The organism is Campylobacter sp. GB48, assembly GCF_049221845.1.
In the GTDB taxonomy this organism is placed as follows: Bacteria; Campylobacterota; Campylobacteria; order Campylobacterales; family Campylobacteraceae; genus Campylobacter_D; species Campylobacter_D lari_C.
The window spans coordinates 1-57,671 of record NZ_JBMJAR010000003.1; the positions used below are offsets into that span (position 1 = coordinate 1).

Annotated in this window: 51 protein-coding genes, 1 tRNA gene and 3 pseudogenes (1 of these 55 running past the window's edge); 17 read left to right on the top strand and 38 right to left on the bottom strand. The window is 29.8% G+C overall.

The features are described from left to right. Nucleotides 1–165: 165 nt before the first annotated feature. The 8 genes from ACOTVC_RS02455 to ACOTVC_RS02490 all read right to left on the bottom strand — a co-directional run bounded on the left by ACOTVC_RS02455 (nucleotide 166) and on the right by ACOTVC_RS02490 (nucleotide 8,215). Complete coding sequence (locus ACOTVC_RS02455) at nucleotides 166–663, bottom strand: TlpA family protein disulfide reductase (RefSeq protein WP_308400701.1); 498 nt, start codon at nucleotides 661–663, stop codon at nucleotides 166–168. Continuing rightward, the gene (locus ACOTVC_RS02460; protein WP_257906674.1) at nucleotides 624–1,115 is read right to left on the bottom strand and encodes a TlpA family protein disulfide reductase; all 492 of its coding nucleotides are present in this window, start codon (nucleotides 1,113–1,115) and stop codon (nucleotides 624–626) included. The genes ACOTVC_RS02455 and ACOTVC_RS02460 overlap by 40 nt, the downstream gene beginning before the upstream one ends. Then, nucleotides 1,105–1,761 (bottom strand): ABC transporter ATP-binding protein, encoded by a 657-nt coding sequence (locus tag ACOTVC_RS02465; RefSeq protein ID WP_039618899.1) that lies wholly within the window; start codon nucleotides 1,759–1,761, stop codon nucleotides 1,105–1,107. Before ACOTVC_RS02465 ends, ACOTVC_RS02460 begins: the two co-directional genes overlap by 11 nt. Then, nucleotides 1,761–2,876, bottom strand: a complete 1,116-nt coding sequence (locus ACOTVC_RS02470; RefSeq protein ID WP_257933336.1) for an ABC transporter permease — start codon at nucleotides 2,874–2,876, stop codon at nucleotides 1,761–1,763. Before ACOTVC_RS02470 ends, ACOTVC_RS02465 begins: the two co-directional genes overlap by 1 nt. Beyond that, complete coding sequence (locus tag ACOTVC_RS02475) at nucleotides 2,866–4,158, bottom strand: ABC transporter permease (protein ID WP_214115284.1); 1,293 nt, start codon at nucleotides 4,156–4,158, stop codon at nucleotides 2,866–2,868. Before ACOTVC_RS02475 ends, ACOTVC_RS02470 begins: the two co-directional genes overlap by 11 nt. Beyond that, nucleotides 4,148–5,569 carry a Fe-S-containing protein gene (locus tag ACOTVC_RS02480; protein ID WP_257912925.1) on the bottom strand — a complete coding sequence of 474 codons (1,422 nt, stop codon included), beginning with the start codon at nucleotides 5,567–5,569 and terminating at the stop codon, nucleotides 4,148–4,150. Before ACOTVC_RS02480 ends, ACOTVC_RS02475 begins: the two co-directional genes overlap by 11 nt. Before the next feature lie 76 nt (nucleotides 5,570–5,645). Next, a complete protein-coding gene (locus ACOTVC_RS02485; RefSeq protein ID WP_012661874.1) occupies nucleotides 5,646–6,167 on the bottom strand; it encodes a ferrirhodotorulic acid transporter, periplasmic binding protein in 522 nt (173 codons plus the stop codon). Further along, a complete protein-coding gene (locus tag ACOTVC_RS02490) occupies nucleotides 6,164–8,215 on the bottom strand; it encodes an FTR1 family iron permease (RefSeq protein ID WP_257912926.1) in 2,052 nt (683 codons plus the stop codon). The genes ACOTVC_RS02485 and ACOTVC_RS02490 overlap by 4 nt, the downstream gene beginning before the upstream one ends. A gap of 283 nt (nucleotides 8,216–8,498) precedes the next feature. On the opposite strand from ACOTVC_RS02490, the pseudogene ACOTVC_RS02495 reads away from it, so the two are divergent. Beyond that, nucleotides 8,499–9,874, top strand: a pseudogene (locus tag ACOTVC_RS02495) (cation:dicarboxylate symporter family transporter). On the opposite strand, the gene ACOTVC_RS02500 reads toward ACOTVC_RS02495, so the two are convergent. After that, a complete protein-coding gene (locus ACOTVC_RS02500) occupies nucleotides 9,871–10,728 on the bottom strand; it encodes a D-amino acid aminotransferase (RefSeq protein WP_039628732.1) in 858 nt (285 codons plus the stop codon). The pseudogene ACOTVC_RS02495 and the gene ACOTVC_RS02500 overlap by 4 nt on opposite strands. Nucleotides 10,729–10,739: 11 nt before the next feature. Next, entirely contained in the window at nucleotides 10,740–11,717 is a 978-nt protein-coding gene (locus tag ACOTVC_RS02505; RefSeq protein WP_214116688.1) for a glycosyltransferase, read from the bottom strand. A gap of 130 nt (nucleotides 11,718–11,847) precedes the next feature. Between ACOTVC_RS02505 and ACOTVC_RS02510 the strand changes: the two genes are divergently transcribed. After that, a complete protein-coding gene (locus ACOTVC_RS02510; RefSeq protein ID WP_039628736.1) occupies nucleotides 11,848–12,339 on the top strand; it encodes a hypothetical protein in 492 nt (163 codons plus the stop codon). On the opposite strand, the gene ACOTVC_RS02515 is transcribed toward ACOTVC_RS02510, so the two are convergent. After that, nucleotides 12,336–13,253 carry a hypothetical protein gene (locus tag ACOTVC_RS02515; RefSeq protein WP_047208505.1) on the bottom strand — a complete coding sequence of 306 codons (918 nt, stop codon included), beginning with the start codon at nucleotides 13,251–13,253 and terminating at the stop codon, nucleotides 12,336–12,338. The two genes, ACOTVC_RS02510 and ACOTVC_RS02515, sit on opposite strands and share 4 nt — an antisense overlap. Nucleotides 13,254–13,256: 3 nt before the next feature. Next, a complete protein-coding gene (gene rsmH / locus ACOTVC_RS02520; RefSeq protein ID WP_214099207.1) occupies nucleotides 13,257–14,174 on the bottom strand; it encodes a 16S rRNA (cytosine(1402)-N(4))-methyltransferase RsmH in 918 nt (305 codons plus the stop codon). Between the two features lie 61 nt (nucleotides 14,175–14,235). Here rsmH and ACOTVC_RS02525 point away from each other — a divergent pair, with 61 nt between their 5' ends. From ACOTVC_RS02525 to ACOTVC_RS02545, 5 genes are all read left to right on the top strand, one after another. Then, nucleotides 14,236–14,814, top strand: coding sequence for a class II aldolase and adducin N-terminal domain-containing protein (locus ACOTVC_RS02525; protein WP_039628741.1), 579 nt, complete (start codon nucleotides 14,236–14,238; stop codon nucleotides 14,812–14,814). Nucleotides 14,815–14,895: 81 nt separating this feature from the next. Next, nucleotides 14,896–16,374, top strand: coding sequence for a peptidylprolyl isomerase (locus ACOTVC_RS02530; protein ID WP_421627623.1), 1,479 nt, complete (start codon nucleotides 14,896–14,898; stop codon nucleotides 16,372–16,374). Next, nucleotides 16,371–17,750 (top strand): cell division protein FtsA, encoded by a 1,380-nt coding sequence (ftsA, locus tag ACOTVC_RS02535; protein ID WP_214116374.1) that lies wholly within the window; start codon nucleotides 16,371–16,373, stop codon nucleotides 17,748–17,750. Before ACOTVC_RS02530 ends, ftsA begins: the two co-directional genes overlap by 4 nt. A gap of 11 nt (nucleotides 17,751–17,761) precedes the next feature. Then, complete coding sequence (ftsZ, locus tag ACOTVC_RS02540) at nucleotides 17,762–18,868, top strand: cell division protein FtsZ (RefSeq protein ID WP_214116376.1); 1,107 nt, start codon at nucleotides 17,762–17,764, stop codon at nucleotides 18,866–18,868. Nucleotides 18,869–18,889: 21 nt separating this feature from the next. Continuing rightward, nucleotides 18,890–20,254 (top strand): nicotinate phosphoribosyltransferase, encoded by a 1,365-nt coding sequence (locus ACOTVC_RS02545; RefSeq protein ID WP_214116377.1) that lies wholly within the window; start codon nucleotides 18,890–18,892, stop codon nucleotides 20,252–20,254. On the opposite strand, the gene ispG is transcribed toward ACOTVC_RS02545, so the two are convergent. From ispG to ACOTVC_RS02570, 5 genes are read right to left on the bottom strand one after another with little or no spacing between them, the layout of a single operon-like run. Further along, nucleotides 20,251–21,321, bottom strand: a complete 1,071-nt coding sequence (gene ispG, locus ACOTVC_RS02550) for a flavodoxin-dependent (E)-4-hydroxy-3-methylbut-2-enyl-diphosphate synthase (RefSeq protein WP_047208510.1) — start codon at nucleotides 21,319–21,321, stop codon at nucleotides 20,251–20,253. The two genes, ACOTVC_RS02545 and ispG, sit on opposite strands and share 4 nt — an antisense overlap. A 56-nt stretch (nucleotides 21,322–21,377) precedes the next feature. Continuing rightward, nucleotides 21,378–23,222, bottom strand: a complete 1,845-nt coding sequence (locus ACOTVC_RS02555) for a primosomal protein N' (protein WP_214116379.1) — start codon at nucleotides 23,220–23,222, stop codon at nucleotides 21,378–21,380. Next, nucleotides 23,219–23,689 (bottom strand): type II secretion system protein, encoded by a 471-nt coding sequence (locus ACOTVC_RS02560; RefSeq protein WP_214116381.1) that lies wholly within the window; start codon nucleotides 23,687–23,689, stop codon nucleotides 23,219–23,221. The genes ACOTVC_RS02555 and ACOTVC_RS02560 overlap by 4 nt, the downstream gene beginning before the upstream one ends. Then, a complete protein-coding gene (locus ACOTVC_RS02565) occupies nucleotides 23,690–23,929 on the bottom strand; it encodes a hypothetical protein (protein ID WP_012661889.1) in 240 nt (79 codons plus the stop codon). It lies immediately after the preceding gene. Beyond that, nucleotides 23,916–24,149 (bottom strand): hypothetical protein, encoded by a 234-nt coding sequence (locus ACOTVC_RS02570; protein ID WP_012661890.1) that lies wholly within the window; start codon nucleotides 24,147–24,149, stop codon nucleotides 23,916–23,918. The genes ACOTVC_RS02565 and ACOTVC_RS02570 overlap by 14 nt, the downstream gene beginning before the upstream one ends. A gap of 154 nt (nucleotides 24,150–24,303) precedes the next feature. Between ACOTVC_RS02570 and uvrB the strand changes: the two genes are divergently transcribed. Next, nucleotides 24,304–26,277 (top strand): excinuclease ABC subunit UvrB, encoded by a 1,974-nt coding sequence (gene uvrB / locus ACOTVC_RS02575; RefSeq protein ID WP_214116382.1) that lies wholly within the window; start codon nucleotides 24,304–24,306, stop codon nucleotides 26,275–26,277. 17 nt (nucleotides 26,278–26,294) lie between these two features. Here the strand turns inward: uvrB and efp are convergent, their stop codons facing one another. Genes efp through pheS form a run of 8 tightly spaced genes read right to left on the bottom strand, consistent with a single transcriptional unit; the run spans nucleotide 26,295 to nucleotide 36,139 of the window. Next, the gene (efp, locus tag ACOTVC_RS02580; RefSeq protein ID WP_039618934.1) at nucleotides 26,295–26,864 is read right to left on the bottom strand and encodes an elongation factor P; all 570 of its coding nucleotides are present in this window, start codon (nucleotides 26,862–26,864) and stop codon (nucleotides 26,295–26,297) included. A 60-nt stretch (nucleotides 26,865–26,924) separates the two neighbouring features. Beyond that, nucleotides 26,925–28,505 (bottom strand): phosphoglycerate dehydrogenase, encoded by a 1,581-nt coding sequence (gene serA / locus ACOTVC_RS02585; protein ID WP_421627628.1) that lies wholly within the window; start codon nucleotides 28,503–28,505, stop codon nucleotides 26,925–26,927. Further along, on the bottom strand, nucleotides 28,502–28,981 hold the full coding sequence (locus ACOTVC_RS02590; RefSeq protein WP_257906685.1) for a hypothetical protein: 480 nt from the start codon (nucleotides 28,979–28,981) through the stop codon (nucleotides 28,502–28,504). The genes serA and ACOTVC_RS02590 overlap by 4 nt, the downstream gene beginning before the upstream one ends. 6 nt (nucleotides 28,982–28,987) lie before the next feature. After that, nucleotides 28,988–30,655 (bottom strand): 30S ribosomal protein S1, encoded by a 1,668-nt coding sequence (locus ACOTVC_RS02595; RefSeq protein ID WP_421627630.1) that lies wholly within the window; start codon nucleotides 30,653–30,655, stop codon nucleotides 28,988–28,990. Between the two features lie 55 nt (nucleotides 30,656–30,710). Then, entirely contained in the window at nucleotides 30,711–31,547 is an 837-nt protein-coding gene (locus ACOTVC_RS02600; protein ID WP_039628758.1) for a 4-hydroxy-3-methylbut-2-enyl diphosphate reductase, read from the bottom strand. Then, a complete protein-coding gene (gene aroA / locus ACOTVC_RS02605) occupies nucleotides 31,537–32,823 on the bottom strand; it encodes a 3-phosphoshikimate 1-carboxyvinyltransferase (protein WP_421627631.1) in 1,287 nt (428 codons plus the stop codon). Before aroA ends, ACOTVC_RS02600 begins: the two co-directional genes overlap by 11 nt. Beyond that, nucleotides 32,820–35,150, bottom strand: coding sequence for a phenylalanine--tRNA ligase subunit beta (gene pheT, locus ACOTVC_RS02610; RefSeq protein WP_421627633.1), 2,331 nt, complete (start codon nucleotides 35,148–35,150; stop codon nucleotides 32,820–32,822). Before pheT ends, aroA begins: the two co-directional genes overlap by 4 nt. Next, on the bottom strand, nucleotides 35,147–36,139 hold the full coding sequence (pheS, locus tag ACOTVC_RS02615) for a phenylalanine--tRNA ligase subunit alpha (protein WP_214115285.1): 993 nt from the start codon (nucleotides 36,137–36,139) through the stop codon (nucleotides 35,147–35,149). The genes pheT and pheS overlap by 4 nt, the downstream gene beginning before the upstream one ends. A gap of 84 nt (nucleotides 36,140–36,223) precedes the next feature. On the opposite strand from pheS, the gene ACOTVC_RS02620 reads away from it, so the two are divergent. After that, nucleotides 36,224–36,589 carry a PKCI-related HIT family hydrolase gene (locus ACOTVC_RS02620; protein ID WP_039626806.1) on the top strand — a complete coding sequence of 122 codons (366 nt, stop codon included), beginning with the start codon at nucleotides 36,224–36,226 and terminating at the stop codon, nucleotides 36,587–36,589. Between the two features lie 17 nt (nucleotides 36,590–36,606). Here ACOTVC_RS02620 and pckA read toward each other — a convergent pair whose 3' ends face one another. The 5 genes from pckA to ACOTVC_RS02645 are packed head-to-tail and all read right to left on the bottom strand — an operon-like array spanning nucleotide 36,607 to nucleotide 44,078. Next, the gene (gene pckA, locus ACOTVC_RS02625; RefSeq protein WP_214116051.1) at nucleotides 36,607–38,181 is read right to left on the bottom strand and encodes a phosphoenolpyruvate carboxykinase (ATP); all 1,575 of its coding nucleotides are present in this window, start codon (nucleotides 38,179–38,181) and stop codon (nucleotides 36,607–36,609) included. A 10-nt stretch (nucleotides 38,182–38,191) separates the two neighbouring features. Next, nucleotides 38,192–39,976 carry a biotin/lipoyl-containing protein gene (locus ACOTVC_RS02630; RefSeq protein ID WP_421627635.1) on the bottom strand — a complete coding sequence of 595 codons (1,785 nt, stop codon included), beginning with the start codon at nucleotides 39,974–39,976 and terminating at the stop codon, nucleotides 38,192–38,194. Between the two features lie 58 nt (nucleotides 39,977–40,034). Beyond that, nucleotides 40,035–41,369, bottom strand: coding sequence for a sodium-dependent transporter (locus ACOTVC_RS02635; protein ID WP_087685388.1), 1,335 nt, complete (start codon nucleotides 41,367–41,369; stop codon nucleotides 40,035–40,037). 9 nt (nucleotides 41,370–41,378) lie between these two features. Continuing rightward, complete coding sequence (locus ACOTVC_RS02640) at nucleotides 41,379–42,716, bottom strand: sodium-dependent transporter (protein ID WP_421627637.1); 1,338 nt, start codon at nucleotides 42,714–42,716, stop codon at nucleotides 41,379–41,381. 9 nt (nucleotides 42,717–42,725) lie between these two features. Beyond that, nucleotides 42,726–44,078 carry a sodium-dependent transporter gene (locus tag ACOTVC_RS02645; protein ID WP_421627639.1) on the bottom strand — a complete coding sequence of 451 codons (1,353 nt, stop codon included), beginning with the start codon at nucleotides 44,076–44,078 and terminating at the stop codon, nucleotides 42,726–42,728. Between the two features lie 198 nt (nucleotides 44,079–44,276). Here ACOTVC_RS02645 and ACOTVC_RS02650 point away from each other — a divergent pair, with 198 nt between their 5' ends. From ACOTVC_RS02650 to ACOTVC_RS02670, 5 genes and pseudogenes are all read left to right on the top strand, one after another. After that, nucleotides 44,277–44,600 carry a F0F1 ATP synthase subunit C gene (locus ACOTVC_RS02650; RefSeq protein ID WP_012661906.1) on the top strand — a complete coding sequence of 108 codons (324 nt, stop codon included), beginning with the start codon at nucleotides 44,277–44,279 and terminating at the stop codon, nucleotides 44,598–44,600. A gap of 25 nt (nucleotides 44,601–44,625) precedes the next feature. Further along, nucleotides 44,626–44,711, top strand: a tRNA-Leu gene (locus ACOTVC_RS02655). A gap of 19 nt (nucleotides 44,712–44,730) precedes the next feature. Further along, entirely contained in the window at nucleotides 44,731–45,165 is a 435-nt protein-coding gene (locus ACOTVC_RS02660; protein ID WP_039642066.1) for a hypothetical protein, read from the top strand. A gap of 170 nt (nucleotides 45,166–45,335) precedes the next feature. Next, a pseudogene (locus tag ACOTVC_RS02665) lies at nucleotides 45,336–46,001 on the top strand (PAS domain-containing protein); the annotation flags it as partial. 102 nt (nucleotides 46,002–46,103) lie between these two features. Continuing rightward, nucleotides 46,104–46,529, top strand: a pseudogene (locus tag ACOTVC_RS02670) (methyl-accepting chemotaxis protein); the annotation flags it as partial. A gap of 12 nt (nucleotides 46,530–46,541) precedes the next feature. On the opposite strand, the gene ACOTVC_RS02675 reads toward ACOTVC_RS02670, so the two are convergent. From ACOTVC_RS02675 to ACOTVC_RS02710, 8 genes are all read right to left on the bottom strand, one after another. Then, on the bottom strand, nucleotides 46,542–47,705 hold the full coding sequence (locus ACOTVC_RS02675) for a metal-dependent hydrolase (protein ID WP_257935990.1): 1,164 nt from the start codon (nucleotides 47,703–47,705) through the stop codon (nucleotides 46,542–46,544). Continuing rightward, on the bottom strand, nucleotides 47,702–48,604 hold the full coding sequence (locus tag ACOTVC_RS02680; RefSeq protein ID WP_115645986.1) for an NAD(P)H-dependent glycerol-3-phosphate dehydrogenase: 903 nt from the start codon (nucleotides 48,602–48,604) through the stop codon (nucleotides 47,702–47,704). Before ACOTVC_RS02680 ends, ACOTVC_RS02675 begins: the two co-directional genes overlap by 4 nt. Nucleotides 48,605–48,606: 2 nt before the next feature. After that, nucleotides 48,607–50,025 carry an Asp-tRNA(Asn)/Glu-tRNA(Gln) amidotransferase subunit GatB gene (gene gatB, locus ACOTVC_RS02685; protein ID WP_421627642.1) on the bottom strand — a complete coding sequence of 473 codons (1,419 nt, stop codon included), beginning with the start codon at nucleotides 50,023–50,025 and terminating at the stop codon, nucleotides 48,607–48,609. A 124-nt stretch (nucleotides 50,026–50,149) separates the two neighbouring features. Next, the gene (locus ACOTVC_RS02690; RefSeq protein WP_039618971.1) at nucleotides 50,150–50,830 is read right to left on the bottom strand and encodes a F0F1 ATP synthase subunit A; all 681 of its coding nucleotides are present in this window, start codon (nucleotides 50,828–50,830) and stop codon (nucleotides 50,150–50,152) included. Nucleotides 50,831–50,892: 62 nt separating this feature from the next. Then, the gene (locus ACOTVC_RS02695; RefSeq protein WP_421627644.1) at nucleotides 50,893–52,401 is read right to left on the bottom strand and encodes a phytoene desaturase family protein; all 1,509 of its coding nucleotides are present in this window, start codon (nucleotides 52,399–52,401) and stop codon (nucleotides 50,893–50,895) included. Then, nucleotides 52,392–53,732, bottom strand: a complete 1,341-nt coding sequence (gene radA, locus ACOTVC_RS02700) for a DNA repair protein RadA (protein ID WP_214116038.1) — start codon at nucleotides 53,730–53,732, stop codon at nucleotides 52,392–52,394. Before radA ends, ACOTVC_RS02695 begins: the two co-directional genes overlap by 10 nt. A 3-nt stretch (nucleotides 53,733–53,735) precedes the next feature. Continuing rightward, nucleotides 53,736–54,602: a signal recognition particle-docking protein FtsY gene (gene ftsY / locus ACOTVC_RS02705; RefSeq protein ID WP_039642077.1), complete on the bottom strand. Its 867-nt coding sequence runs from the start codon at nucleotides 54,600–54,602 to the stop codon at nucleotides 53,736–53,738. Then, a complete protein-coding gene (locus ACOTVC_RS02710; protein WP_039628786.1) occupies nucleotides 54,602–55,147 on the bottom strand; it encodes a TlpA family protein disulfide reductase in 546 nt (181 codons plus the stop codon). The genes ftsY and ACOTVC_RS02710 overlap by 1 nt, the downstream gene beginning before the upstream one ends. Nucleotides 55,148–55,214: 67 nt before the next feature. On the opposite strand from ACOTVC_RS02710, the gene ACOTVC_RS02715 reads away from it, so the two are divergent. The 3 genes in view from ACOTVC_RS02715 to ACOTVC_RS02725 are tightly spaced (at most 8 nt apart) and all read left to right on the top strand, a layout consistent with a single transcriptional unit that may run on beyond the window. Next, a complete protein-coding gene (locus tag ACOTVC_RS02715) occupies nucleotides 55,215–55,844 on the top strand; it encodes a 5-formyltetrahydrofolate cyclo-ligase (RefSeq protein WP_039642078.1) in 630 nt (209 codons plus the stop codon). After that, nucleotides 55,768–57,321, top strand: coding sequence for a ribonuclease Y (gene rny / locus ACOTVC_RS02720; RefSeq protein WP_421627646.1), 1,554 nt, complete (start codon nucleotides 55,768–55,770; stop codon nucleotides 57,319–57,321). The genes ACOTVC_RS02715 and rny overlap by 77 nt, the downstream gene beginning before the upstream one ends. 8 nt (nucleotides 57,322–57,329) lie before the next feature. After that, nucleotides 57,330–57,671, top strand: the 5' portion of a protein-coding gene (locus ACOTVC_RS02725) for a DedA family protein (protein WP_214116036.1). 222 nt of this gene lie beyond the right edge of the window; the window shows 342 of its 564 coding nt (coding positions 1–342); the start codon lies at nucleotides 57,330–57,332; its stop codon lies off the right edge, out of view.

Below are 57,671 nucleotides of genomic sequence, written 5' to 3' on the forward strand. Positions count from 1 at the left end.
TTTTTAGCTGTGCTTATATGCATTGAAAAAGTCCTTTTTATATATTTTGCATGTTTTATAAGCTAATATTAGTATTTTATTTATAAATTTTTACTTAAGTATAATTTAAGATAGTAAATATCTTAAATACTGCAAACATAATAATATTAATATTTCTAATAATAACTATTGTAAAAATTTAATCTTATTTTCTAAAACACTTTTTGGGGTAAGTCCGATGAATTTTTCATTTATTTTGCCTTTTTCATCATAAAAAACTATCACAGGCACGCCATAAATTCCACCCACAGCTTTAGACAAAAATGAACTTGCTTTGGCTTCATATAAAAGTGGCAAATCTAACTTTTTTTCCAAAAGAATTTTTTGAGCTTCTTCTTTTAACTTAGCTCCATTTAGCACCGCTAAAATAGGAAAATTTCTTTCCTTATAAAGCTCGTTTAGCATAGGAATTTGCGCATTACATGCACCACAATCTTGCGTGAAAAAAAATAAAGCATAAGCTTGATTTGCATTTTGTGTTTTTAAGGTTTTTTCAAAACCATCATATTTAAAAGTATAGTTTTGATTTGAATTTAAGGTTTGAAATTCGTTATTTGAGCATGCACTAAAGAAAAAAATGCTTATTAAAGCCAAGAAGCAATAGAAGCTTTTAGTTGCGACCATGGTTTTTCTCCTATGATTTTATCTTGTACAATCCCATCTTTAATGACAAAAGTAGTTGGCACTGCAAAAACGCTAAATCTTTGCCATGAGATATCCAAATCATCTTGTAAAAATATGATATTTTTGTAATCATATTTTGTAGCAAATTCTTCAAAATCCTTACCCTTATCTATAGAATCAAGGGCTAAAATAGTGATTTTTTTAGGATATTCGTTAGCTAGTTTTTCCAAGAGTGGCAAGTCTTTTAAACAAGATGCACAACCTTGCTCTACAAAGGTTAAAACAATGAGATTATCAAAATCAGCTAGTTTGATTTTCTTACCTTGTAAATTTTTAGCTGCGATTTCTGGTGCTTTTAGGCCTATTTTACCACCATTTTTATTGTTGTTTTCAAAACATGCACTTAAAAAAACTAAACATAAACAAGCTAAAATGATACTTTTAATTTTCACTTTTCATCACTCCATGGCTTAAAATGATAGTTCTATCAGCAAAAGTTGCTAAGTCTGGATTGTGAGTGATTAAAACTATGGTTTTGCCATCTTGTTTTAATTTACAAAAAAGTTCTAGAATATTTTTTTCATTTGCCTCATCTAAATTTCCAGTTGGCTCATCTGCTAATAAAATTTCAGGATCATTCACTAAAGCTCTTGCTATACATAGTCTTTGTTGTTCCCCGCCACTTAGCTGACTAGGTAAATGCGTAAGTCTGTGTGAAAGCCCTACTTTTTCTAGTGCTATTATAGCGTCTTTTTGTTCTATACTTGAGTGATAAAACTGCGCTAGCATAACATTTTCTAAGGCATTTAAATAAGGTATTAAATGAAATTGTTGAAAAATCAAACCTATTTTTTCTCTTCTAATCACGCTTTTTTCTTCTTCACTTAAATTTCCAACTTCTTTATCATCTAAAAAATACTCCCCACTACTTTGAGTATCCATCAAAGAAAGTATATTTAAAAGTGTTGATTTACCTGAACCTGATGGACCCATGATAGCTAGCCATTCGCCTTGCTTTACTTCTAGGTTGATATTTTGTAAAGCTTTAACTTCATTAAAATTACGATTTAAATTTGAAATTTTTATAATATTTTTCATCACTCACCCTTTAAATTTTCACAAACATTGATTTTTAAAGCTTTTTTTAGCGGTAAAATACTTGCAAAAAATGCAAATATCAAAGAAACAAGCACCGCAAAAAATACTGAAAGCAATCTAAAGTCTATACTTGCATTAAAAATCAAATACCCAAAAATATTTGCCAAAAAATATCCACAAAAAGCACCAAGTAAACTCGCACTTAAACTTAAAATAAATACTTCAGCTCCAAAGAGCTTGATGATTTCTTTATGCTTAGCTCCTAATGCAAGGTGTAAGGCTATTTCTTTTTTTCTTGAAAAAATCACTGCGCTAAGAGTGGTATTTACACTCAAAGAACTAATGAGCAAAATCGTTAAGCTAATCAAAGCCATCAAAGCTTTAATCTTTTCTAAAATCACACCTTCGCTAATGGACACTGAGGCTATGACTTTAGCTTCTACATTGCCCTTACTAAGTTCTTTTGCTTTTTGATCTAAACTTTCATAATCACCTAGCAAAATAGCTTGAGCATAATTTATCACTTCTTTAGCTGCTAATTCTTGCGCTTTTTTTAAAGAAATGATTAAAACCCCATCTTGCTCATCGTTACTTCTTAAAATAGCTTTGATTTTTACTTTGACTATTTTAGATATACTTGGGTTATAAATTTGCAATTCTTGTCCTATTTTAAGTTCAAGTTGTTTAGCTAAATCAGCCCCCACAAAGGCACTATCTTCACTAAAATCACTCAAAGAAAAACTTCCTTTTAAAACTTCCATAAAAGGCTTAGTAAGCTTTAAATTTGCAAAATCAACCCCAACCACCACTGCACTTGAGCTTTCAAGATTATAAAAACCGTATAAAAATGGGGTTAAAGCCTTTGCTTTCAAGCTTTCTTTGGATTGATTAAACTCGTCCATGCTTAAAAACTCATCATCTTTTGGCGTGATGATAAAATTAGCCCCATAAGCTTTTAATTCTTTAGATAATTTTGTGTCAATATCAAAATAAATATTAAAAAATGAAGCACTAACCATAGCACCCATAAACACAGCTATAAAAATAATACAAACTCTTTTATAAGAAAAAATAAGAGATTTAAAAACCTCTTGTATAAAAAAATTATTTCCCATATAAAACCTCTGAAGTAGAAAGTTTAGAAATTCCTTTGATAGAGAACAAACATCCTAAAAATACTATAAGCATCGCAAAAAATAAACAAATTGGTAAAATAATCCAAGATATAGCAATAGTATGATCAAATATACTTAGAGCAATAACTTCTGAAACCCCAACGCCAAAAGCAAAACCAAAAACTGCTCCAACTAAAGCTACCACAACCCCTTCTAGTGCAAAAATCATATAAATTTGCAAAGTGCTAGCACCCAAAGCTTTTAAAAGTCCTATTTCGCTTTTTCTTCTAAAAATATCTGCACTCATTAAAGATGATATAGCTATAGAAGCTACGATTAAACATATAATGCTAACTACTGCCATTAAAGATTGAATTTTAGATACTATCAAACTTTCTGCATCTGAAATCGCACTCACTACCTTTGTGCTAGCACCTTTAAAATCTTCCGCGATTTGATAAGCAATAGAGCTTACATAAGCAGTACAATACCACTGATCATACTCAAGCTGATTAAGACTATCTACATCGCGTCTTGCTTTTTGCGCTAAATCGTTTTCAGGTATAGTTAAAGCTGAAACTTCTGCTTTGGCAAATAAACCTTCTTTTTTAGAAAGTTTTTGTGCTAAAAGTAAAGAAGTAATGATTTTATTTGAAAAGGCTTGAGTTAAGTCTATAATACCAACAACTTTTGTTTTAAAAATTTGATCATTTTGCACAAGGGTGATTTCATCATCTATTTTTAAATCATATTTTTGTGCTAAGTCTTTTCCTAGCATTATTTCATCTAAACTATCATCTTTTGGGTAGCTTCCTTTGATTTGACTATATTTGTATAATTCTTTAATGCCTGCATAAAAATCATCATCATCTTGCACCTTTATAGCTTTATCAAAATAAGTTCCCACTAAAGAGATATTTTCATAATTTGCATTTGGAGTTTGAATTTTTACTTGGGTATCTAAAAATGGTGCAAAGGCGTTGATATTATTTCTCCAAAAAATTTCTTTTATAGTATGGAGTTTGCTTTCTTCTAAAAAATTTTGATTTTTCAAAGGCTCATAGATTTTATTACCCACTTCCACACTTAAACTTGCGCCTTTAGGTAAAACTAAAATGTTCGATCCATAACTTCTTAATTCTTTTGTGATTTCATTACCTATGCCCAAAGTAAGATTTAACATCGTAGCCATAAGTAAAGTAGCTAAAAAAATCGTTAGTAAAGCTAGAGATTTTTGAATTTTATTTTGAAAAATGGAATTTTTTACAATCTTAATTTGCATAGTCATTTCCTAATAAATTATGAATTCTATATTTTGAAGTCTTATTCATATCGATGTATTTTAAAGGATCATTTTTAAACTCTTCATAGTTTTTTTCATTAGCAAAAAAATATGTTCTTCCTTTATAAACATAAGATCTTGGCGCTTTTAAATTAATAAGCTCAGTATTATCAATAGGATCATAAACTTTCTTTTCTACTACTTGAGTGAAAAAATTTACCCCATCTAAAATTTCTGAAAAAGGTATGATAACTTTGCCATTTTCAAATTTATATTTCATAGGGATAGGATTACATCCACCTGCCTTACCTACACTTGGTAAGAAAATTCTAACATTACATGAGATACAAATTAACTCTCCACCTTTTTTAACATAACCCATATCTCCACATATACTACAAGCATCAAAAACTGCTACTGGTGAGTCTTTATCTTCTCTTTTGTTGATTAAGAAAAATCTTACCACTTTACCCTCATCGCTAATATAAGCAAAGCGGTGTAAATTATTATCTCTTAAAATAGCTACATCAAAGACAAATTCATCATTTTCATTTGGCTCTACATAGGTTGGCTCATCTATAGTTACCGGTCTTGAAGCATGCAAGTCATAAAAGAGAAAAATACAAAGACTCAAAATCATAGCACTAAAAATACTTGCACTAAAATTAGTTATAGTTGAATTTTTTGCTTGATTTTTTCTAAATTCTATATCAAAATCTTTTTTCTTAGTATTTTCACTTACTCTTTGCTTTAGAGCTAAAACTATAAAAAGCCCTAATAACACAAACCATCCATAAGTATAAAATTTAGCATAATACACACTTTTTGCCACATAGCTTAAATACAGGCTTTCTGTTTCTATCACGCCTTCTCTCATAAGGTGTAATAAAATTTGCGCTAAAGCTTCATTTAGATAAAAAATTACGATAATAAATAAAAATAAATTTAAAAACTTGAATTTAAATTCTCTTAGCCATCTTGTAAAAAGATAAACCACAAAACACACAATAAAAGCAAGTAAAATAAGCCCAAAAGAGCTAATCGCTAAAGAATCTAAAAAATTAGTGCTTAATATAGGAAAGTCTATAGAAATATGTAAGTATTTTATACCAAAAGCAAAAGATAATAAAAAAAGCAATATTGCTTGAATTTTTTCTTTTAAAAAATTATTTTTTAAAAAAGAAAAAATGATAATGCTCAAAAACAATAAAACAAATAAAATATCATTAGAAAAATACAACAAATCATAACTTAGCGTTTTAGCGCTAATAAAAAAAGCAAAATAAGAAAAAACAAAACCCACAAAAGCAAGTTTAAACACTAAAGAATTTTTTAGATTATAAAAAAATAAAGCACTCAAAAGCGCATAAGAAAAAAATACTCCAAAAAAATGTACAAAATAAATCGACATAAGCTCTTCTTTGATAGAATTTATTTATAAAATCAATAATTTCATAAATAAACCCTAGCAAAAAGCTAGGGAAAAATCACTTAGGTTTTCCTGTGTATTTGAAGTTGTATTTAACTGAAAATGGCTCAAACCACTTGCCAACACCTGTTTCTTTATCAACATGGCGTCCAAAACCTTGTTTTTCTGGGCTTTCTATTAAAAATACTAACTCATAATTTCCTATACCTGTATCCATTTTTAAATTCGCACCATAGTGAGGGCCATCATCTGCAACCATAGGCATAAGAGTTCCTGTTTTTACTTTACCATTATCAAGATTAGTTAGCTTATAAGCTATAGTTAAATAAGGGATCCAAAAGCCTTCTGGAAAGCCGTTTTTATTGCCCTTTAATGCATGAATGTCTGCTTCAAGGTGAATATCTGCTAAACTTGCTGCAAGGTCAATCCCTCTTGGCTCCATTTCGATTGGTTGTAAATAAACAGCTGCTATTTCCATGCCATTTAACTCATAAGGATCGCCAATTGGCACCTCTGCTGCAAAAACTGAACTAGCTAAAATACTAGCTGCTGCGCCTAAACTTAATAAAGTTTTTTTCATATTTTTTCCCTTTTATTTGAAATTTGCTTTGTTATAAAAATACCCATAATGAGTAAGATTAAAACCATAAACTGAGGTATGATGCTCTCATAGTAAGGATAAATTCCAAGCCATAAAATTCCTTCAAAATCAAAAGGAAGTAAGCTTGGGGTGATAACCTTAGCTTCTATGAGCTCACCAATGCCTTTGCCTGTAAAGACAAAGACCATATAAAAAATAATGTATGAAGTTATATAGAAAAATTGTTTTACTGGTATTTTTAAAGCACCAGCTTTTAATAAATAATAAAGTATGATAAGTGCGATTAATCCACTAGCTAATCCTATAAATATAAAACTATAATCGGTACTTGTTTTTGCATCAAATAATAAAGCCTGATAAAAAAGAATAGTTTCAGCACCTTCTCTATATACAGCTAAAAACACACTAAACCATAAGGTTTTTGCTGAATTATTAGAAATAGCTTCAACTGCTTGAGTTTTTACATAATTTGCCCATTTTTTATTTTGTGCATTTGATAAAAGCCAAAAACCCACATAAAATAATAATGCAACAGCCACAAGCATAGTAATGCCTTCTAGCAACTCTCTACTTTGCCCTGCTTGTTCTTTAAAAATCCATGAAATAAAAAATGCGGTTACAAAACTTAAAAACACTCCACTCCAAAGTGCTGAATATACTATATTTAAACGCTTTTTATTGCCACTTTGAACTAGGTATGAAACTATAGCTACAATGATAATTAAAGCTTCCAAACCCTCTCTTAAAATAATACCTAAAGCCCATATAAATAAAGACATAGGTGAGGATTCTTGAATTTTATCTAAAGAGCCTTCTACCAAGGCACTAAGCTCGTCAAAATTTTGTTTTAATTCTTCTTTAGAAGCACTTGCTTTAATAAGCGCAACGCCTTTTGAAAAATAACTTTCTATTTTTAATTTCAAAGCGCTATCAATAGCACCAATTTTACTTTCCATACCACTTGCTTCAAAAATATCCAAATACACATTTTGTAAAGCATCTATGCTATTTAAATTAAATCCCTCATAATTTTGTAAAATATCATTAAGAGCAATTTTCATATCATCATATACTTTAGTATAGTTTTTAGTACTCATAGCACTCTCATCAAAACCTTTAACCTGAAGTAAAGCTAATTCTTCTTTAGGCAAAGCTAAAAACGCTTCATATAATAAATCTGATATATTTGAAATTTCATCTCTAATAGTTTTTTCATCTAAAGTATTAGCATTGATTTTTCTTATAATAGTTCTAAGTTTAGTTTGAATTTTTTTATCCACCCCTGCTTTAGTATATCTTGCTACTAAAACTTCTACTTTTGAATTTCTATAATCTTCAAACAATGCTGATTGAATCAAATCTTTAGCTTTTTGATAGTCTTTATTTACAAAAGCTAATGCAGCCTGATCAAGCTTTGAAATCATCGAATCCATTAAAAATTGCAATCTTGCATCCAAAGCCGAAGCTTCTTGCAAAGCTAGCAATGCTTCATCTTTTTGAGTGCTTTGTTCTTGAGCAATCAAACTTTGAGTTGAATTTTGTGAAGTTTGTTCTTTAACATTCTCTCCAAGCAAAGCTGCAAACATTGCTTCAGCTTGTGCTTGACGCTCTTTTTCTGCTTTTAAAGACGAGCTTTCAGCTGCCTTTTTATCATAATTTACATCACTAGCTTCAGCTTTAAGTTGAAAGCCTTTTTCTAAAATAGGAACTATTTCATCTAAATCAAAATACAAACTACTAATCAAAGCTTCTATTTTAGAAAAATCTTCTTTATCTTTATATAGCTTTCTTAAATTAACAAATTTACGCTCCATAACAATGGCTTTTCTACCAACATTACGCCCAATAGAACCTTCCATTGTTTCAAAATGTTGAAAATAAGCATCTTCTGCTTTTTTCTTTGCTTCTAAATTTTTATTTTCTTTGTATAAAATCATACTTTCATTTAAAATTTGCTTGATTGCTTGAGCTTCTTTTTGATAATCAATCTCTCTTGCATAAATAATAGAACAAAATAAAAAAATCATTAATAAACTTATTTTTCTAAACACTATTTTCTCCAAAAATGATATTCATTTTTAAAATCATAGTCGCAAGTATAGTACTAGCTTTCTTAAATTTAGATAAACATTATCATTATTTATTTCATAATAAATCAGATGAAAATACTACAAAATGCTACTTTTATCTACAAAATAAGCTAAAAAATTCTTATTTTTAGGATTATTGTTTATTTTTTATTTATTTTAGTTATAAAAATAAGTTTTTCTTTGCTAGTATGTGTCGTTTTTAAATTATAAATGAGTTTTTATGATAGTAATTACCCATAAAAAACCAAGTAAAATCAAAAAAATGTTAAAAAATTTAGGTTTTTGGGTAATTATAGGAATAATAGCTGGCATTAGCCTTGGCTTATTAGATAAAGAACTTGCATTAGCTAGTAAAATCGGGGTAGATTATTTTACACAAGCTTTAAAAATTCTCATAGGACCTATTATATTTTTAACCATTGTTTTAGGAGTTGTTAGTCTTGAGAGTTTAAAACAAGTTGGAAGTATAGGTGCTAAAGCTTTATTATACTTTGAAGTAGTGAGTACTTTTGCTTTAGCTATTGGTATTTTTATGGCAAATTTATGGGACCTGGAAAAGGAATGAATCTTGATCCAAGTACCTTAGATAAAGATAGCGTAGCTCAATTTGTTAATAAAAACATAGAAATAAGCGCGCAAAATGAGATTTTGCATATTTTAAAAGATGCTATACCTACTGACATCATCGCTGCTTTTAGCGAAGGAAAAACCTTGCAAATTTTAGTTATAGCTCTAACTTGTGCTTTTATTGTTTCACTTATGAGGGTTGATGAGAGAAAAGCTATACAAAAAACCTTAGAAATAATGCAAAGCTTTGTTTTTAAAATTCTAGAAATTATTATGTATTTTTCTCCTATTGCTGCTTTTTCTGTGATGGCATTTTTAGTGGCAAAATATGGGCTTGATTCTTTATTAAATTTAGGATATTTACTTATTGTTATGCTATTTGCTTCTTTGCTTTTTATCTTTGGAGTTTTAGGATTTATTTGTTTTATTGCCAAAGTTAATATTTTTAAATTTATGCGTTTTATTTCAAGAGAAGTTTTGATAGTTTTTGCCACAAGCTCTAGTGAATCAGCACTAGCTCCACTTATGAGAAAACTTGAAAAAGCAGGAATTTCAAAGGCTACCGTGGGTTTGGTATTGCCAACTGGATATAGTTTCAATCTTGATTGTACTAATATTTATTTAGCTATGAGTTTGATTTTTCTTGCACAAGCTTTTAATGTAGAACTTTCTTTGATGCATGAAATTAGCATTTTAATCGTACTAATGATAGCTTCAAAAGGTGCTGTTGGTGTAACTGGTTCAGGTTTTATCATACTAGGAAGCACACTTGCAGCTTTATCTAATATGCATATAGCAGAAGCTAACAATGGCTTAGGAGCAAGCTTAGGAGAGGTTTTACCTGTGGCTACTATTTCTATACTTTTGGGTGTGGATAAATTTATGACTGAAATTCGTGCAGTAGGAAATTTATGTGGTAATAGCGTAGCAGCTTTAATCGTAGCTATTTGGGATAAACAAATAGACTGGGAAAAATTCCGCTACGCTCTTGATAATCCTAAAGAATTTACAAATGCAGGTTTTGATTAAAAAACCTCTTTTTGTATTTTTTCTACATATTTTTCTCTTAACTTTTGAGTATAAAAACCTACTTTACCATCATTAATTACCTTGCTATCTGCTTTTATAACACCCAAAATCAAAAAAGTAGCTGCAGAAATAAAGACCTCATCAGCTTCATATACTTCTTTCATACTAAAAGCTCTTTGATCTACTTTAAGATCAAGTTCTTTTGCAAATTTCAAGATATTTTTACGGCGAATTCCTGGTAAAATTTCATTAGAAAATGGCTTAGTGATTAAAGTTTTATCTTTTATAATAAAAGCTGAACTACTAGAAGCTTCCGTTACTAAAGCATTTTCCACCATAAAAGCTTCAAAAACCTTAGCTTTTACAGCTTCCTCTTTTGCAAGACATTGAGCTAATAAAGAAATTGATTTTATATCCCTTCTTTTCCATCTTAAATCAGCTGTTGAAATAACACTCACTCCGTTTTTAGCATGCTCATGCTCAATCACCTTGCATTCAAAAGCAAAAGCCATAATAGTAGGTTTTAACCCCTTTAAAAGAGCAAAATTTCTACTAGCAACCCCTCTAGTAACTTGCATGTAAAGTCCACCTTCTTTAAGAGAGTTTTTAATGATTAATTGCTCTAAAATATTTTCAAATTCTTCTTTTGTATAAGGAATTTGTAATTCAATTTGAGCCAAACTGCGCTCAAAACGCTCCCAAAATTCTTCCTTATCAGCTATTTTTGCATTTACTACAGGAACTACTTCATAAATTCCATCTCCAAAGATAAAACCTCTATCAAAAACACTCACTTTAGCTTCGCTAGCTTTTACAAACTCATCATTTAAAAATACTATTTCCATTTCTTGCATAAACCCTCCTTTTAATCAAATAAATCAACAATATCTTTTGACAAATCAAGCTGATTAGAATAATAAAAATACTTAGCTAAAACTAAAATTCCTATATAAAATTCTATCTTTTCATCCAAAAATTGCTCTATGTAAACATGGGCATTTTGTATGATTTCTTTTGCTCTATGTGGATTAGCTAAATAATAATCAAGCAAAGCTTCTACATTTTCATAAGCATCATCAATCAAAGCAAAATGCTCATTTGGAACTAATTTTCCTTCCATAAACCAAGTTTCATAGCGCATTTTGGGGGCTAAAACTAACGAATTTGTTTTCATCGCCCACTTTAAGTTGCTTGCTACGTCATTACCTTCTAATGAAAGTAAAAATTTAAACTGGGTTTGATAGGCTCTACTAATTTTAAAATTTAAATTCTTAATCCATTTTTCGGCTTGAATTTTTCTACCACCAACATGAGCAATATCACAACGAGAATTATCAAAATACTTTTCAAAAAATTTAATACGATGAGGCTGATAAATCGCGCCTCTAAAAAAAAGCAAGTCTTTTTTATCTTCAAATTGATTTTTATCTTGTATAAAATCAAAATGTCTGTTTTTATCTAATTTTAAAATGATGTTATTAAAACCATTTTTAACTGGTCTTGATTTGGCTATGCTTGGATATTTAAGGTTATAACTAATATCCCCAAAACCTTTAATCCATAAAAAATCATCATTAAAATATTTACTAATTGCATAAGCATCATAAGCATAGGAAGTTTTTTTAAAAGGAAATTTTCCTATTTTTTCATAATTTTGAAAATTTTTTATATCAAAAAAATCATTTTGTAGATTGTAATAATTTAAGCGATTAATAATATTATCTATATTTTTTAGTTTTAAAATTTCTTTTAAAATATTTTGCAATTGATTTTGATAAATTTTTCTAGGTATAAAACTTTTAGCTATACCTTTTACATTCATCATAAATCTAGAATCTGCCATTTTTCTTCCATTTTGATATTAAAATAACATAAATTTTATCACAAGATTTCATTTACAAGACTTAAAATTTTAGTTTATTTAAAAACAAAAATGTTAAAATCACAAAAATCACAAACTAACTGGGTAAAAAATGAAAATACAAGAATTTATCTTAAACTTTATTTTTAAAGTTTCAAATCAACCTGTTAATTTAAAGGATTTACTAGAAGCAAATGCCTTACTTAATGAGGGCATGATGATAGATCCTGCGAAATTAAATTTTAAATTTAAGGTGTTTAATTCTTATCTTATTTATGCATTTTTTTGTATAGCTATTTTAGTTCCTATGCTTATCATTAGTCATTATTTTTTAACAATTATAGATTTTCATATTAGTATTTTAAGTGCTATTTTTGTCACTGCTTGTGTTTTTATTGGCTATGATATTTTTAAAATTTATACTAGAAAAATTATTAGTAAAAGATTGCTAAAAAAAGCTTGGGCTTTACATTTTCCATATTTTGCTTATGAAAAATACTCAAAAATAGCAGAAAATATTTACAATCAAGCTATCAAAGAAGAGATCCCAAAAAATCAACTTGAGCAATATGTTTTAGAAAAAATCATTCAAACACAAGATTAATCTAAAAAGTCTAAAACCTGATTTTGAAAATACAGCGCTTCAAGCTGTCTTTTAAGTTCTTTGTTTTCTTCATCTAAAACAAGTTCTTGCGATCTTAAATCCGCTATATCTCTACTTACATAATAAATTTGATTTCTAATATAAATTTGTGGGAAAAATATCAACAAAGCAAATGCTATCATCAAACCTGCGTATAATAAATTTTTAGGACTTAAATTTTTATTTTCCTCACTTACTATGCTGTCCAAAAGCTCGTATTTATCTTCTTGATTATATTCTTGGTTTTCTTCAAGTCTTACTTTTTCTTCTAAAATTTTTTGCTCTTGTTTGGCTAATTTTTCTTTTTCTTTTAATTCTTCTTGAGCTTTTTTTATTTTTTCTTGTTCGATTTTTTTTTGCTCTTTTAATTCTTGCTTGAGCTTGGCCTTTTCTTTTCTTTTTTCTTTTAAATCTTGAAATTTTGAAGCGACAAAGACATTACTTTGAGTAAGAATTTTAGATATTTGAATAGAATCTTTATTTTCTTGCTTTTTTTCTATTTTTTTAACTTCTTGTATTGATTTATTATTAATTGCTTTAGAATTTGCAATATTTTTTTTATCAAATTTTTCTTTTTGTTTTTTAAAAAAATTAAGTTGTAATTTAAAAGGTTTTTTTTCTTCTAATTTAACATTAATCAAATCCTCTTTTAAATAAATAGCGGATTGTTTTTTAGGTTTTTCTTCGTATTCTTCATCAAAATCTGTAAATTTAGGTCTTTTTTTACGTTGTATTCTATTTTTTAATATACGATCACTTTCATTGAAGTTTTGCTCATATTCTTCATAAGGCCTACCTTCTTTAATAGCCCTAGAATATTTCAACATTTTTTCACGTATATTTTGTTTTTCTTTTAAAAAATCATCTTCAACCATTATTTACCTAAAATAAAAAATTCTCATTTTTGCACAACTTGATCTGCTATTATAGCTTATTTCTTCTTTGGAGGCACTTATAGCTTTTTTACTTAAAATTTTCCCAAGACTATGTCCTTTGCCACATTCGCATTTTATGGCTCTTTCATCACAAATACAGTCTTTTTCCCATCTTTTAAAAGTATTTTTTACTATCCTATCTTCCAAAGAATGAAAGCTAATAATAGCTAATTTACAATCTTTTAATTTTGCTTTTTCTATATTTTCAAGTAAGGATTTTAACTCACCAAGTTCATTATTTACTTCTATGCGTAAAGCCTGAAACACAAGCAAAGCTAGAGATACATTACGTCCTTTTAACTTAGCATTTCCTATAATTTGACTTAATTCTTTTGCACTTGTAATCTCTTTTTGACTTCTTGCATTGATAATTTTTTGAGCAAGCATTGAAGCAACCGGTGTTAAATCTCCATAGTCTTTAAAAATTTGCTCCAAAGCTTCCTTGCTGTAAGAATTTACCACTTCTTTAGCGTTTAAAGGATTATTTTGATCCATTCTCATATCTAAAAAATCAGAATTTAGCGAAAAACCCCTATCATTTTTATCAAGCTGCAAAGAAGATACGCCAATATCAGCTAAAATTCCTTTTAAGTTTTGCGTTGAAATTTGAGTTAAAATATCTTTAAAACCTATATGATTAAAACTTATCCTATCTTGAAAATTTTTTAAAAATTCTTTAGAAAAATTTAAAGCTTCTAAATCTTTATCACAAGCAATTAATCTTAGTTTCTCATGGGCTTGTAATAATGCTTTAGAATGTCCTCCATAACCCAAAGTACAATCTAAAAAATCTCCACTATCAAAATCATCAAAAGCATCTAAAACTTCTTGCAATAAAACAGGAATATGTGGACTTTGCAAAATAAACCTTTAAAATATTTTTTAGTATAATATCTTAGTTAAGTTTAAAACAAGGTTTTTAATGAATAAAGAAAATATCATTTCTCAAATTAAAATACTTTCTACTTCAATGTTTAAAAAAAATTTTTTTGGAATTTGTCACGGCTCTGTTTCAGCTAAATTATCTCAAGGATCATTTATTATCAATAAAAATAATGCGTTTTTAAATCAACTAGATGAAAAAAATCTAAGTATTTTAAAATTTGCAAAAGATTATAGCTGGGATGAAGCTAGTAGTGATTCTGAAATCCATAAAAGTATATATGAAAACATACCTGAAGCTAAATTTATATGTTTTGCTTGCCCAGCTTATACCTTATCCATGAGCTTAAATCATGATTTTATAACACCTCAAGATTATTTTGGTGAAATTTTTTTAGAAGAAATTCGAGTTTATAATCCCAAAAGTTATGAAGACTGGGAAGATAGATCACAAACTGAAATTTATCGCTCTATGCTAGAGCAAAAACAAAATTTTGTTGTTGTAAAAGGTTATGGTATCTTTGCTTATGGTAGAACAAGTTATGAATTAGGCAAAATTATAGATTTAATTGAAAATTCTTGCAAAATCATCCATTTAGCTGAAACAAATTTATCATAATCTTTTAAAATTAATTTTTTATTAATCACAAATTATCTATAATTTATGGTTTAATTTATTTAATTATGGATTGGGGTTAAAATGCTCACTTGGATGCAGCATCATAAAAAATATTTAGTTGTAACTATTTGGATTAGTGTTATTGCTTTTGTTGGAGCAGGTTTTGTTGGTTGGGGGAGTTATGATTTTAACACTGACAGATCAAATTCTGTTGCAAAAGTAGGCGATGAAAAAATAAGCTATGATGAGTTTAATCTTAAATATTCTCAATTATTTGGCTATTATTCTCAGCTAAACAATGGTAATTACACACAAGAACAAGCACAAAAAGATGGCTTAGACACCCAAGCTATCAATGAACTTATACAAGAAAAACTATTACTTTCTTATGCTAAAACCTTAGGTTTGAATGTAAGTGAGGAAGAGATTGCTTATGATTTAGCACATCAAAAAATCTTTCATAATGCTTCAGGTGTTTTTGACAAAAATTTATACTACAATCTGCTTGCAAGAAACAACTATACACCAAAAACTTATGAAAAAATCATTCATGATGAGTTATTACTTAAAAAAATCAATGCTATTTTAAATTTACAAATCAAACCAAATGAACTTGATATGTTTGGTGCAAGTTTTTTAATGCAAGATAGTTTAAAAGTTCAAGCTATAAAACTTGATAACAAAAACATAACAATTGATGAAAAAGAACTAAAACAAACTTGGGAGAAAAATAAAGAACTTTATAAAACACAAAAAAGCTACGAACTTGCAACTTATTTTTTAAACCCTGATATAATCAAAGTTGAAGATAAAGAAATCCAAGCTTACTATGAAGAAAATAAAAATGATTATAAAGATTTTGCGGGGAAAATTCTAAGCTTAGAACAAAGCAAAGATAAAGTTATCAAAGACTTAAAACTTTCTAAACTTAAACTTAAAGCCAATGAAAGCTATGTAGCTTTAAGAAAAAATGAGCTTAGTTTTGATAAAAATATCACAATCGGCGATGCTGATATTTATTATCCTTTGGAAAATATACAAAAAGCTAAAGAAAATGATTTTATTAAGCCTTTTAAATTTGAAAATGGTTATATAGTTGCAAAAGTTATAAAAATAAATCCTATACAAACTATGACTTTTGAGCAAGCTAAAAACGAGGTAAGTAAACTTTATTTCAAAGAAAAAACCAAAGCCTTATTGGAAGAAAAAGCAAAACTTGCCCTAGATAATTTTCAAGGTATAGACATAGGAACTTATAGTCGCGATTCAGCTAAAAATACAAAAGTAGGTGATATGATGAATGATACTGAATTTAGCGAGTTTTTAATGCACGTATTTGACTCAAACAAAGCTAAATCTTACGTATTATTTGATGATAAAGCGATTGTTTATGAAATCACAAAGCAAACTTTAGAAAATAAAAATAAAGAAGAAATTTATAAATTTATCATAGAGCAAAGCGCTAAGCAAACCAAGCAAGCTTTACTTAAGGAAGAATTATTAAAAAAACTTATAGAATTATATCCAATTCAACGCTATTATAAAGGAAATACAAATTGAATATTTTAGGAATTGATTTAGGCTCAATACAAACTTGTGCTATTTTGGCACAAAAAAGCGAAGAAGGACTCAAAATCATTGGTTTTGGAAAATCAAAATCAAATGGTATAAAAAAAGGAGCAATTACCAATATAGAACTTGCTTCAAAATCTATAGAAGAGGCAGTAGCTGATGCACAAATGATGTCAGGTGTGCATTATGATAAGGTAATTGTATCTATTTCAGGTGCTTATGCAAAAAGCGTAGATAGCATAGGTGTAGTTAATATACCAAATCATGAAATAGGTATTAAAGAAATTCACAGAGCAGTAAGCACAGCAAAACATACTGCAAATATACCTAGTGGATATGAAATCATTCATGTATTACCTTATAATTTTAAAGTAAATGATCTTGAACATGTAGAAGATCCTTTAGGAATGAGCGGAAACCGTCTTGAAGTTTCAACACATATTGTAATCTCACAAGAAGTGCATATAAAAAATCTAAAAAAAGCAGTTGAGCTTGCTGATCTTAGAGTAGATAACATCGTTCTTTCAGGCTATGCTTCTTCTATTGCATGTTTTGATGATAGCGAAAAAGAATTAGGTGCTATTTTAATCGATATGGGTGGAGCAGTTTGTGATATGGTCATTCATACGGGTAATTCTATACGCTATAATGAATGCTTACAAATTGGATCAGTAAATATCACTAATGATTTATCCATAGCTTTACATACTCCACCAAAAGAAGCAGAAAAATTAAAACTAAACTACGCTTCTTTAGCACAAAATGAAAATTCTATCATACAAATACCATATATGGGTGATGAAAAAAGAAAAAATGAAGTTTCAGTAGAAGTTATATCTAATGTAATTTATGCAAGAATTGAAGAAACTATTATTATTTTAGCTAAAATGCTAAGTGATAATGCTTGTGCAAATCAAGTAGGAGCAGGTATAGTATTAACAGGCGGAATGACAAAATTTGCAGGACTTGACAAACTTGCTTCAGCTTATTTTGATAATAAAGCTGTTAGAATAGCGACCGCAAAAAAAGATACTATGGATGGCTTTAGAGAAATTTTTGAAGATGCAGAAAATAGCTGTGCTATAGGTCTTTGCTTATATGGTGGTGGACATTTTACTCCTTATGAATTAGACTCTAATGAGAAACTAAGATATAAAGGAGAACCTGAATTTATCAATAAGCAGATTAAACAAAATCTCACCATAGAAGAGCACGAAGAAGAAAATAAAAATTTTGAAGAAATTTTCCAAGATCAAAAAGACTTTGAAGAGGAAAAAACAGAATTAGCAAAAGTTGAAACCAAAAAAGATAAAAAATCAGGTTTTATGCATAAATTTTGGAATAAACTAATAAACCAGTTCTAATAGGAGATACAATGAGCGAATATCTAGTAGAAGAAATGCAACACGCAAAAGGCGCAAAAATAAAAGTCATAGGCTGCGGTGGCGGTGGCGGTAATATGATAGATCATATGGTAAATATGGGCTTGCACGATCTTGATCTTATTTCAGCAAATACTGATGCACAAGCCATAGCTAAATCTTTAGCAAAAACTAGAATTCAACTAGGTGAGAAAAAAACCAAAGGTTTAGGTGCTGGAATGCAACCAGAAATTGGAGCGGAAAGCGCAAGAGAAAGTTTCGAAGAAGTAAAAGCTGCTTTAAGTCAAAGCGATATAGTATTTATTTCAGCAGGACTTGGTGGTGGAACTGGTACAGGTGCGGCTCCTGTTGTAGCACAAGCTGCTAAAGAAGTAGGCGCATTAACCGTTTCAGTTGTAACTATGCCTTTTGCATTTGAGGGAAAACAAAGAAAAAAATTAGCAGAAGCTGGCTTGGCTGAATTAAAAAAAGAAAGTGATTCTATCATTGTAATCCAAAATGAAAAACTTCTTAGCATACTTCCAAAAAAAGCAGGTATAAAAGAAGCATTCAAACTAGTAGATGATATCTTAGCTAGAGCTGTTAGAGGTATGGTGTCTATCCTTTTAGAAGATGGCGATATTAATGTTGACTTTGCTGATGTTAGAACCGTTATGAGCCATAGAGGTTTAGCTTTAATGGGCGTGGGCCATGGAGAAGGCGAAAATGCTATCATGGACGCATTATCAAGTGCTATAGAATCTCCATTATTAGATGGTATGACTATGAAAGGCGTTAAAGGCGTAATTATCCATTATAAAATTGGTCCTGAATGCTCATTGATAGAAATTTCACAAGCTACTCAAAGCATTAGCGATATAGCAGATGAAAATGCAAAAGTAATCTTTGGTGCAACTACTGATGAGAGCATGGGTGATCGTGTTGAAGTAACTATCATTGCTACAGGTTTTGAAGATAAAGCCGAAATAGAAAGTACTAAAGAACAAGAAGAAAGTAAAAAAAATAGTTATATGAATTTGCGCAAAGCTAGTGGTGGATTTGATGAAGAAGTGATTTCTCAGCTTGATGTTCCTGCTTTCTTGCGTCGCCAGATGGATTAATTTTTTAGTAAAAATCCTTATATGAATTCTTCATTATTATGTGATTTTTACGAACTAAGTATGGCTTATGCATATTTTAAGCAAAATATGCATAAGCAAATTGTTTATTTTGAAGTTTTTTTTAGAAAAGCTCCTGATAATGCTTCTTATGCTGTTTTTTGTGGACTAGAGCAAATCATAAATCATATTAATCATTTTTCTTTCTCTCAAAGCGATATAGATTTTTTAAAAAATACTCACAAATTTGATGATGATTTTTTAAATTACCTTTTAACCTTAAAATTTAGTGGAGATATACTAAGCGTTAAAGAAGGTGAATGTGTTTTTGCTAATACACCTTTAATGATCATCAAAGCACCTATAATAGAGGCTTTATTGTTAGAAACTTTCATACTTTTAATTCTAAATCATCAATGTCTAATTACCACTAAAGCTAGCAGAATTGCTCAAATTGCAAAAGAAAAACTACTCTTAGAATTTGGTTCTCGTAGAGCCCATGGAGAAAGTGCGGCTTTAAATGGTGCTAGAGCTGCTTTTGTAGGTGGTTTTCATGCAAGTGCTTGTACTTTAGCTGGAAAAAAATTTGACATTCCTATTAGCGGAACCATGTCTCATGCTTGGGTGCAAATGTTTGATGATGAGTTAAGTGCTTTTAGAGCATATTGTCAAATTTATAAAGATAATATAAGTCTTTTGATTGACACTTATGATTATAAAAATGGTATTGAAAATGCTATTTTAGTTTTTAATGAATTAAATGCGCAAGATTCTATGCAAAATTATTCCATTCGTATTGACTCAGGAGATTTGCTTAAGATCTCTAAATATATTAGAAAAAAACTAGATCTTGCTAGCTTAACAAAATGTAAAATCATAGCTAGCAATGCTTTAGATGAGTTTATCATAGAAAAATTACTAAAAAACAAAGCTCCAATCGATGCTTTTGGCATTGGAGAAAAGCTTATTACTTCGGCAAGTTCGCCTATTTTTGGAGCTGTTTATAAGCTTGTTGCATTAGAAAAAAACAATCAAATCATCCCTAAAATAAAAATCAGTGCAAGCTCAAGTAAAACAACCCTACCACATTTTAAAAAACTTATAAGGTATTATAAAAACAATAAAGCAAGTTTTGATATTTTATATACACATGATGAGAGTATCAAAAATTATCAAGGTTATATATATAAAAATTTACATGAGCTTATTTTTAAAGATGGAAAATTAGTTTATGAGCTTCCTAACTTGAAAAATATTCAAGAATATCATAAAAAAAGTATTGATGGTTTAGATTTTAAACTAAAAAAACTTCAAAACCCAAGTATTTATAAAGTAAAAATTTCTAAAAAATTACAAAATATGCAAAAAACTCACTTAGAAAAAAATTAATCTTTTTCTCTAAGTTTTACCTCATCTTCTACTTCAAGTAAAAATCTATCCACAAGCTCATCTTCTTTTAATTTTGCTACCACTTCACCATGTCTTATAACTAAACCTTGATTTTTTCCAAAAGCAATCGCCACATCAGCACCTTTAGCTTCACCCAGAGCATTTACAACACAACCCATAACACTTATATTTAATGGTTCTTTTATATGTTTAGTTTTTTCTTCTACTATTTTAATCGCTTTAATCAAATCACTTTGAATTCTTCCACAAGTTGGGCATGAGATGATATTTACTCCACTTTTTTGCACTCCACTATCTTGCAAAATAGCCCTTGCTACTTTGATCTCTTCTTCAAGCTCCCCTGTCATAGAAACTCTCATTGTATCGCCTATACCTTTTAGAAGTAAACTTCCTAAAGCAATCGAGCTTTTAACCGTGCTATGAAATTTAGTTCCTGCCTCAGTAACTCCTAAATGAAACGGATAATCACAAAGTGGTCTTAGAGCTTCATAAGCTTTTATGGTATTTTGCACATCTGAAGTTTTCATAGAAATTTTAATATCAAAAAAGTCTAAATCTTCTAGTAATTTTATATTATACAAAGCACTCTCAAGCATAGCTTCTATATTATAACCATATTTATCGCTAAATTGCTTTTCTATAGAACCATGATTTACCCCTATTCTAATAGGAATTTTTCTTTGTTTACAAGCTTGCACCACTTCTTTAATATTTTCTTTTGAGCCTATATTTCCTGGATTAATTCTCACCCCATCAATAAATTCAGCGCAAAAAACTGCTAACTTGTGATTAAAATGTATATCCACTATTAAAGGCAAGGGACTTTTTGCTTTGATTTCTTTTAAAGCTCTTGCATCTGCCATATCCAAACAAGCTAAACGCACTATATTCGCACCGGCAAAATAAAGCTTATTAAGCTGCTCTAAACAACCTTCAATATCTCTTGTTTTAGTAAAAAGCATAGATTGCACCGAAATAGGAGCATCACCACCTATTAAAACATCACCTACTTTTATTTGTCTTGTTTTGTATCTTTGATATCCCATTATAAGCTCACTTTTTTATTTTATTGTATACTTTTTTGACTTTGTAAAAATTAAAATCAACTAAAATCAACTGGATCTATATCACAAGTAATATTTTTAAAGTTTAAAGCAAAATGCTCAAATTTCACAAACTCGTGATGGGTATTAGCACGTAATAATACATAAAAACGCCATTTTTTATTTAGCATTTCAATGCCACAAGCACCATGCCCTACTAATTGTACTTGTTTTAATTCTTGAACCTTATTAGCTATAAATTCACACAAATTTAAAGCTTTGTTTTTATCCTCATCTTCAATAATTAGTCTTAAAAGTCTTTTAAATGGGGGATAAAGCTCATTTCTAGCATTTAATTCATCTTTTAAAAAGCTATCATAATCTTGTATATATTTTTCAAAAAAAGATCTATTTTTAGTTTGCAAAAGCACCCTACCCTCACCCTTTCGACCCGCACGACCTGCTACTTGCATAGCAAGAGCCAAAGTCTCTTCTAAGGCTTTAAAATTAGGTCTAAATAAATACTCATCAAGACCCAAAATCACACTTAAATCCACGCTGTGATAATCATGTCCTTTAGCAAGCATAGAAGTACCTACTAAAATATCAATTTTTTCTTGATTAAAATCTTTTAAAATCATATCAAGCTTTTTTACACTGCTAATCTCATCACTATCAAATCTTTTTATAATAGGATTAAACTCAACTAATTCTTTTTCTAAAAGCTCACAAAGCTCTGCTGTGCCCATTTTTTTAGCTTCAAGCATAACTCCATTACAAGTTGGGCAGGTTTGATCGATTTCTTTAGTAAAATTACAATAATGGCATTTTAATGCATTTTTATTTTTGTGCAAACTCAAAGCAATAGAACAAAAAGGACATTTAATAGTATTAGCGCATTCTTTGCACAAAATTTGTCTAAAATTTGCCCTTGTAGGTAAAAATACCACGGCTTGCTTTTTATTTCTTAAGCTAATTTTTAATTCTAAAAGTAATTTTGATGAAACACTAAGCTCACTCTCATCATACAAAAACTGCTTTTTGCTTTCAAAGAAAGTTCCTTTAAGTCTAAAACAAGGATGTTTATAAAAACTTACAACACTTGGAGTAGCAGAACCTAAAAGAACTTTTATATGCATTTTTTTTGCTATAAATAAAGCCAAATCTCTTGCATTGATTTTTGGATTATTAGAAGCTTTGTAAGAATTATCATGCTCTTCATCAATAACAATCAAACCTAAATTCTTAAAAGGTAAAAACAAAGCCGACCTAGCTCCCACCACTAAAAGAGCTTTTGAATTTGCCAAATCTTGCAAATATTCTTGCTTTTTTTTCTTAGTAATTTTAGAATGCCATAAAAAAAAATGCTCACCAAAATACACTTTTAATCTTTTTTGCATTTGCGGAGTTAGAGCGATTTCTGGCATTAAAAGCAAAACTTGCTTTCCTTGCTCTAAATATTCTTTTATCAAGCTAATATAAATTTCAGTTTTACCACTTCCTGTATCACCAAATAGCAAACTAGCTTGTTTAGTTTTTATAAATTCCAAAGCCTCTTGCTGATTTTTACTTAAACTAGGTGTTTTTTCTATATGAATTTTTTCATTTTCATACTCTTTAATACTTTCAAACATACCCAAAACAAAAGCTATTTTACTAGCATAATAATAAGCAATAAATTGAGCAAGTTCGTATTGGTATTGTGTTAGTTTAAAACCTGTTTTTTCTTTTATAGCTTGGGTTTTAAAATCAGGCTTTGAACATTTTTGTAAAATTATAGCTTTAAGATTTTTTTTCCTTGCAAGATCAACTACCACCTCATCTAAAATTTCAAATTCTTCTTCACTTTCATAAGTTAAGGTATCTAAATAATATCCTTTAATAGCAAGTTGATAAAAGTTCAAAACCCATAATCCTTACAATTTAAACTCACACATTCTAAAAAAACTTTTTCACTATTATAAGAAAAATCTATGTAATTTTTAGAATTTATGAAAAATCTATATTGAGTATTTGCTATTTTCGTCCACGATTTTTTAGATGAAATGATTGGTTTTTCTAAAACGCTGTAAGTGCATTGTTTTGTATTTTTATGATTTTGAGAATTAGAACATACAAATAATTTTTGATTTTCACTATTTATTAAAGCTTCATCTAAAATTGTTGGAAAATCCTTACTTTCTTTAAATAAAAACTGATTTCTAAGTAAAGACAAAGAAGCATTGATAAGCTCTACCTCACTTTTTACTTGAATGAGTTTAGCATCGTTTTTTCCAAAAGAAAAATACGGATAAGCAATTACGCTAAGAATAGCAATAATCATCATACAAAAAACAAGCTCTATCAAAGTAAAAGCTTTTTTTGTTTGCATTTATTTTATTTCTTCATCGATAGTATTGATAAGTTTATTGAGTTCTTTTTTTAAGATATAGTTTTCGTAGCTAAGTTTTACAAAAGCATTAATGAAATTTGCAAGCTCTATCTTGCCTGTGCCTCCAGAAATTAAAGCAATTTCATCTTCAAGATGATTTGCAAATTCATTGCTGCATGTTACAACAAAGTCTTTTGCATAGACATTAATTGTAACTTTTCTTTGGTTATTGTTTGCCAAGAACTGCCTCTATTTTTTTGATCACATCTTCACTTTCAATATTTTTATTTTTAAGCTCTTCTTCTAAGCGTGCGATTTGATTGTTTTTAGCTTCATTTTGTGCTTTTACACTCACTAATTCATTTCTTAAATTTTCATTGATTTCACATACTTCATTATATTTAGCTAAAAGCTCATTTACTTTATCTGTCATTGTGTTGATTATTCTTTCATCATACATATTTTCTTGCCTTTATTGATTTTATATTTAGAGTATTTTAAACACATAATTGTAACAAAAAAAAATTTAATTTTGCATAGCTTTTTGTTTTAAAATTTAAATTTTTACAAAAAATTTTGTGTAAAATTAGCAAAAATACAAGTTAGGAAAATTTATGTTTGAACTTACTAGTGATTTTAAGCCAAGTCCTGATCAACAACAAGCCATTGATGGTATAGTAAAAAGCATTAAAGCAGGTAATAAATACCAAACCTTGCTAGGTGTTACAGGCAGTGGAAAAACTTTCACTATGGCAAATATCATTAAAAACTTAAACATGCCCACTCTTATCATGAGTCACAATAAAAGCTTATGTGCGCAACTTTATAGTGAATTTAAAGGCTTTTTTGCAAATAATCATGTGGAGTATTTTATAAGCTATTACGATTATTATCAGCCAGAAGCTTATATACCAAGAACGGATGTGTTTATAGAAAAAGATAGCTCTACTAATGAAGATCTAGAAAGATTAAGACTAAGCGCAAGTGCTTCGCTTTTAAGTTATGATGATGTTATTTGTATAGCTAGTGTTTCGGCAAATTATGGCTTAGGAAATCCAAGTGAGTATGTAGGTATGGTTTTAATTTTAGAACTAAATATGCAAATTTCACAAAAAGAACTTTTAAAAAAACTTGTGGATATGGGCTATAAACGCAATGATCATTTCTTTGATAGGGCTGATTTTAGAGTAAATGGAGATATAGTAGATATATATCCAGCTTATTATGAGGATGAAGCTATTAGACTTGAGTTTTTTGGCGATGAGCTTGAGGCGATGTATCATTATAATGTCTTAGAAAATAAAAAAGGTAAAGATTTAAAAAAATTCATACTTTACCCAACCAGTCAATTTAGCGTAGGTGAGGCTAGGCTTAAAGAGGCTATAAAAGGCATAAAAGCTGAATTAAATGAACGCCTTGCTTATTTTGAAAATGAAAATAAACTCGTAGAAGCACAAAGGTTAAAACAAAGAGTAGAATTTGACCTTGAAATGCTTCAAAGCACTGGAATGTGTAAAGGAGTTGAAAATTATGCTTTGCATTTAACAGGGCTTAAAAGTGGTGATACACCTTATACGCTTTTTGATTATTTTGCTATTAAAAACCAAGACTTTTTAGTCATTGTAGATGAATCTCATGTATCTTTACCGCAATTTCGTGGGATGTTTGCAGGGGATAGAAGTAGAAAGCAAACTTTAGTTGATTATGGTTTTCGCTTGCCAAGTGCCTTAGATAATAGACCTTTGATGTTTGATGAATTTATTAATAAAAATTGTAAATTTTTATTTGTTTCAGCTACACCTGCGCCTTTAGAACTAGAATTAAGCAAAGAAAATATTTTTTATCAAATCATGCGTCCAACAGGGCTTTTAGATCCTAAAATAGAAATCAAAGATAGTGAAAATCAAGTAGAAATTTTATACGATGAAGCTAAGAAAGTTATAGAACGCAATGAAAGAGTTTTAATCACTGTTTTAACTAAAAAAATGGCTGAAGAGCTTAGTAAATACTACTTAGAACTTGGCTTAAAAGTAAAATACATGCATTCAGAAATTGACGCAATAGAGCGTAATGAAATCATCCGTGGTTTAAGAAGTGGTGCTTTTGATATTTTAATCGGAATTAATCTTTTAAGAGAAGGACTTGATTTACCTGAAGTTTCTCTTATAGCCATTATGGATGCAGATAAAGAAGGCTTTTTAAGAAGTACCACTGCACTCATTCAAACGATGGGACGTGCTGCTAGAAATGTCAATGGAAAAGTTTTACTTTTTGCCAAAAAAATCACAAAATCTATGCAAGAAGCTATCGATACTACTAATGAAAGAAGGGCTTTACAAGAAGCTTATAATAAAAAACACAACATCACACCAACCTCAGTAAAAAGAAACATAGAAGAAAGTTTAAAACATGAACTTGAGCAAGGAGAAATTTATCGCAAAGGCAAAGAACTTGAAAAAATGCCTGCAAAAGAACGCGCTAAAATAGTAAAAGAATTAAGAAAACAAATGTTAGAAGCAGCTAAAAATCTTGAATTTGAAAAAGCAGCAATGCTTAGAGATGAGATTAATAAATTAAGAACTTTATAATCCCTTAAAATAAGGGATTATTTATTTGCTCTTTCTATATATTCTCCACGCACAGTATCAACACGGATTACTTCCCCTTCTAACACATGGAAAGGAATTTGTACTACTGCACCTGTTTCTAAAGTGGCTGGTTTTTTGTTTGAACCTTGAGTGTCACCTTTGAAATTTGGTGCTGTTTCGATAATTTTAAGCTCCATTACTTGAGGTACTTCCACACCGATTGCTTTTCCATTGTGAAATAAAACATCTACCATAGTTCCATCAAGCATCCATTTTTTAGCTTCACCCACATCTTCATCGCTAATTGCAACTTGCTCATAAGTTTGAGTATCCATAAATTGACAATTTTCACCATCATCATATAGATATTGCATTTGTTTTTCTTCCAAATTTGGAGATTCACATTTATCTCCTGCATGGAAAGTTTTTTCTAAAACCTTACCATCGATAAAAGATTTAATTTTAATACGTACAAAAGCAGGACCTTTTCCTGGTTTTACGTGTTGATATTCTACGATTTTAAAAGGAATACCATCAATTTCTATTTTTAAACCTTTTTTTAAATCTCCCATTCCATAAGAAGCCATATATTTTCCTTAATTTTAAAATTAAAAAATAATTGTAACAATTAAGGCTTATAAAAAGCCTTAAATTTCTGCATATTCTGCAAAAATACAAGCATCAACTGCTCTTAATTCTTCAAGCAAAGCTTTTGAAATTTTTGCATCAAGCAAAATTACAGCTAAGGCTTTTCCAAAGCCATTTCTACCAAGTCTAAAATCAGCTATATTGACATTATTTTTAGCTAAAATTCCACTAACATTAGCAATAACTCCTGGTATGTCATTATTATTTAAAATTATCATTTTCCCTTTTGGTTTAAAATCCACATCAAAACCATTTAACTCTACTATCCTTTGTTCATTTTCACCAAAAATAGTTCCTGAAATAGAAAGGTTAGAATTATCTGTGATTACCTTTATGGTGATTTTATTGCTATAACCACTACTTGGCAAAATACAAGAAGAAAGTTCTATGCCCTTATCTTTAGCTACAAAATGCGCGTTAATATAATTAATATTTTCACCTAAAATACCTCTTAAAACACTCACTGTTGCAAAAGTTAGTAAAGACTCATTATACTCGCTAATTTGTCCTTCGCTTTCAAGTTTAATAGCCTTAATAGGAGTTTTATCAAGCTGAGCAGCCAAAAAGCCCATTTTAGAAATAAGCTCAATATAAGGTGCTACAAAACTTGGCAAATCTTCAGTTTTAATTGGTAAATTTAAAGCATTAGGATAAGAAATTCCTCTTGCAGCATTTAAAGCTTGCTCGCATGCTTGGATAGCTATATTTTCTTGACTTTCTAAAGTATTTGCACCAAGATGAGAAGTAACAGAAACATTTTCAAAGTCTAAAAATGGATGATTAATTGCAGGTTCTTTATTAAACACATCTATGCCAAGCCAAGCTATTTTACCACTTTTTAACCCCTCGCACAATGCATCTTCATTATAAAGACCACCTCTGGCGCAATTTATCAATCTTACGCCATCTTTCATTTTAGAAATTTCTTCAAAAGAAATCATATCTGTTGTTTCTTTTGTTTTTGGTGTATGTATGGTAATAAAATCACTTTGAGTTAAAATTGTATCTAAAGAATTTACACATTCAATACCCAAATCAGTCATTTTAGAAGCTACCACATAAGGATCATAAGCTATAACTTTCATACCAAAAGCTTTTGCGCGTACAGCTACTCTTGAACCTATATTGCCAAAACCTATAACTCCTAAAGTTTTGTTCATAAGTTCAACACCATACCACTTTTCTCTTTCCCATCTTCTTTGTATTTTTAAAAAATTATGAGCATTGACAAAAGATCTTGCAGAGCATAATAGATGATTCATAGTAAGTTCAACTGCTGCTATAGTATTAGCCGTTGGTACATTCATTACTATAATGCCTTTTTTAGAGCATTCATCTATATCAACATTATCAACCCCAACACCTGCCCTAACTAAAGCTTTTAAATTAGAACATGCATTGATAAATTTCAAATCCACATCTGTTGAACTTCTAGTAATAGCTACATCCATATCACTTAATTTTGTCAAAAGCTCATCTTTAGGTAAATGCGCTGCTTCAATAAGTTCTACATCATCAGCTTTTCTTAAAAGCTCCACACCTTTGTCTAATATTGCATCACATACAATAATTTTTTTCATAACCAAACCTCCTTTAATTTTGCATTTATGTTGTAAATTTTTAATTTGTCGATCAGTGCGTTTAAAACTTTTTCATTATTTGTATCTAAATAAATTGCCACTTCATCTTTGCTTTGTGTTAAAGTGTATTTGATAAAAAAAGAATGCAATGTTTGCTTTAAACAAAACATAGAATAAACATCATTTTTATTTACATCAAGCATATAAAATTTTTGTTTTGGTTTTACTACAGAATCATCCATATTAAAACTCATATAAAATTCATTTGCTGCTGGAGAAAAATCATTAATTTTAAGATTTGAAAGCTTATCTTGCCAAGTTTGTGGCAATTCTTTTTTTATTTCATCAAAAGAATACTTAATATTTTGTGAGACAGGTAAATTTCCAACATTTACATATCTCACCATAAAAACAAAAGTAACAATCAAAGCTAGGCTTAAAAAGCCTAAAATACCATAAAGGGTATATTTTTTCATTTGTTATTATGAAAGTTGATCTTTGATAATATCACCTAAAGTTACTTTATCATTATCATTGATTTCGTTTAACGCTTCTCTTTCTTTCATTCTTGCAAGACTTTTTACGCTTAAACGAATTCTATTTTTCTTTTCATCAATAAAAACAATTAAAGCTTCTATTGTATCACCTACTTTTAAACTTGAAAAATCAATATTACCTAAATCTTCTTTGTGAATTAGTGCATCAACACCCTCTTCAAGCTCTACAAAAACTCCAAAATCCTTAATATCTCTAATTTTTCCTGAGATAATATCATTTACTTGGTGTTTTTGCGCATAAACTTGCACAGGACTTTTTTGCAATTCTTTAGTGCTTAAAGAAATTTTTTGATTTTCTTTATCTAATTTGATGATTTTAACTTCTATAATATCACCAACTTTATACATATCTTTGCATTTATCGTTTCTATTCCATGAAGCATCTTCATTATGCAATAAACCTTCTAAGTTTGCAATTTTTACAAAGGCACCAAAATTAGTCACAGAAGTAACACTACCTTTTACCACATCACCTACTTTATGTGATTTTAAAAACTCATCAAAAGGTTTTGCTAATAAATTTTTTAAAGAAACTCTAAGTCTTCTTTCTTTAGCATTAATCTCAATTACTTCTACATCAAGCTCTTGACCTTCGCTAATATAATCTTTTGGATTTTTAGCATTTTTATCCCAAGAAATTTCACTTATATGTAAAAATCCTTCTATATCATTTCCCAAATCAACAAAAGCACCATATGGCTCTATATTTGAAACTGTAACCTTAATAGTGTCACCAACCTCTAAACCATCTTTAATTTCATCCCAAGGATCAGGCATAGCAAGTTTGATAGATAAAGAAAGATGTTTTTTATCTTTATCATATTTAATCACTTTTACAGGAACCTTATCACCCTCATTATACAATGAACTAGGATTTACTGGCCCCTTGTAAGAAATTTCACTATAGTGAACCAAACCATCAACACCGCCTACATCAACAAACATGCCATAGGTAGTGATTTTTTTAACAATACCTTCTATAATTTCTTCTTGATTTAACACATTTGAGATAATCTCTTTGCGTTTTTTTCTTTCTTCATCTACTATTTTTTTTCTAGAAACTACTATGCTTTGAGCTTCTTTATCAATTTTGATGATTTTAACTTTGAAAATTTTATTGATGACGTTATTTGAATCTTTAAAGCTACTTTGTGATTTTGGCAAGAAAAATTCTACTCCATTTTCATCCACAGCTACAAAGCCACCTCTATTTTTACCAATGATTTTTACATCAAATATACTTTCATCATCTTTATAATTATCAATAAATTCTTTAACTTTTTGCTTTCTTAAAGCTTTTTTATGAGAAAGTAAAGATCTGCCACCGCGAGAACCCACTATAGCAACTTCTAATGTATCGCCTTCTTTGAAGATAAATTCGCCTTTGTCGTTTTGAATTTCTTCTATTGCCAAAATACCTTCTGATTTTTGCCCTACATTTACAAACACTTCATCGCCTTTAATCGCGACAATTATACCCTGTGTAGTTGCCTCCTCATCAGACTTGAAAGATTCCTCAAGCATTTGCTCAAAATCTTCTTCTATGATAATATCCTCTAGTCTGTTTTGAACTTTTTTGTTCACCTCGCTCATCGTGGTCCTTTGTTTTAAATTTTAATTCTTGATTATAGTATTGTTTTCTTTAAACTTAGTTAATTTTGGTGTATTCTTTAATTTTTTCCAAAACCAAATCAATCACCCAATCAGGTGTAGAAGCACCCGCGCTAATACCACATTTTTCTTTGCCACTAAACCATTCTTTTTGAATTTCTTTTTCATTTTCGATTAAATAGCTATCCTTGCAGTAATTTTTTGCTATTAAAAAAAGTTGCTTAGTATTAGCTGAATTTTTTCCTCCAACTATTATCATTACATCACTTTTTTTAGCAAGCTCATTGATTGCTTCTTGATTTTTAAAAGTCGCATCGCATATGGTATTAAAAACACGCACTTCCTTAACCCTAAGCATTAAAAAATTCACAATTTCCATAAATTTTTCTATCTTTTTTGTAGTTTGTGATACCACAGCAATTTTAGAAGGCAATTTAATATCAAGCAATTCTTTTTCATCAAGAACTACATAAGCTTTAGTGCTTACATAACTTCTTACCCCTTTTACTTCAGGATGATTTTCATCTCCAAAAATCACAACTTCATAGCCTTCATTGCTCATTTGCTCACAAATTTTTTGAGGTTTAGTCACAAAAGGACAAGTTGCATCAAAAATTTCTATATCTTTTTGCTTTAATTTTTCTAAATCTTGCTTTGTGATACCATGAGTTCTAATGATAGCTTTTTTTTCTGTGCTTAATTCATTGATATCATTTAATGTTTTAACATTATAATTTTTCCAAAGTCTTGTGATTTCTTCATTATTATGGATTAAAGGGCCTATAGTAGCTGCATCTTTAATCTGTTCAGCCTTTTTAATAGCTCTTTTTACCCCAAAACAAAATCCATAGCTTTTTGCTAGTTCAATCTCCAATTTTAGCTCCTATTTGCTTTAAAATCTCAATAAAATTTGGAAAAGAAGTTTTAATGCATTCACTATCATCTACTTCCATTCCACATCTTAAACCTAAAATTAAAAAACTCATCGCAATTCTATGATCTCCAAAGCTTTCTATTTTAGCACTTTTAGCTTCGCCGCCTTCTACTTCAAAACCATCTTCAAATTCTTTTACCTTTATGCCACATTTTTGCAAATTTAATACAATTGATTTGATTCTATCGCTTTCTTTTACGCGCAATTCTTTAGCATTTTTTATAACGCTTTTTCCCTTTGCACAAGCAAAAGCTATGGCCAAAGCTGGAATTTCATCAATCAACCATGCGATATTTTCACTCACATTTATCGCCTTTAAAGGCGCACTTTCAATACAAATTTCTCCAATACTTTCAAAATCTTCATTGGTGATATTATAAGTGATTTTTACACCCATTTTTTCTAAAATTTTAAAGGCTTCAATGCGTGTTTTATTTAACAAAACATTATTTAAAACTACTTTTGAATGAGGTAAAATACAAGCAGCTAAGGCAAAATAAAAGGCCGATGATGGATCATTTGGCACACATACTTCAAATGCTTTTAATTTTTCTTTTAAAGGATTGATTTTGATAAAAGTTTTTTCCTCATTTAAATATTCAATACAAGCTCCCATTTTATTAAGTATAATCTCACTATGATCTCTTGAAAGCTCAATTTCTTTAAAATAACTTTCTTTTTTGGCAAATAAAGCTGCCAAGATTAAAGCTGATTTTACCTGAGCTGAAGCAATATTACTACTAAAATCAAAACCATCCAACTTAGCTCCTTGTATACAAATAGGTGCTAAATTTGCATTAGCTCTTCCATAAATTTTAGCCCCTAAACTCATCAAAGGCTCACTTACACGTCTCATCGGCCTAGCATTTAAATAACAATCCCCACTAAGTACAAAAATTTCATCTTCAATAGCGCTTAAAAGACCTATTAAAAGTCTCATAGCTGTACCTGAATTGCCACAATCTAAAACACAATTTGGAGATTTTATATATTTTGGAGCTTTAATGCAAATTAATCCATCAATTTCTTCAACCTCAGCTCCCAAAGTTTGAATAATTGCTAAAGTATGTAAAGTATCTTGTGCTTTTAAATAATTTTTAATTTTGCAAGTTCCCTGAGTAAGCAAAGAAAAGATAGCAAAGCGATGAGATATAGACTTATCAGAAGCTATATCTTCAAGCTCTGCTCTAAAAGAACCAATAGGACTGATTTTCATCGAAGTTTTAAACCATGCTCATCATCTAAAGCTTTGATGATTTTATCAATATATTCAAGGATAATATTATCTTCTAAGGTTTTTTCAAAATCTCTAAATACTAAATTAATAGTCAAGCTATAAAAATCGCCCAAATTCTCATCTGTGTATAAATCTACTACTCTAAAACTTTCTAATCTTTCAATATCTAATTTAGCAATAGTGTGTTTGATTTTTTCATATTCAAAACCCTTAGGTATAACTATACTTAAATCCCTACTCATAGATGGAAATTTAGAATAAGCTTTAGCGGTTTTAAAGTCTTGTTTTAAGCCTTCTAAATCAAGCTCGCAAATATAAGTTTTAGTCAAATCTCTTTTATTTTCTATACTTAAATGCACTCTACCTATAAACCCTATGCGCTTACCGTTTTTATATACATTTGCTTGCTCATATGGGCTTAAAAATGCATATTCTGATTTTTGCAAACTAAACTCGCCTATAATGCTCTTTAATTCTGCTAAAAAAGTATAAAAATCTACCACAATATGCTTAGCTTTATTTGCTATTTTAGGTTCTTCTTTATAACCACTAAAGATCATCGCAAATTTAATATGCTCGTTTGAAAACTCATCAAAAACACTGCCACACTCAAAAAGTTTGATTTTCTTTTTTGAATTTCTTAGATTAAAGCTTGCTGCATTTAAAAGGTGATTTATCAAAGTGCTTCTTAAAGTATTAAGTTCATTAGTGATAGGATTAATAAGCTTATTTTTAATGCATTTAAATCCTAATTGACTTAATTCTTCTTCATTATCTAAAACATAATGCACACTTTCAAAATATCCATTACTACTTGCTTTTAATCTTAAATTTTTAAGCTCTTGATAATCAAAATATACTTTATTTAAGCGATTTTTTTCTTTAAATTCTAAAGCTTTTGATGGGATATTATCAATGCCAATAATTCTTACTATCTCTTCGCTAATATCAGCTATATTTGCTATATCACTGCGATGAAGTGGGATTTTGATATTAAATTGTTCATCATTTACCACACTTATTTCAAAGCCTAGTTTCTTAAGAATTTTTACTAAATTATTTTTATCTATAGGCATACCAATGATTTTATCAATCTCTGCACCAAAAATACCAATAATATTTGCTTCATTTTCTTTAAAAACTTGTTGGCTTCCTGAAAAAACACTTATAGCATTAATTTTCAAGCACTCATTAAATAAATATTCCATTCCCAAAGAAAGCTTAGGCTCACTACCTCTTAAAGAACGATATATAGTATCATTTTTCTTTTTATAAAAGGCTATTGCATTTGCTATAGTTTGAGGATGAGTATAACTTGCTTCTATAATGATGATTTTACTTTCATCATTGATTTTAAATTTATCTTCTTGCTCTATACCTGCTAAAGCAATTAATTCATCATTATAATAAACCCCATATTCCCCATGCTTTTGAGTTTTAATTTCTAAAACAATCTTTTCATCGATTTGACATTCTTTACAAAGCTTATGAAAATCATAAGCACAAAAAATCACCCCACTTGCATGAGCTGCATAAGTTAAAAGATTTTCTATATTATTATTTTTATATGCTTCAATCAAGGCAAGGCGAATTTGTATCGTGATATTTAACTTAAATTCTTCTTTAACCTCTAATGCTTTATAAGCAAAAAAGCCTTCAACATCACTCTGATTTTTAACACTTAGTATTCTTCCTATACCTACGCTATTTTCGCTTTCTTTTAAAGGATTTAATTCTTTTAAATTTAAATCAAGTGCTGCACTTAAATCTCTAGCAACACCATATAAACTCAAGCAATCTCCGCGATTTGGAGTAAGTTCTATTTCAATTAATTCATCATTAAAAAGTTCATAATCATTTAAAGCTTTTCCTAGAACTAATTCTCCCATGCTTTCATCTAAAACCATAATACCTTCATTGCTTTTTCCAAAACCAAGCTCACTAGAAGAGCAAATCATACCCATAGATTCAACTCCTCTAAGTTTGGCAGGTTTTATCTCAAGTCCATTTGGAAGCACTGCACCCACTAAAGATACGGCTACAAATTGATCTTTATCAACATTTTTTGCACCACAAACAATTTGTAAAATTTCATTCCCAACATCTACTTTACAAATATTCAATTTATCTGAATTTTCATGTTTAACTTTTTCTAAAACCTTACCTACTACAACTTTTTGAGGAGCTTTAACACTTTTGAAACTATCAACTTCTAATCCTATAGAATTTAAAGTATTTACTATAGTTTGCGTTGATATTTCACTTAAATCAATCCATTCATTTAACCAATTTCTACTAATAATCATCTAAATTGCTCCAATAATCTTAAATCACCTTCAAACATAGAACGCAAATCAGGAATTTTATGTAAAAGCATAGCAAAACGCTCCACACCCAAACCAAAAGCATAACCACTTACATTTTTATAACCAACAAATTTATAAACATTAGGATCAACAACACCGCATCCTAAAACTTCAAGCCATCCTGTTTGCTTACAAACCCTACATCCACAACCTTTACAAAACACACAAGAAATATCTACCTCAGCAGATGGCTCTGTAAAAGGAAAAAAGCTAGGTCTAAAACGCACTTTTACATCACCAAACATATGTTTTAAAAAATGCTCTAGCATATCTTTTAAATTTGCAAAATTTACCTTATCGCCCTCTTCTACCACAAGCCCTTCCACTTGATGAAACATAGGCGTATGGGTAATATCAAAATCTCTTCTAAAAACTGCACCTGGTGCTATCATTCTAATAGGTGGCTTTTGAGATAGCATAGTTCTAATTTGCACTGGAGAAGTTTGAGATCTAAGCAAGGTTTTATCTTCAAAATAAAAAGTATCTTGCATATCTCTTGCAGGATGATTTTGTGGTAAATTTAATGCTTCAAAATTATGAAAATCATCCTCAATCAAAGGCCCTTTTTCTATACTGAAATTTAAAGCTGTAAAATATTCTATGATTTTATCCATAGTTTGCATGATTGGGTGCAAAGCACCTGCATTTGAAGTTTCATCAAAAAAGCTAAAATCTTGCACATCTTGTTTCATTTTTTCATTTAAAGCTTTTTCTTCTAATTCTTTTAATTTTATTTGATAAGCTTCATTAAATTCATCTCTTGCTTTATTTAAACCATTAGCAAATTCTTTTTTTTCTTCACCTTGCAAATCTTTTAACTTTGCAAATTCTAAAGTCAAAATACCTTTTTTTCCCAAAACACTTACTTTTATATTTTCAAGTTCTGCTAAAGTATTTGCAGAAGCAATTTTTTCTATCATATCTTGCAATTTTAGCTCCAACTAAATTTTTTTTAAACATTCTAATGTAAAATTATTTAAAATTAGCAAAAATAATAAAAAAAGGACTACTAAATGAGAGAAAAAACCGTATTTGAACTAATCGTAGAAGGAAAAATTCCTGCTAATAAAGTTTTAGAAAGTGAAAAATTTTTAGCTTTTCATGATATCAATCCTAAAGCACCTATTCATATTTTAATCATTCCAAAAGAACATTTTGAAAACTTTCAAGAATTAAGACCTGAATTAATGAGCGAAATGACACAATTTATCCAAGAACTAGCTACTCTTTTAGGACTAGATAAAAGCGGGTATAGATTAATCACAAATTGTGGAAAAAATAGCGGACAAGAAGTTTTTCATTTACATTTTCATATGTTAGGTGGATTTGAGCTTCCAAAAAATAAAGAAACCCAAATCAATCCTGAATCACTATTCTAAAAAGAGCTTAACTCTTTTTAGATAGCAGGACCAGCTAATTTAAATTCTGCTCCTTCTTTTACATCTTCATAGCGTTTGAAATTTTCTATAAACATTTTCGCAAGCTTTAATTTAGTTTCTTCATAAGCTTTTTTATCCTCCCAAGTATTAATAGGATTTAATAGCTTACTTTCTACACCTGCTAACTCTTTTGGAACTGCAAGATTAAATAAATCATAGTTTTCAAACTCACAATTTTGTATGCTACCATCTAAAATCGCATTAATGCAAGCTCTAGTAGCTTTTATACTCATTCTTTTGCCTACACCATAAGCTCCACCGCTCCAACCGGTATTTACCAAATAAACATTCACATTATGCTTGCTAATTTTTTCGCCCAAAAGTTTTGCATAAACAGTTGGGTGTAATGGCAAAAACACTTCCCCAAAACAAGCCGAAAAAGTCGCAACAGGCTCAGTAATACCTCTTTCAGTTCCTGCTACTTTAGCAGTATAACCACTTAAAAAATAATACATTGCTTGTTCTTTACTAAGTTTACTAACCGGAGGTAAAACACCAAAAGCATCTGCTGAAAGGAAAATGATATTACTAGGATGACCCGCACTAAGGCTTGGCTCGTGATTTAAAATATGTTCTATCGGATAAGAAACTCTAGTATTTTCAGTTTTAGAACCATCATTAAAATCAACACTTAAATCATCTTTTAAAACTACATTTTCTAAAAGTGCATTTTGCTTTATAGCTCCATAAATTTCTGGCTCACTTTGAGGGTCAAGATTGATACATTTTGCATAACAACCTCCTTCAAAATTAAACACACCCTCATCATCCCAACCATGCTCATCATCGCCTATTAATTTTCTTTTTGGATCGGTTGAAAGAGTGGTTTTACCTGTACCGCTAAGCCCAAAGAAAAGTGCTACATCGCCTTTTTCTCCGACATTAGCACTACAATGCATAGGAAGTTTATTTTCTAGTGGAAGCCAATAATTCATCATAGAAAAAATTCCTTTTTTCATCTCTCCGCCATACCAAGTCCCACCAATTACTGCTATATTTTTTTCTATGTTAAAAATTACAAAAACCTCTGAATTTAAACCATCTTTTTCATAGTCTTCATTCGCACATTTACAAGCATTATATACCACAAAATCAGGTTTAAACTCTTTAAGATCTTCTTCTTTTGGGCGAATAAACATATTTTTTACAAAATGCGCTTGCCATGCAATTTGCGTTACAAAACGCACAGCTTTACGACTTTTTAATGAAGCTCCACAATATGCATCTTGAATATAAATATCACTATTACTAAGTTGCTTTTTAGCTTTTGCTAAAAGTTTTTCAAATAATTCCTCACTAATAGGTTGATTAATCTTACCCCAAGCAATATATTTTTGTGAAGGATCTTGTTTTACAAAATATTTATCCTTAGGACTTCTTCCGGTAAAAATTCCCGTATCCACACTAAAGGTACCATTTTTAGTACATGCACCTTCATTGTTGTTTTTTTCGTGCTTTAAAAGCTCATCATAACTAAGATTATGAAAAACTTGTCCGATGTTTTCTAAACTTAAATTTTCTAAACCTATCATTTTTGCCTCCTTATTTATAAGTCATTAAAGCTTGGCCTTCACTTACACTCTCACCAGCATTTACTAAAAGTTCTGCGATTTCTCCATCTTTACTTGCGCTAACTTCAATCTCCATTTTCATAGCTTCAAGTACAGCTACAACTTGCCCTGCTTTTACACTATCATTTTCTTTGACTAAAATTTTAAATACATTTGCATTCATACTCGCAACGATGGCGTTAGCACTATCATCTACTTGTGTCTTTTTCACTTCTGTTTTGTCTGAATTTACCTTGACAGCACTTTTAACATTAACATCTCTATCAAAACCTGCACTTACTTCCACATGGTATTTATTACCATTAACTGAAACGGTAAATTGATTTTCATTAACAAGACTTGGTTTTAATTTGCTATTTTTTCTAACATTAACCTTAGCTTCGCCTTTTAAGAAAGCTATGCCTTTTTCTTTACAAGCTGCAACGATAAAAATATTTTCTTCACTTGTTTCTAAATTTTCTTTTTCCAATAAGTTTTTAATATAAGCTATGCTTTTACTCTCATCTGCATCAGCAATATCTGTGGCTAATTTTGTAGTTGGTTCTAATTCTAATTGCTCGCTTGCAAGCTTAATTACTTCAGGATCTGGCGCAACAGGAGTTTTTCCAAAATATCCCAAAACTATCTTACCATACCCATCTGCTATTTTTTTCCAAGGGCCAAACATTACATTATTAAAAGCTTGTTGAAAATAAAACTGCGATACAGGAGTAACCGAAGTACCATAGCCACCTTTTTCTACTACTTCTTGCATGGCTTTTATAACTTGAGGAAATTTATCTAAAATATTATTATCTCTCATCATTTGTGTATTAGCAGTTAATGCCCCACCTGGCATAGGTGAAAAAGGTATTAAAGGATTTACCGCTGTTGCTTCAGGTGGTAGAAAATAATCTTTTAAGCAATCTTTTAACACTTCTTCATATTTTAAAATTTTCTCTTCATTCAAACCAAGATCAAAATTACTTCCCTTTAGAGCATGAAGCATGGTTAAAATATCAGGCTGAGAAGTACCACCGCTAACAGGAGCAGCAGCTAAATCTATACCATCAACACCTGCCTCTAAAGCTGCTAAATAGCATGCTATACTCACCCCTGCAGTTTCATGCGTATGTAGTCTTATATGCATATTTTCAGGCAAGTTTTTTCTAGCCATTTTAATAACTTCATAAATTTTATTTGGATTTGAAGTTCCACTTGCGTCTTTAAAACAAATACTATCAAAAGAAATTTGTGCTTGTAGGATTTCTTTTAAAATTCTTTCATAAAAAGGTACATCATGCGCACCTTTACATTTTGGAGGTAAATCCATTAAAGTAATAGTAATTTCATGTTTTAAACCATGCTTAACTATACATTCTCCACTAAATTTTAAATTATTTACATCATTTAATGCATCAAAATTTCTTATGGTGGTTGTGCCATGTTTTGCAAACATTTTTGCATGCAAGTCAATAATTTCTTTACTACCTGTATCAAGTGCTACGGTATTAACCCCTCTTGCAAGAGTTTGTAAATTTGCTTCTTTTCCAACGATGGCTCTAAATTTATCCATCATTTCAAAGGCGTTTTCATTTAAATAAAAAAATAAGCTTTGAAACCTAGCTCCACCGCCAAATTCAAAATGTTTAATGTCTGCTTCTTTAGCTGCTTCTAGGGCGGGAAAAAAGTCATTCATTAAAACTCTAGCACCATAAACAGATTGAAAACCATCTCTAAATGTAGTATCCATTACATCAATTAACTTTTTAGCCATAATTTTTCCTTATTTTTACATCTTTGCAATTATAACTCTACTTTCTTAAAAAATAAATTTATAAAATTTGATTTAACATAATGATAATAATCGCAACAGGCGCAACAAATCTAAGTAAAAAATACCATACTTCAAAAACAGCCTTACTCATAAATTTAGAAAATAAATTATAGATTTTCATTTTATCTACAAAAAATCCCACAAAAATAGCACTTGCAATAGCTCCAAGTGGGAGCATAAAATTAGAAGTTAATTTATCCAAAATATCAAAAAAACTTAAACCAAAAAAGCTAAAGCTAACTCCATAACTAGCACTAAAAGATAAAATACAACTCATCCCTAAAAGAAAAACCACAAAACCTATAAAAACCAAAGCTTTTTTTCTTGAAATTTTATATTCATTCACAAGATAAAAAGTAAAAGGTTCTATCATAGAAACTGCTGAAGTAATCCCTGCAAAAAATAAAGCTAAGAAAAAATAAAAGGCTAAAAAATGTCCAAAAATAGTGTCTAAATTAGAAAACAAAGTTGTTAAAGATATAAATACAAGTCCAGCACCTTCTGCGGGATTGGCATTAAATTTAAATATAAAAGTAAATACAATAAGCCCCATCATTAAACCTATGCTAATATTTAAAAGTACAATTACAATTGAACTTGTAATTAAATTTGTATCATCTTTTAATGAAGCTGCATAAGTAGTAATACAACCTATACCCAAACATAAAGTAAAAAAAGCAAGACCTAAAGCCGTTAAAACCGAGTTTAAACTAAGCTTAGTAAAATCAGGATAAAACAAATAAGCAAAAGCTTCCTTAAAACCATCTTGAAAAAAACAATACACTAGCATTAAAACAAGCATAATAAACAAACTTGGCATAATCCAAACATTGAGTTTTTCTATACCACTTTTAACCCCTCTTGAAACAATAAACAAGGTAAGAAAAAAAGCAATTAAAAAATACAAACTACTTTCTAAAATACTATTTTGTATTAAATTTCCAAATAAAGCTCCTGCTTCTTGGGTATTGCTAGGCAAATAATAAATCGAAGTTATCATGTATTTTAAAACCCAACCCATAATAACAAGATAAAAAGATAATACAAAAATTCCACCGAGCATAAAAAATCCCGCAAATTTCCATTTTTGAGCATATTTAGTTGCCAAGCTTTTATAAGCATTAACAGGATCACTTTGACTTAATCTTCCCATAGCAATTTCAGCCAAAAATACACAAAATCCTATACTAATAGTCAAAAGCAAATACAAAAGTACAAAGGCAAAGCCTCCATTTTGCCCTACTAAGGTTGGAAATTTCCAAGCATTTCCAAGTCCTATAGCCCCGCCTGCAACGGCTAAAACAAAACCTATTTTAGAAAATTTATCATTCATATTAATGCCTTAGAAAAAAAGCTGTCTAGCCATGATTAAAATCACTGCTAATGGAGAAATATATCTTAAAAAGATATACCAAATCTCAAAATATATCCCGCGCATAAATGGTTGAAATAAAATTTGTAAAGCTTCTTTTTTAAGCACAAAACCCACAAAAAATGCTGTAATTAAAGCAGAAATTGGCATTAATAAATTTTGTATGAAAAAGTCCAAAATATCAAAAAAACTTTTTCCAAAGAAATTTAAACTTGGCGCACTTACATGATAAAAAGAAAGTATAGATAAACTTCCAAGAAAATAAACAATCACACCTACAAAAACCAAAGCTTTTTTTCTTGAAATTTGATAACGATTTATAAGATAAAAAGTAAAAGGTTCTATCATGGAAATAGCCGAAGTAATTCCTGCAAAAAACAATGCGATAAAAAAGGCTATAGCTAAAATATTTCCTAAAAATCCTAATTTTGCAAAAAGTGTTGTTAGTGATATAAATATAAGCCCTGGACCTTGTTGGGTAGGATCAGCTCCAAATTCAAATATAAAAGTAAATACAATAAGCCCCATCATTAAGCCAATGATAGTATTAATAATGATAATATTTAAAGCACTACTTATAAAATTTGTTTTATCAGGCAAGCTTGCTGCATAAGTTAAAATCACACAAACACCCAAAGACATACTAAAAAATGCAAGCCCTAGCGCATCTAATATAGAATTAACACTTAATTTTGAAAAATCAGGCACAAACAAAAACTCACTCGCTTTAGAAAAACCATCCATACTAAAAGAATACCCAAGCATTAAAATAAGCAGTATAAATAAACTTGGCATCATCCAAACATTGAGTTTTTCTATACCACTTTTAACACCTTTTGATACTACATAAAAAATCACTATAAATACAAAAGTAAAACATATAAATTGAGATAAAACATCATTAGAAAGTAAATTTCCAAAAATAGCGCCTGCTTCATTTGTATCTTTAGGTAGTTCAAAAAACCCAAAATAAGCATATTTTGCTATCCAACCTATAACAACACTATAAAAAGACACTAAAATAATAGCACCAAGCATAAAAAATCCCGCAAATGACCAAGCTTTTTTGTTCTTTGGTGCTAAAGTATGATAAGCATTTACAGGATCTTTTTCACTAAGTTTTCCTATGCTAAGTTCGGCTAAAAATATCACAAAAGCCACACCTAAGGTTAAAAGCAAATACACCACTACAAAAGCTGATCCGCCATTATTACCTACTAAAGTTGGAAATTTCCAAGCATTTCCAAGCCCAACAGCTGAACCTGCCACTGCTAATACAAAACCTATCTTAGAAAATTTTTCATTCATCTTTTAACCTTAAAAAAATAATTGTTTTGCCATGATTAAAATCACCGCTAAAGGTGAAATATATCTTACAAAAAAATACCAACACTCAAAGTATTTACCCCTCATATAAGGATAAAATAAAGTTTGCAACGCTTCTTTTTTAAGTACAAAACCCACAAAGATTGCACCAAATAATCCACCCAAAGGCATCATTAAATTTGAAGCTATAAAATCCAATATATCAAAAAAACTTTTTCCAAAAAATTCTAAAGAATCTTTACTCCACTCAATTCCTGATAAAATGCACAAACTTCCCAAAAAATATACAATGAAAGCTATAAAAACCAAAGCTTTTTTTCTTGTAAAATTATAAGAATTAATTAAGTAAAAAGTTAAAGGCTCTATCATGGAAACTGCTGAAGTAATCCCTGCAAAAAACAATGCAATAAAAAAAGCTACAGCTAAAACATTTCCCAAAGGCAAGAAACCGATTGGATCAATATTTGAAAATAAACTCATTAAAGATACAAAAATCAAACCTGGACCTTGCTGAGCTGGATCTCCGTTAAATTCAAATATAAAAGTAAATACAATAAGCCCCATCATAATACCAATAATAATATTAATAATAATAATATTAATAGTACTTGTAATAAAATTTGTTTTATCTGATAAACTTGCAGAATAAGTTATAATCGAGCCCACTCCAATAGATAAAGAAAAACAAGCAAGTCCTAAAGCACTCAAAAACGCTCCCACACTAAGCTTAGAAAAGTCCGGAGAAAACAAAAACTCACTCGCTTTAGAAAAACCATCCATACTAAAAGAATACCCAAGCATTAAAATAAGCAGTATAAATAAACTTGGCATCATCCAAACATTGAGTTTTTCTATACCACTTTTAACACCTTTTGATACTACATAAAAAATCACTATAAATACAAAAGTAAAACATATAAATTGAGATAAAACATCATTAGAAAGTAAATTTCCAAAAATAGCGCCACTTTCTTCTATGCTTTTTGGTAAAGGAAAAAATCCAAAATAAGCATACTTCACAATCCATCCTATAATCACACTATAAAAAGAAACAATTAAAATAGCACCTATTAGTGAAAAACCGACTATAGACCAAGCTCTTTTATGTTTTGGTGCTAAAGTATAATAAGCATTTACAGGATCTTTTTCACTAAGTTTTCCTATGCTAAGTTCGGCTAAAAATATCACAAAACCTACTCCCAAAGTCAAAAGTAAATACAAAAGCACAAAGGCTGAGCCTCCATTTTGTCCTACTAAGGTTGGGAATTTCCAAGCATTTCCAAGTCCAACAGCTGAACCTGCTACTGCTAATACAAAACCTATTTTAGAAAATTTTTCATTCATAAAAATAACCTTAAAAATTTTATAAACATCATGAAAAATATTTAATGTAGCTAAAAAAAACTTTAATTTATTTTAAAATACGCTTATTAATTTAAATTTCAATAATTTTAAAGCTATATTCATATATAATTTCACCTTTATAAATCACGAGTAGGGATACGCAAGCCGAAAGGATTTAAATTTTTATAAGGAAAAACTATGAAAAAAATCGTATTTTTAATGCTAGCTTTAAGCGGTTTTGCATTTGCAGCTGAAGGTTCTATGAATCAATGGTTAGCTTCTTTTTCTATCTTAGCAGCAGGTTTAGGACTTGGTGTTGCAGCTTTAGGTGGAGCTATCGGTATGGGTAACACTGCAGCAGCAACTATAGCAGGTACTGCTAGAAATCCTGGTCTTGGTGGTAAATTAATGACTACTATGTTTATTGCTTTGGCGATGATTGAAGCTCAAGTTATTTATGCACTTGTTATTGCTCTTATCGCTCTTTATGCTAATCCATTCCAAGCATTAGTAGCAGCTTAATTTTTAAGCCCTTTTAGGGCTTTATGCGGTTATGGTGGAATTGGTAGACACGCCATCTTGAGGGGGTGGTACGCTCAGCGTGTGCGAGTTCAAATCTCGCTAACCGCACCATTTCAAGGAATTTTAAAAAATGGCTTTTTATCTCTTAATCAGCGCAATAGCTTTTTTAATTCTTTTCTTTGCTATTAAAAAATACACCTTAAAATTAGATGAGCAAACTTTGCTTGAACCCATAAAAAATGATATCTATCCCAAATTTTGCGATCTAATCAATGAAGAAATAAGAAATATCAAAAACAATCTTTTACAAAATGCTTTTACACTTCAAAATGAAAATCATAAAGATGAATTTTTAGAAAATTTAAGTAATATGAGTAGAAAACTTAACCATATTCAAACTATGAATTTAAGTAAAAAAAGCAATGCCTTATGGGAAGAAACTCTTTTTGAGTTTTTAAAAAAGCTTGAAAAACTCAATGAGCAGTACTTAAATGATAGTAATGAAATTAATGATTCAATAAGAACTTCTTTACAAGAAAAATTCTCTAATTTAACAAAAAGCTAATACAAGAAAATTATTTATTTTAAAAAAAATTATATAATTTATAATAGTATTAAAATAAAAGGAGTTATATGTTTACAAGTAAGAAAAAATTTAATGAACAAATTACTCAATTAGAGCAATCTAATCAAGCTTTTCAAGATATACTAAATGCTATCAGCAAAACCATGGCTATGATAGAATTTCAGATAGATGGGACTATTATTAGTGCTAATGAAAATTTTCTAAAAACTATGAATTACTCTCTAGATGAAATCAAAGGAAAACACCATAGTATGTTTTGCTTGCCTGAAGTTGTAAAATCACAACGTTATGTTGATTTTTGGAGAGATTTAAAAAGCGGTAAATCAAGAAACGGTCTTTTTAGACGTATTGCAAAAGGTGGAAAAGACATTTATCTTGAAGCTAATTATCTTCCTATTTTAAACCAAAATAACGAAGTATACAAAGTTATTAAATTTGCAAATGATATTACCCAAAGACACTATGAAATGCTTGATCTAAAAAATACCATAGATGCAACTAATCGCTCTATGGCTATCATTGAATTTAATCCTTATGGAGAAATTTTAAATGCTAATGAAAACTTCACTCAAACGATGGGTTATTCACTAAATGAAATCAAAGGAAAACACCATAGTATGTTTTGTGAGGAAAAGTTTAGAAACTCAAAAGAATACACAATTTTCTGGGAAGAGCTAAGAAGTGGTAAATTTCAATCAGGAAAATTCATACGCTTTGGTAAAAACAATAAGCTAATCCATTTAGAAGCTAGCTATAATCCAATTAAAAACGATGATGGAGAAATTTACAAAGTTATTAAATTTGCAACAGATATTACTGAGCAAGTTGTAAGAGATGAGGAAAAATTAAAACTTATCAGTGAATTAGCTGAGCAAAATGATAATTTAACTCAAGAAGGTGATAGCGTCATAGAAAATACGGTTCAAAATATTCAAGGCATTGCTGATATGATGAATAATAGTAGCAATTTAGTTTCTTCACTAAATGAGCAATCAGAGGAAATTAAAAATATTATTCAAACTATTAGTGATATAGCAGATCAAACTAATCTTTTAGCATTAAATGCTGCTATTGAAGCAGCACGTGCAGGTGAGCATGGTAGAGGTTTTGCTGTTGTTGCTGATGAAGTTAGAAATCTCGCAGAAAGAACTGGACATTCGGTAAATGAAATTACCACTACGATTAATTCTATTAGAAATGTAACTGCTGAAGTAGTACAAAGTATAAAAGATGGCTTAAGTGGCGTAAATCAAAGTGTAGATTTAGCTAAAGAAGCTAGAGACTGTATGGAAAAAATTAGAAACAGCTCAGCTCAAGTGGCACAAGCTATGCAAAATAAATAAAAAGTTTTTAGCTTAAATGCTAAAAACTTTTCCTGTTATAAAACTTTTCTCTACCTTGCCTTGCAAGATATCATTTACATATAAACCTTCTCCATTAAAAGAATAATTTTCATCAAACACAACCAAATCAGCATCAAAACCAGATTCTATTTTTCCTTTATTTAATCCTAAAAATTGCGCTTGATTGTAACTTGTAAAATCACATAATTCTTTCCAAGTTAAAATATTTTCTTTTATTAAATACGTAAAGCATAAACTCATATACATAGCTATGGCATTAACTCCAAAATCTGCTTCATCAAAAGCTAAATCTTTTTTAGAGCTAGGAGTATGTAAAGAACTTAAGAAAGTAATTTTTTTATCTTGAAGTAATTTTTTAAGGCTTATTAATTCATCTTTTGCTCTTAATGGAGGTAAGATTTTTGCTTGAGTGTTGAAATTTTCACATGCACTTTCATCCTTAACTAAATGATGGATTGAAATTTCACTATATTGATCATGCAATAATTCAAATGACCTTGTAATTGCTAAAGAGCTAAAACAAACTTTGTTTTTATAAAATTCCACTAGTTCTTTCATTTTTGCCACTTCACTAGTTTCAGCTATATTACTAATTCCTATTAGTCCTAATTCAAAGCTTGTTTGTCCATCATTCATCACTCCATGATCATCAAAACTCTCATCAAAACACTTTAAAAACACCGGAGTTGATTTCATATTAGCATATTGCATACATTGTCTTAAATAATTTGCACCTAAAGTACTTGAAAGCTCTAAGCCTTTTGCGCCCATATCAATTAAGGTAGCAATATTTTTTAATTTTTCTGTTTTATCTAATACATTAATAGTAGGTAAAATATTAATATTTAAAGATTTTAATTTATCAAAATAAAGCGCATAGCCTTGAGTGTTAGCTTCTAAACTATCTTTTAAAACAATAGTCCCCACCCCACCTTTTAAGCATGCTTTTTCAAGATTATATAATTTATCTATACTAAATTCATTATCAAGCAAACTAACATTTAAATCAATAAACGAAGGAAGTAAAGTCTTACCTTCTATATCAACAATATGCTCATCATCATTTAAATCATTAGCAATTTGAGTGATTTTTCCATCTTCTATTTTAAGATCAAGCTTTTGCTCACCATAAATTTTTGCATTTTTGATAATCATGATATTTCCTCCTTTGATGACATCAAATCTTTCAAAGATTCCCAAGCATTCTTACCCTCTAGCATTAAGACTACTTCGTTAACAATCGGGGTATAAATTTGAAATTGCTTTGATAAAGAATGTATAGCATAAGCAGTTTGCACTCCTTCGGCTACCTCGCCAAGTTCCATTAAAATATCTTTTATATTTTTACCACTAGCCAAACTTAAACCTACTCTATAATTTCTTGATAGATTGCTTGAAGCTGTTAAAAATAAATCTCCAGCCCCACTAAGTCCTAAAAAAGTTTCTTCTTTAGCGTTAAAAAATTGCCCAAAACGGTGCATTTCTACTAAGCCTCTTGAGACTAAAGAAGCTCTTGCATTATTACCTAAATTTAAGCCATCGCAAACCCCACTTGCAATTGCTAAAACATTCTTATATGCACCACAAATCTCAGCACCTTTAACATCAGAACTTGTATAAGTTTTAATATAATTTGGAAAAAAACTTGCAAATTGATTGCAAAGATCTTGATTTTTACCGCTAACAACCAAAGCACAAGGTTTTTTTTCTAGCACTTCACTTGCAAAAGAAGGACCACTTAAAAAACAAAGTCTATCACTACTTATAAACTCGCTAAAAACCTCATCCATAAATTTTAAACTTTTACAATCAATACCCTTAGAAGCTACAAGAATTTTTTGATTTAAATCTTTAAAATTATTTGTAAGCCACTCATGTATTCCTTGAGCATATAAAGCAAAAACTAAATATTCATATTCTAAAGCTTCTTTGGTGCTAACAAAATAAGAAAGATCTTTTTCATGAAAAGAAGTTATCACGCATTCATTTTTAACACTCAATGCATCATATAAAGCACTTCCCCATTTTCCTGCACCAATAACTGCTATTTTCATATTTAACCAAGTTTTGCTTTTAAAATTTCATTTACCTTGGCAGGATTAAATGCACCTTTACCCGCTTTCATTGCTTGACCAACAAAGAAACCAAAAAGTTTATCTTTACCACTTTTATATTCAGCTACTTTATCTTCATTGTTTGCTAAAATTTCATCTATAATCTTTTCAATAGCACCATCATCGCTTACTTGTTTTAAACCAAGTTTTTCAATAGCATCATCAATTTCAACTTCTGTATTTTCAAACACATAAGCTAAAATATCCTTACCTGCTTTAGCACTAATAACACCTTCTTCTATACGTTTGATCAAAATAGCTAATTTTTCTTGTTTTACAGGTGAGTTTTCTATAGTTAACTCACCTTTTAAAAGTCCCATTAACTCAGTCGTAAGCCAAGTAACACAAAGTTTTGGGTTTAATTTTTGAACAATTAAATACTCAAAATACCTACAAAGCTCCAATGAAGACACAATCACTTCACTATCACTTTCTTTAATACCTAATTCACTAACAAATCTAGTTTTCTTCTCATCAGGAAGTTCAGGTATATCTTGATTTAGCATTTCATCATCTAAAATTACAGGTAAAAGATCAGGATCAGGAAAATATCTATATTCAGCAGAGTCTTCTTTACCTCTCATACTTCTAGTAACTAAATTAACCGTATCAAATAATCTTGTTTCTTGTACAACTTCTTGTTCGTATTTTCCATCTTCCCAAGCTTCGCTTTGGCGTTTTACTTCATACTCAATCGCCTTTTGGATAAAACGAAATGAATTTAAGTTTTTAATCTCGACTCTAGTATAAAGCTTATCATCGCCCTTTGGACGAATACTAACATTAGCATCACATCTAAAACTACCTTCTTGCATATTTGCATCTGAAATATCTAAAAATCTTATAATAGAATGAAGCTTTTTCAAATAAGCCACTGCCTCATCAGAACTTCTAAGTTCAGGCTCACTAACGATTTCAAGCAAAGGCGTGCCTGCTCTATTTAAATCTACTTTTGAAAAATTGCTCTCATGTATATTTTTTCCTGCATCTTCTTCTAAATGAGCTCTGGTGATACCTATGCGTTTATTTTCTCCATTTACATTGATAAACAACTCGCCATTTTCTACTATAGGAATATCAAATTGCGAAATTTGATAAGCTTTTGGCAAATCAGGATAAAAATAATTTTTTCTATTAAAAATACTTTTTTTATTTATAGTTGCATTAACTGCTTTTCCAAATGCTATAGCTTTTTTCACTGCTTCTTGATTTAATACAGGTAAAGCACCCGGTAAAGCTAAACATATTGGGCATACATTAGTATTTGATTTTTCTCCAAAAGAAGTCGCACATGAGCAAAAGATTTTTGTTTTTGTATTTAATTGTGCATGAACTTCAAGTCCTATAACAACTTCAAACATTAAAATTTTCCTTAGAATTTTTTGATTATTCTAGCGTTTTTTATTTCAAAAAGAGTTTAAAAAAGAATAAAAGAAGAAGATTAAAAAAAAGAAAAAGCAAAAAAATATTTTTGCTTTTTCAATATTAATGATGTTCATCAACTACAGTTGCACCTGCTAAATAAACATAAGTTAAAATCATAAAAATAAAAGATTGCAAAAATGCCATAAAAGTTAAAAGCATATAAGCAGGTAGTGGTGCAACCCAAGGCACAAGAGCTAAAATAACTGCTAAGAATAAATCATCCCCCTTGATATTACCAAATAAACGGAAAGATAAAGAAATAACTCTTGAAATATGAGAAACCACTTCTATAGGAAACATTAAAGGTGCTAGAATTTTCACAGGTCCCATAAAGTGTGCAAAATATTTAAAAAATCCTTGAGTTCTAATACCTTCAAAATGATAATATACAAATACTATAATAGCTAAAGTTGCACTAAAATTTAAACTAGCACTTGGAGCCTCAAAACCTGGTATAATCCCTATAATATTACTAAAAAACACCATAAAACCTATAGTTGCAACTAAAGGTAAATATCTTCTAGCAGCTTCATCACTACCCATAGTATCTCTACCCATACTTAGAATGCCTTCCATATAAGCTTCAGCTAAATTCTGACTACCTCTTGGAACAATTTGCATGGATCTTGTAGCAAGTTTTGCTAAAATCAAAGAAATCACAACTACTATACCTAAGTGAAAAAAGTATGCAAAAGTGTGACTAGAATCTATAAAAGAACTAAATAAAAATAAATCTTTCATTAAAAATCCTTAGCAGAATAAATATTTCAAAGCTAATATTATAGAAAAAAATTGCTTATATTTTAATGAAAATTCATTTTATTAGCGCAAAAATATCCACCCAAAATCGCACCTGTAAAACCACCGCCAGGAAATATAAAAGCATTGGCAAAATACAAATTTTCTACACTTTTGCTTTTATAATGTAATCTGTATTTAGTTCCTTCTTGATCTTGAGAAAATCCATAAATTGCACCCTCATAAGCTTTAGTATATCTTTGTATAGTTTTTGGAGTGGCTAATTCTTGATGGATTAAGTATGAGCTTAAATTCGGAAAAATCTCATCTAGTCTTTGTACTATAGCTTTTAACACTTCTTCTTTTTTAGCTTTATAATCTTGCTTATTTAAATCCCATTCTTGATAATTTGAACTAAAAGCTACAACACTTATATATTTATCGCTAGCTAAGCCACTATCAACCTTAGAATAATTTACAAAAGCCATAGGTCTTTTTTTGATATCTAGTTTTAAAATATTAGTATTTTCATATGAACTATTTAAAAAATCATCTTCAAATATAAAATTACAATAATCCATATTTTCATAAATTTTAGAAATATCTTTATCATAAATAAAATAAGCACTTACCAAAGAACAAGCACGCTTTTTAGATTCTATTGCTTTGATTTCTTGGGTTAAATTTAAATCTTTAAGCAAGTCTTTATATACGATTAAAGGATCGCAATTAGCAATAATTTTTTGTGCATAAACCGTGTGAGTTTCATTTTTATGAGTATATTCTACTCCATAAGCTTTTTGATCTTTTGTGAGTATTTTAACAACTTCAGCCTTGGCTAAAACCTGCCCTTGATTTTCTTTGATAACCTCAGCCAGAGCATCACTTAAAGCTTGTGAGCCACCTTTAATGTATACTCCGCCATCGTAATAATGTTTTTGCGCCATAGCATGATAAGAAAAAATAAATTCTTTACTATCATGATGATAATAACTTAAATTTGCATTTAAAATCTTTTTTAGCTTATCATTTTTAATATAAGTGTTTAAAACATCATAAACTTTTTTATTAAGCAATCTATTTTTAATAAATATCCAAGCAGTGCTAAATGGAAATAACAATAACTCGCTTAATTTTAAATCCCAAGGAAATCTTCGAATAGCATAAGCTTGCAATCTTATAGCTTTAAAATATTTATCTATACCTTTACTTTCTTGTGGAAATTCCTTTTTTAAAACCTCTTTTACTTTTTCTATACCGTGAGGTAAAGTTAGATTATAATTTTTACTTTTAATGCTCCAAGCACTTGGTAAAGGTAAAATTTCAATTTTATTCTTTATACCAAGCTTTTCAAAAACCAAATGCTTCATGTCAGTTTTTGCTTCACCTAAATCCATCTCATGAAGTCCCGCATCAATCAAAGCGCCTTTTCTTTTGAAACAAGTAGCGCAACCACCGATTAAAGAATGCTGCTCTAAAACTAAAACTCTTTTACCATTTCTAGCTAAAAAAGCACCCGCACTTAAGCCCCCAAGACCTGAACCTATAATAACTACATCAAATTTTACATCCATTCTAAAACCTCACGTAATTCTTTGGCTACAAAACATTTTAAACTAAGATCTTCCATAGGCTTAACCGGCACTATGGCATTTTTAAATTTTTGCATTTTAGCTTCTTTTAAACGCACATCAAGTGAAAATACTTCTTTGATTTCACCATTTAAGCTAAGCTCACCTATAAAAACACTATCTTTACTTAAAGGGCGGTTTTTAAAACTTGAAATAATAGCCGCAACTACTGCTAAATCTGCCGCAGTTTCACTAATTTTCACCCCACCACTTACATTAATAAAAACATCATAGTGTCCCAAAGGAATTTCAAGCTTTCTCTCAAGTAAAGCTATGAGCATATCTAAACGGTTTTTTTCATAACCTGTTGCGCTGCGTTTTGGATAAGCACTCTCACAAACTAAGGCTTGAATTTCTAGCACTAAAGCTCTACTTCCTTCCATTACCACGCTTAAAGCACTACCACTTACTGCCTTACCACGCGTAAAAAATCTATTAGCTATGTCTTTAGCACTAATTAAACCCTTAGAAGTCATTTCAAAAATACCAACTTCAGAAATATTTCCAAAACGATTTTTAAAACCTCTTAAAATTCTTATTTCTTTATTAGCATCACCTTCAAAATAAAGCACTACATCTACCATATGCTCTAAAATTCTAGGTCCAGCTATAGCTCCATCTTTAGTAATATGCCCTATGATAAAAGTGCTAATATTATTAGCTTTAGAATAGCGCATTAACTCAAAAGTAATTTCTCTAACTTGAGTGATACTACCTGCTGCTGAAGTAATTTTATTAGAATATAAAGTTTGTATAGAATCGATAATCAAAATTTCATAATCTTTTTTAGAAAGCTCACTTAAAATATCTTCCAAGCAAAGCTCTGTGAGCAAAAATAAATTTTCACAATTTGCATTCAAGCGATCTGCACGCAGTTTGATTTGAGATTTACTCTCTTCACCACTTACATAAAGTACTTTTTTACCACCTTTAGCTAGATTTGAAGCAATCTTTAGCAAAAGCGTAGATTTTCCAACTCCTGGGGAACCTCCTATCAATACCAAAGAGCCCACAACAAGCCCACCGCCTAAAACTAAATCAAGCTCATTATCATCAGTGCTTATACGTGTAAAATTTTCTGCCACAACATCGTTAATACATACAGCAGAACTTGGAGTGTTTGAAAGCGAGTTTAATTCTTTTAAAACTTTAATTTGTTCATGCTTTAACTCAACAAAACTATCCCAAGAACCACATTCAGGACATTTGCCTAGCCATTTGCTTTGTTGATTTCCACAAGCTTGACATTCAAATAAAATATGTTTTTTAGCCATAAATTACGCAAAAATCTCTTCAACTAAAGTTTTAACGTATTCATTAGGATTAAACTCATGAATTTGTCCTAGCTGCTCCCCTACCCCTACATATAAAATAGGAAGCTCAAGTTCTCTTGCTATGCTAAATAAAGCTCCACCTTTAGCGGTTCCATCAAGTTTTGTAATAATCACTCCATCAAGTTTTACTAAATCATTAAAAGCTTTTGCTTGCAAAATTCCTGCCACACCTTGAGTACCATCAAGCACAAGGATTTTTCTATGAGGAGCTCCTTGCATAGCTTTATCGCTTATGCGAACGATTTTTTCAAGCTCATTAGCAAGATTTTTTTGATTTTGCAAGCGTCCTGCTGTATCTAAAATAACCCTATCATAGTTTTTTGCTAAAGCTTTAGAAATAGCATCATAAGCGACTGCTGAAGGATCGTGTCCTTGTGAAGTAGCTATGATATCCATATCTAATTTTTGTGCCCATAATTTTAACTGCTCTATAGCTCCTGCCCTAAAAGTATCACAAGCTCCAAGTATAACTTTTTCGCCATTTTCTTTATGTAAATGCGCCATTTTAGCAATGCTTGTAGTCTTGCCCACTCCATTTACACCTAAAATCAAATCCACAAAAGGCTTGGCATTAGCAAGTTCTGGTCTATCGTAAATAAAATAAGTCCCCATAACACGCTCTAAATCGGCCTTTTTAACCTCATCATTTGGAGGAAGATAATAAATAATCTCCTCAACTATCTCATATGCCACATCAGCTTCTAAAAGCATTTCTTCAAGCAAATCTTTGGTAATGATTTTATTTGAAGCCTTAACTAAATGAATACTTTCTAAGGTTTTTTTCAAACCATTTTTTAAAAATCCAAACATTACATTATCGCTTTTTGTATATCTATATCTAACATTTCTTCAGGGATTATCCCTAAATACTCTTTAATCTTTTCGCCTTTTGCATTAAACAACACCATTGTTGGTATAGAACTGACATTTAAAACTTTAGAAAAAACAAAATTATTTTCTCCGATAACTACTGGAAATTTAATTTTTTCATCTTCTATAAAAGTTAATATTTCTTGCTCTTTATTTTCTTCCAAAAAAAGCGCTATTACTTCAAATTTTTCTTGATATTTGTTATTTAGATTATTTAAATGTGGAATTTGAGCCTTACAAGGTGCACACCAACTTGTAAAAAAAACAAACAACTTAGCTTTAGCCGTATCATCAAAATTAAATGCTTGCTCATGATATTTCACATACATTTTTCTACCATCTAAAAATTTTAAAGTAAAATCAATATTTTCACTTTGAGTCAAACTCGCATTGTCTGTATTTTCAGTACTAGAATTTTCTTTATCACTAGAGCATGAAGCAAAAAATACCGCGATAAAAATTACTAAAAAAATTTTAAATTTCAATTCTTATCCTTATGATTTTTTAAGCTTAAAAGTATAACATAAAAAGTTAAAAACTTTAAGGAAAGCCTTGATAAAAAACAATTTTAGAATAAAACAAAAATCCAAAATGCATTTAAAATTAAAGTATCAATACAAAAGGGATTTTTTGGTTTTTCAAGAAATAATGAAAATTCTAAATTTATACAAAAATTGTAGAAATATCCTTATATATATCCCTTTAAAATATGAAATTAATCTTTATAAATTCAGACATTTTCTAACAAAAAAATATCAAATTTTCGTCCCATTTATGCAAGATAAAAGTTTAAAGGTAGTAAAATTAAGATTAGCTCTTGAAAAAAAGAGCTTTGGGGTGTATGAGCCAAAAGATTCTTTTTTGCAAACTCGCATTGATGTTGCAATTATTCCTGTAATAGGTGTAGATGCAAAATTAGGAAGAATCGGTCATGGTCAAGGTTTTTACGATAGGTTTTTTGAAAGCATTTCTTATAAAAAACCTTTGGTTATTTTTACGCAAATGATCGATGCAAAATCTGATCAATTTTTTAGCCAAGATCATGATATAAAAGGAAATTTTTATATAAACCCTTATAAAAAATATTTTAGGAAAGTTAAAAACAATGATAGAAATATTAGTCGCATTAATAGCCGTTTTTATAGGCGGAGGGATTGGGTATATAGTCGCCAAAAAGATTAATGATGCAAATTTCAATATCTTTTTAGAGCAAGCAAAAGCAAAAGCAAAAGCCATTGAATATGAAGCTGAATTAACACTTAAAGATGCTAGAAATTCAGTTTCAGAAGCTGAATTTGCTGCAAAGAAAAAATTCGATGAAAAAATTCAAAAATTACAAAAAGAGCATTCTATTAAATTAGAAGAACTCAATAAAAAAGAACAAAACCTTCATTATCAAGAAAAACTTCACGAAGAAAATAAAAATAAACTTGCAAAAGAACAACAAGCCATAAAAACTTTGTATGAAGAGAATGAAAATTTAAAACAAACTTATAAAAAAAAGCTCGACGAGGTATTAAAAATTCTTGAACATTCAGCTGGTCTAACTCAAGAGGAAGCAAGAAGCATAGTCTTAAATAAAATAGAAGAAAATTCAAGGGCTGAAATTGCACATATTGTCAGAAAATACGAAGAAGAAGCTAGAAACGAGGCTAAAAGAAAAGCTAATTTTATCTTAGCACAAGCCACTTCAAGATTTGCAGGAGAATTTGCTGCTGAAAGACTAATCAACGTGGTCAACATCAAAAATGATGAATTAAAAGGCCGTATCATAGGTAAAGAAGGAAGAAATGTCAAAACTTTAGAAATGGTTTTAGGTGTTGATATTATCATTGATGATACACCTGGAGCTATTATAGTAAGTTGTTTTAATCTTTATAGACGCGCTATTGCTACAAAGGTAATTGAACTCTTAGTTGAAGATGGAAGAATACAACCTGCAAAAATAGAAGAAATTTATGAAAAAGTCTGCAAGGAATTTGAGGATAATATCTTAGAAGAAGGGCAAACTATAGTAATGGATTTAGGGCTTAATAATATCCATCCTGAAATTGTTAAATTAATAGGAAAATTAAGATATAGAGCAAGTTATGGACAAAATGCACTAGCACATTCTTTAGAGGTAGCACACTTAGCTGGAATCATAGCAGCTGAATGTGGCGGTGATGAAAAACTAGCAAGAAGAGCTGGAATTTTACACGATATTGGCAAGGCTTTAACACATGAATTTGAAGGTTCACATGTAGATTTGGGAGCTGAACTTTGCAAAAGATACAAGGAACATCCTGTAGTGATTAATGCTATTTATGCTCATCATGGACATGAAGAGGCTACTAGTATAGAGTCAGCTGCAGTTTGCACAGCGGATACACTAAGCGCTGCGCGTCCTGGCGCAAGACGTGAGGTTTTAGAAGCCTTCTTAAAAAGAGTGAGTGAGCTTGAAGATATAGCAAAGAGCAAAGAAGGGGTTAAAAAAGCTTATGCTATTAATGCTGGTAGGGAGATTAGAGTTATTGTTAATGCAAAATTAGTCAATGATGATGAATCTGTGCTTTTAGCTAAAGAAATAGCTGAAGAAATTCAAGAAAAAGTACAATATCCTGGTGAAATAAAAGTCAATGTCATCAGAGAGCTTAGAGCTATTGATTTTGCAAGATAAGGTTTTTCATGCAAGAAATGATAGATAATCTAAGCACTTATGGCTATTTAATTTTATTTTTTTATTCCTTTGGTGGAGGTATGGTTGCTATACTTGCTGCAGGAGTACTTTGTGCAAGTTCTACCAAACTTGATTTACATTTGTGTATATTTTTAGCCTTTTTGGCTAATACCATAGGCTCAACTTTATTATTTATCTTGGGAAAATACTATAAAAAAGACATAATGCCTTATTTTAAAAATCATAGAAGAAAAATTGCTCTTGCTATGATGAAAATCAAAAAATACGGTGACTTACTTTTAGTGGTGCAAAAATTTATCTATGGAATAAAAACCATCATTCCTATAGCA

Bases quoted from the DNA above. Each gene is read 5' to 3' on its own strand.
- aroA (WP_421627631.1), bottom strand. From the start codon at position 32,823: ATGAAAATCAGTCCTATTGGTTCTTTTAGAGCAGAGCTTGAAGATATA.
- ACOTVC_RS02560 (WP_214116381.1), bottom strand. From the start codon at position 23,689: ATGCAAACAAAAAAAGCTTTTACTTTGATAGAGCTTGTTTTTTGTATG.
- ACOTVC_RS02620 (WP_039626806.1), top strand. From the start codon at position 36,224: ATGAGAGAAAAAACCGTATTTGAACTAATCGTAGAAGGAAAAATTCCT.
- ACOTVC_RS02465 (WP_039618899.1), bottom strand. From the start codon at position 1,761: ATGAAAAATATTATAAAAATTTCAAATTTAAATCGTAATTTTAATGAA.
- efp (WP_039618934.1), bottom strand. From the start codon at position 26,864: ATGGCTTCTTATGGAATGGGAGATTTAAAAAAAGGTTTAAAAATAGAA.
- ACOTVC_RS02675 (WP_257935990.1), bottom strand. From the start codon at position 47,705: ATGATTATCAAAAATGCAAAAATTTATGGTGAGCAAAAGCTTGATCTT.
- radA (WP_214116038.1), bottom strand. From the start codon at position 53,732: ATGGCTAAAAAACATATTTTATTTGAATGTCAAGCTTGTGGAAATCAA.
- gatB (WP_421627642.1), bottom strand. From the start codon at position 50,025: ATGTTTGAAGTTGTTATAGGACTTGAAGTTCATGCACAATTAAATACA.
- ACOTVC_RS02485 (WP_012661874.1), bottom strand. From the start codon at position 6,167: ATGAAAAAAACTTTATTAAGTTTAGGCGCAGCAGCTAGTATTTTAGCT.
- ACOTVC_RS02470 (WP_257933336.1), bottom strand. From the start codon at position 2,876: ATGGGAAATAATTTTTTTATACAAGAGGTTTTTAAATCTCTTATTTTT.
- ftsZ (WP_214116376.1), top strand. From the start codon at position 17,762: ATGAGCGAATATCTAGTAGAAGAAATGCAACACGCAAAAGGCGCAAAA.
- rny (WP_421627646.1), top strand. From the start codon at position 55,768: ATGATAGAAATATTAGTCGCATTAATAGCCGTTTTTATAGGCGGAGGG.
- ACOTVC_RS02635 (WP_087685388.1), bottom strand. From the start codon at position 41,369: ATGAATGATAAATTTTCTAAAATAGGTTTTGTTTTAGCCGTTGCAGGC.
- ACOTVC_RS02510 (WP_039628736.1), top strand. From the start codon at position 11,848: ATGAAAATACAAGAATTTATCTTAAACTTTATTTTTAAAGTTTCAAAT.
- ACOTVC_RS02695 (WP_421627644.1), bottom strand. From the start codon at position 52,401: ATGGATGTAAAATTTGATGTAGTTATTATAGGTTCAGGTCTTGGGGGC.
- ACOTVC_RS02500 (WP_039628732.1), bottom strand. From the start codon at position 10,728: ATGCAAGAAATGGAAATAGTATTTTTAAATGATGAGTTTGTAAAAGCT.
- ACOTVC_RS02595 (WP_421627630.1), bottom strand. From the start codon at position 30,655: ATGAGCGAGGTGAACAAAAAAGTTCAAAACAGACTAGAGGATATTATC.
- ACOTVC_RS02515 (WP_047208505.1), bottom strand. From the start codon at position 13,253: ATGGTTGAAGATGATTTTTTAAAAGAAAAACAAAATATACGTGAAAAA.
- ACOTVC_RS02490 (WP_257912926.1), bottom strand. From the start codon at position 8,215: ATGATTTTTTTATTTTGTTCTATTATTTATGCAAGAGAGATTGATTAT.
- serA (WP_421627628.1), bottom strand. From the start codon at position 28,505: ATGAAAAAAATTATTGTATGTGATGCAATATTAGACAAAGGTGTGGAG.
- ftsY (WP_039642077.1), bottom strand. From the start codon at position 54,602: ATGTTTGGATTTTTAAAAAATGGTTTGAAAAAAACCTTAGAAAGTATT.
- ACOTVC_RS02650 (WP_012661906.1), top strand. From the start codon at position 44,277: ATGAAAAAAATCGTATTTTTAATGCTAGCTTTAAGCGGTTTTGCATTT.
- ACOTVC_RS02570 (WP_012661890.1), bottom strand. From the start codon at position 24,149: ATGTATGATGAAAGAATAATCAACACAATGACAGATAAAGTAAATGAG.
- ACOTVC_RS02640 (WP_421627637.1), bottom strand. From the start codon at position 42,716: ATGAATGAAAAATTTTCTAAGATAGGTTTTGTATTAGCAGTGGCAGGT.
- ACOTVC_RS02475 (WP_214115284.1), bottom strand. From the start codon at position 4,158: ATGCAAATTAAGATTGTAAAAAATTCCATTTTTCAAAATAAAATTCAA.
- ACOTVC_RS02505 (WP_214116688.1), bottom strand. From the start codon at position 11,717: ATGGCAGATTCTAGATTTATGATGAATGTAAAAGGTATAGCTAAAAGT.
- pckA (WP_214116051.1), bottom strand. From the start codon at position 38,181: ATGATAGGTTTAGAAAATTTAAGTTTAGAAAACATCGGACAAGTTTTT.
- ACOTVC_RS02590 (WP_257906685.1), bottom strand. From the start codon at position 28,981: ATGAAAAAATATACCCTTTATGGTATTTTAGGCTTTTTAAGCCTAGCT.
- ACOTVC_RS02480 (WP_257912925.1), bottom strand. From the start codon at position 5,569: ATGTCGATTTATTTTGTACATTTTTTTGGAGTATTTTTTTCTTATGCG.
- uvrB (WP_214116382.1), top strand. From the start codon at position 24,304: ATGTTTGAACTTACTAGTGATTTTAAGCCAAGTCCTGATCAACAACAA.
- ACOTVC_RS02660 (WP_039642066.1), top strand. From the start codon at position 44,731: ATGGCTTTTTATCTCTTAATCAGCGCAATAGCTTTTTTAATTCTTTTC.
- ACOTVC_RS02530 (WP_421627623.1), top strand. From the start codon at position 14,896: ATGCTCACTTGGATGCAGCATCATAAAAAATATTTAGTTGTAACTATT.
- ACOTVC_RS02455 (WP_308400701.1), bottom strand. From the start codon at position 663: ATGGTCGCAACTAAAAGCTTCTATTGCTTCTTGGCTTTAATAAGCATT.
- ACOTVC_RS02545 (WP_214116377.1), top strand. From the start codon at position 18,890: ATGAATTCTTCATTATTATGTGATTTTTACGAACTAAGTATGGCTTAT.
- ACOTVC_RS02525 (WP_039628741.1), top strand. From the start codon at position 14,236: ATGAATAAAGAAAATATCATTTCTCAAATTAAAATACTTTCTACTTCA.
- ispG (WP_047208510.1), bottom strand. From the start codon at position 21,321: ATGGGATATCAAAGATACAAAACAAGACAAATAAAAGTAGGTGATGTT.
- ACOTVC_RS02690 (WP_039618971.1), bottom strand. From the start codon at position 50,830: ATGAAAGATTTATTTTTATTTAGTTCTTTTATAGATTCTAGTCACACT.
- ACOTVC_RS02680 (WP_115645986.1), bottom strand. From the start codon at position 48,604: ATGAAAATAGCAGTTATTGGTGCAGGAAAATGGGGAAGTGCTTTATAT.
- pheT (WP_421627633.1), bottom strand. From the start codon at position 35,150: ATGATTATTAGTAGAAATTGGTTAAATGAATGGATTGATTTAAGTGAA.
- ACOTVC_RS02630 (WP_421627635.1), bottom strand. From the start codon at position 39,976: ATGGCTAAAAAGTTAATTGATGTAATGGATACTACATTTAGAGATGGT.
- ACOTVC_RS02645 (WP_421627639.1), bottom strand. From the start codon at position 44,078: ATGAATGAAAAATTTTCTAAAATAGGTTTTGTATTAGCAGTAGCAGGT.